Raw genomic sequence first — 57,671 nt, forward strand, 5'->3', positions numbered from 1 at the left:
GCTCGATATCGGCTTGGGCCAAGAATCGGAGATGTTCGGCCACTTTGTCCCTGGGGGCTGCCGTGACCAGCACCTCGGAGCCCTTGGTCTCACGAATGAGCCCTTCGGATGGCTGGCCTGGGGGCAAGACGAGGCTGTCCACCGCCAGGTCCTCAAGCGGCATCGGAACAAGGTTTTCGACTTCAAACGGGACGACCTGTGCGAGCTTGGCCGCGTCGTTGAACGGGAACGAGAGGGTTCGAACGAAGAGGTCCTGACAGGGAATCGCCGTGACCAATCGATCGGTGGCATAGAGGCCGTGGCGCCAGAGGAAGCCTCGCAGGGATTGGATACGCCGAGCCGGTTCCAGATCCTCCGGACGGGAAAACGGCAAGGGATGTTGAAAGTAATCGACCGTTTCGCGCCCGCTGAGTCGGCGACGAAAACGGACGGCCTTCAACCCCGTTTGTCCGATGTCCAACCCGACGCATTCGTTGACAATCGCCATAAATTCAGTCTCTACCCCCGTTTCGTGTTTCCCGTTTCGTGTTTCCAGTTTACTGACAACATGAACCTCTCACCGCGAAACTCGCGCCGCTCAATCTGCAAACGACAACCCGAAACCAGAAACGTGAAACTTGCCGACTACTTTACAACGCGATCCGTGCCTGTGCCAAGGTTCCCACGATCTTGACGGTGATGGGGGTTCCAGGAGGCAACGGCGGGATGCCCAGGGGTGCCGCCTTTGGCATGAACCCAGGACCAGGGATCACCGTCACTGTGAGCGCCAGTTGACTGTTCGGGAGCTGGGGCTGTAGCGTGATCTGTCCATGACCTTCAAAGGACCCGTCGATTCCTTCGCCTCTTAATTGGGTCACGTCGCAGACAAGGTTTCGACAGGAGAGTCCTGCTGCGGCGCTGCTGAATGTCAGCGATAAAATCTTGCCATTGCCCAGCGGAATCTGGTCGATGTCCAGATCTGTTGCCTGGGCGGTCCAGGTGCCCTCGCTCTTCAGAGCGTTGGGGGCGGATGGATCAAAATCTGCCCGAAAGGAAAACTCCCCGTTAAGGGTTCCGCGGGTGACGTACCGGTGGATGAGTTTCGGCAGCTCCACCTGTTGGAGTTGTCCGTTCAGTGTCAACGGTCCGGCTAGGGAGAAGGATGCCGTGGTGAGCATCCCCTTGACGACGCCTGTACGAGCAGTTTGTTCGTTTTGTTTGACGAGGACGTTGAGACTAAGGCTCCCACCGAGTGCCTGTATGACACCGAGTTTGGCCTGTACGACCGCCATCTCAACAGGATCGAGGTTCGGTCTTGAGAGACTCACGTTCCGCCATTCCAGGCTGAGTGGCAGTCCGATCGACCGATCCATGATGTGGATGTCCAGACCAGTGGCTCGTTTGAGCTCGACCACCAACCGGTTGTGGAGCACGGTATAGGGGAAGGTGGCGATCAGGCAGAGGATCAGAATGCAGATCCCGCCCATCGTCCATGCCAGAATCTCTCTCCATGCGTCAGGCCATTTGATAGTCATGATGTTCCAATGGTGACCCATTCTCGCACCGTCGACGGCGCGGCATCGGGATACTGAAACGTAATTTCGAGTAACACGGCTTTCGGGAGTTTGGTGGCGTTCGGCCAGTCGTCGAGCCAGACTCGGCTCTGCTCATCGTAGTATCGGACATTAAAGGCTTGGACTTGGTCCGCCAGCTCCATTTGGTCGAGCGATTCGTTGGTATCCGTCAGGGTGTAGAGATTCTTCCGAACGAACCGAATCAATCGATCGCGTTCGCGGGTATACACAACCCGAACGGTGTCGCCCTCCTTGACCGTGCTCGTCGCGGTGATCAACTCCTGGTTCATGGCGAGGAACGCCAGTGTATCCGATGGCTGCCCATCTTGTGTCCCGTTCGTTCCGACCCAGGGATACGCGAGGGTTCGTTTGCTGAGAGCGATCTCTTCGGCCATCAACCGGAGAATTTTTCTGATGGTTTGCTCCCTGGTCGTATGTTCTCTTCCTGACTCGACGGTCTGTGTCGTCGAGAGGAGTGATGCAAAGACCATGGCAGCGATGGTTCCGAGCAGCGTGACGGCGACCAGGACTTCCACAAGGGTGAAGCCTGCCGGCGCGGTGACCTTACGATGAGAGGCGGCTTGTGAGCACATAGGTGCTGACCTCCACAGATTCTTCTCGCTCACCGCGCAGCCAGGATATTCTAAGCCGAACCTCTCGAACGAACTCCAGCGGAGTCGGACTAATGGTGCGTTTCCAGCGATAGCCGACGGCTCGCGGAGTGGCTTGGAGTGCGGTTTGAGATCCCAGCGGGAGGGGCAAGAACTCCCCCATGGTTTCTCCGACGGGATACTGTCCTGCAAGTTCGAACTCAAGGAGTTTCTCCTGTGCCAACAGGGTTGCCGCAGTGAGTTCGGCGGCTCGACTTTGGAGGTCGAGGTCGAAGTTCCGCAGACCGAGGAGGACGGGAAGTGCGATGGCCAGCAACGCGATGGCCAGGAGGACTTCTAAGAGCGTGAATCCACGCTCGCTGGATCTGGGGTGGTGTGGTGCAACGATCATTGCGCCCTACTGGGGGCAGCGGGCCCTCCTCGTGCCGTTCCGTTGGTCCCTGCTTGTTGGGCACTGGCCTTCAAGAGGACTTTGACGCGGTCCGGGATGAATCGGTTTGGAGGTGGATCAAAGCGTTCGTCACTGATCCGAATGGCTCCGGTCAATGAATCGACGGCCAGCCCTAAGAGATTGTTCCTGTTGTCCATGAGATACATCGTCACCGGCTCAATCCGCCCATTGGGGAAAAAGGTCACACCAGCCCGTCCCCCCATGCGTTTGTCTTGTCCGATGGAGACTTCGGTCAAGCGGATAGACTCCGGCAGGGTTCGCGGTGTCTTCCATGCCGGGTCGAGCGGCAGACGCTCCTCTTTTCCTTCAATCACCATCATCCAGTAGAGTCCCTGGTCCAAGTCCAGGTAGAGTTTGAGCGGTGTTTGATCGGCGGCTGCCTGTCCTTGGAAGGTTCGAAGCACTCCGACGAGTTTTCTCCCCGTGGAGCGCAAGTCTTCTTCAAAACTGATACGAGGCAACACCACGGCTAAGACTCCGCCCAGTAGAAACAAGGCAATCAGCATTTCCAAGAGCGTGAACCCGGCTGGAGAGCGTAAGGGGTGAAATGCGGACCGTGAAGCGTGAGGGATGGGTTGCGAAGAGGATGGAGTGAGAAGGGCAGCCTGAGGTCTGAGGCCTGAGAGCCGCCCCTGAAAGGCCGATCGCTGATGGCTGAGCTTGAGCCAATGACCGATGACCATTGACTACTTATTCCTTGTCCAGGTTCCAATTGGTGATGTCGGCGTTGACGCCCTCACCCCCGACATCGCCGTCGGTGCCGAGTGAGGTCACTTCGTAATCGATTTTTTGATCGCCTCGTTGGACCGGGCTGAGATATTTATAGGGATTTCCCCATGGATCCTCAGGCAGTTTCGGGAGGTATCCGCCGATCTTCCATTTCTTGGGAATGACCCCAACCGATGGTTTTTCCACCAATGCTTTGAGGCCCTGTTCTGTGGTGGGATAGACGCCATTATCGAGTTTATAGAGCTGCAGTGCCCCCTCGATATTGCGGATCTGGACTTTGGCCGCCGTGCGCTTGGCATCGTCGGTTCGTCCCATGATGCGGGGGACCACCAGTGCCGCGAGAATGGCCAAAATGGCCACGACGACCATAATTTCAATGAAGGTAAAACCAGCCGCGTTTGCCGACGAGCGAAGAAAGAAGTTGGTGGCGAGACGCCGGTGTGCATCCCCCTTCTCAACGTGCGTGCTGGGCTGCCCTGAAGTGTCGGAATCTGTCATAGTGAACCCCCCTTTATCTCATTCATATTTGGTCAGCGCTCATGTGTGGGAGTGGGTTTTTAATGGACCATCTGGCCCATCTCAAAGATGGGAAGTAGAATCGCGACGACGATGAAAAATACGATCACACCCATCACGAGAATCATGATCGGTTCCATCAGAGAGGTCAACCGCGTAATCACTCGTTCCACCTCGCCGTCGTAGATATGGCTCACCCGGCGCAACATTTCCTCCATCTCACCGCTTTTTTCTCCAACGGCAATCATATGTGTGACAAGGGCGGGGAATTCCCCGCTCCGCTTTAAGGGATCGGCAATCGTTTCACCCTCGCGGATATTCTGTCTGGCGGATTCGACCGTTTCCTCAAGGACCCGATTGTTCATGACGCGCTTTGAGACATCCAAGGCGTCGAGTAACTGGACGCCGCTCGCCAACATGGTCGACAGGGTGCTCGTCAGTCTGGAGATCGAGACCATCCGTGCGACGTCCCCGATCAACGGAAGTTTCAACGTCAGGCGGTCCACCACCATGCGGCCTCGTTCGGTACCGATAAATCGTCGCGCTCCGTAGAGGCCGCCGAGCACCAGACCGATCAGGACCATCCAATAGTCAGAAAAAAACTGGCTGGTCGACATGAGGGCGACGGTCGGCCATGGTAAGGCCTGTTTTTGTTGGGCGAAAACCTGTGTAATCTTGGGCACGACGAAGGTAATGAGGAAAAACAGGATCACGGTTCCAATGGCCAACATGATGACCGGATAGAGCATGGCATTGGTAACCTTGGTCCTGAGCGCTTGTTGTTTTTCCAAGAACTCCGCTAGTCTGAATAAAATTTGGTCAAGGGCGCCGCTTGCTTCACCGGCTTGTACCATGTGGACATAAATAGGGGAGAAATCCTTATCGTAGGTTTCCAGGACCGCGCTCAACGCTTTCCCTCCACGAACTTGCTCCCGGATGTCGGCGAGAAGGGATTTAATGGGTTTCTTTTCCGCTTGATCGACGAGCACGCCAAGGGCATCGACCAGCGGCAAGCCGGCGACGAGCAGTGTGGCAAACTGCCTGGTGAGCAGGGCCAAATCATTGGCCGTGAGCACCGCTGATCGGCCGATTGCCCGCAGAGGTTTCGTGTGACTCGTGGCTGATGCCCGACCGGACATCTGGCCTTGTTCGACGACATCGGTCGGGTAGACGCCTTCTTTGCGGAGTTTTAACCGTGCGACTTTGACGTTTTCGGCGTCGATGATCCCGGTCGCTGCGCCACCGTCACTCCGGTACCCCTGGTATTGATAGACAGGCATGATTACCAGATTCCAGGAATGGCCCAACCGATTCGTATGGTCTGATGGTGAAGGGACCAGATGTGGTGGGAGATGGAGAATTGGAATGGCATCAGTCGACGTCGATTTCCTGTTGAGTGATCCGCATGACTTCTTCCAACGTGGTACGGCCCTGGATGACTCGCTCCGCACCCTCTTGCTTCAACGTCACCATTCCTTTTGCGAGCGCCGCCTGTTTGATGGCCGTCGAGTCTGCCTTACTGCCGATGAGTCGCCGAATCTCATCGTCCAGTACCATCAGCTCAAAGATGCCGGTTCGCCCGCGATAACCGGTCTGTGAACAGGCCGCGCAGCCCGCTCCTCGATACAGGGTCACTGCGGAACCAGGCGGCAAGTCCAGGCGGCTCAGCTCGTCTTCACTGGCCCGATAGGGGCGCTTGCAATCAGGGCAAATCCGCCTGAGTAACCGTTGAGCCAGCACCGCGACGACTGATGAGGCAACGAGAAAAGGCTCGATGCCCATGTCAATGAGGCGAGTGGCGGCGCTGGCGGCATCGTTCGTATGGAGGGTCGAGAATACCAAATGTCCGGTGAGCGAGGCGTGAATGGCGATCTCCGCCGTTTCACGATCGCGGATCTCCCCGATCATGATGACATCAGGGTCCTGTCGAAGAATCGATCGTAGCCCGGCGGCGAACGTCAGATTGATTTTCGGGTTGACCTGCATTTGCCCGATGCCGAGCAGTTGGTATTCGACCGGATCTTCGACGGTGATGATGTTCTTGTCCGGCGAGTTGATGTGGCTCAGTGCGGCATACAGGGTGGTTGTCTTCCCGCTTCCCGTGGGGCCGGTGACGAGGATGATGCCGTGCGCCAGTTGGATGAGCTGGTGAATGACGGTCAGACGTTCTTTGGGAAATCCCATTTCAGAGAGGTTGAGCAGGCGATTTTCCTTTTCCAGCAATCGCAGCACGATTCGCTCACCATGAGAGGTGGGGAGGACGGAGACTCGGAGGTCGACGTCCTTTCCGGCGGTTCTGATCGCGAACCGACCGTCCTGTGGAAGGCGTTTTTCAGCGATGTTCAAGCCTGCCATGATTTTGAGACGAGCGATGATGCTGGCTTGCAAATGCTTGGGCGGTGTGAGGATCGGGTAGAGGACACCGTCGATCCGATAGCGGACGACCAACCCTCGTTCGAACGATTCGAAGTGGACGTCGCTGGCTCGCTGCCGAACCGCCTGGAACAGTACCGAGTTGACGAGTCGGATGATCGGAGCTTCGTCTGTCGCATCGAGCAAGTCTTGTGGCTCGTCGAGCTCGTGGGCCAACTGGTCCAAGCTTCGGTTCGCTGCAATATCCTCCATCACTTCTTCGGCACCTGCAGGATTTGCGATTTCGTCGTAGGCTCGGTTGAGCCTCGCGAGGAGCGCGACGCTGGTGGTCAAGACCGGCGCGATGGGTTTCCCCAGTAGCAAGCGAAGGTCATCCAGGGCCACGGTTTCCAACGGATCGGTCGAGGCGGTGAGGATGGCTCCGTTTTCGTCACGCAGCGGCAAGACCCGGTATCGCCGGCAAAACGCGATCGGCACCTTTTTGATCATCTCATGGTCCACCGGGGTGGTATCGAGATGGGGGAGCCATGTCATGTCAAACTGCTGGGCCAGTGCTTCCAACAACACCTCTTCGCGCAACGCTCGCAGGTGCAGCAACACTTCTCCCAACCGACCACCTTTCTCCTGTTGGTAGGCAAGGGCCTCCTCAAGCTTCAGCTCCGAGAGCTGAAATTTCTCCCGGAGAATGTCCCCCAGGCGTGGCCGAGTCGAATTCACAATAGGCTGCTGGTGCTCGTCTAGTTCAGACACTGGTTCCCTGACCTCTTCCCGTAACTCACGTACTTGAGATGGGGGTTTGCTCTCGAGTCTCTCTAATACTTTCCCAGGATTAAGATACTCTGCTTGATGATGACCTGGCAAGGACATGACAAAATTACTTCAAGAAATCGGGACGTTGTGTCTTTATCCAATATGATTCATGACGGGTCGTGCCTCTTCGTCAAGCTGGGGCCGAGCACGATCGAGCCTTCGACTCCACTCAGGTTCAACCCAGAGAGAAGTCGAGGGGCCGATCGACAAAACCACCTGGCCTACGTATTTTGCAAAGAGTCGGGTTTCAGGTTTCGTGTTTCAAGCCGCAGGTTGTGAGTGGGCAAAAAACCCTGCAACTTAAGGCGTGAAACAAGAACCGTGAAACTCTTAGGCTATCGGTTTCTCAGATTGCGTCAGTACGAACGGTGAGATCAGCGAAGCTCGTAGGTGATGGTTGAGCGCTGGTTATTCCGGACCAGGTCGAGTTTCACCGTCTGTTCGTTCTTGAGTTGCTGAAGCAGGCTCAATATGGTACTCGGATCTCGAATATCGACTCCGTTGACGCGCTGGAGCACATCTCCAGTCTGGACCCCGATTTTTTCGTAAAAACTGGCTGGTGCGATGTAGTCCAGGCGAAATCCGTTGATGGCTCCATTGACCGTATTTGGTACGGCTCGTGCCTGCGAAAGAAGTTTCGGCAGGTCATTCATGGCCTGTTCCACTTCACGGCGATCCACCACTTTGCGAAGCGGCGCGATCGGCGCGGTGGCTGCTTGAGGATTGGGAGTGGCGCCAGCAGCGCCGGTCAATGCAGCCTGACTTTCTGAGATCGCCAATTCCAACAATTCTTCCACGTTGCCCTGACGGACGGTAATCCCGTTTCGACGGATCTCGGCGACTTCGCCCAAATCGAGGATGGAGTCATGCAAGTGATACAAGGATTGTTGTTTGGATGACAGCTCTTCGACGATGGCAAAGACGCCGCGTTGATCGCCGAGTACCGTGCCGATCAAGCGAAGTCTTGCTGCTAACCCGAGGGATGCTCGAACCACTGGGCCGCTGGAACTGCGTCGACCGGAAGCGGTGGTCCCTGTCGTTCCATTTTCCATCACCGGTGGAAGAAGGAAGAGCCCGCTGGAGCGAATGTGTTCCATAGCCTGCGTCGAAGAATATGACGCGATGGCTGGCACCCCTCCCGAGGGGGCACTCCCCGATCCTGTCGTCCGCTCCGGAATCACATACAGGGCATCGGCCACAAATGCGTTGATGGTGTGCGCGACGAGGAACCCTGAGGCTCCCAGGCACAGCAACAAGCCGACACGGCGAATATTTTGAGGAGCAAGGGTTGCCACAGTATCGTCTCTCTCTTCCGCGGAATGGGTCATGGTACCTGGTCTGTATGATTTGTCGCAAGATTCTTTTATTAACGATTTTTTTACACGTTGTGGGTAGACTAGCCGATCGAACCCGGCAATAATCTCGTTGTCGATAATGAGAGGAGGCACTCATCCGTGAAAAAAGCACTGATTACCGGTATTACGGGGCAAGATGGGTCCTATCTATCAGAGTTTCTCCTTGGCCGAGGATACGAAGTCTACGGGATCATCCGTCGTTCCAGCTCGTTCAATACAGGGCGTATCGATCCCATCTATGAGGATCCGCATGTTCCGCATCGGCGGCTCCATTTGGTCTACGGCGACTTGAACGATGCCAGTTCCCTGAATCGGATCCTGCGTACCGTCCAGCCCGATGAAATCTATAATCTTGGCGCCCAGAGTCACGTTCGGGTCAGTTTTGACATTCCCGAATATACGGGTGAGATCACGGGACTTGGCACGATTCGTCTCTTGGAAGCCATTCGGGAGTCAGGACTCAAGCCGAAATTCTACCAGGCCTCGTCCAGCGAGATGTTCGGTAAGGTGCTGGAGGTTCCGCAGAAGGAAACGACGCCGTTCTATCCACGAAGTCCGTACGGAGCCGCGAAGGTCTACTCCTACTGGATTACGGTCAACTACCGCGAAGCCTACAATCTCTTTGCATGCAACGGCATTTTGTTTAATCATGAATCACCGCGGCGCGGAGAAACCTTTGTCACGCGGAAGATTACCAAGGCGGCCGCCCGGATCAAGCTCGGCATCCAGCAGGATCTGTTTCTCGGAAATCTCGATGCGAAGCGTGACTGGGGCTATGCGGGTGACTATGTCGAGGCGATGTGGATGATGTTGCAAGCTCCGACTCCCGATGACTATGTTATTGCTACGGGGGAAACTCATACGGTCAAGGAAATGCTTGAGTTGGCCTTTGACCGTCTGCAATTGGATTGGAAGAAACACGTGAAGATCGATGCGAAATACTATCGCCCGACGGAAGTGGATCTGTTGATCGGAGATAGCACGAAAGCCAAGAAGGATCTCGGATGGCAACCTAAGGTGCGGTTTGAAGAGCTCATCGCTATGATGGTGGATGCCGACTTGGCAGCGGAGAGGGAAAAACTAGACGGGACGAGGAAACGAAGCTAAGGAGTGGGATAGCATCGACATGACTTCATTTTGGAACGATAAGCGTGTGGTTGTCACGGGGGGAGCCGGATTTCTGGGGTCGTTCGTCGTGGATCAGTTGCGCGCGAAAGGCTGCCAGCAGTTAGTTGTGCCGCGGAGTCAGGAATATGATCTGGTGGAAATGGATGCTGTCAAGAGGTTGTATCGTGACACCAGGCCGGACATTGTCATCCATTTGGCCGCGCGTGTCGGCGGCATCGGTGCCAACCAGGCCAATCCGGGTCGGTTCTTCTATGACAATCTCATGATGGGTACGCAACTGATTGAGATTGGACGTCAGGAGGGACTCAAGAAGTTTGTAGCCACAGGAACGATCTGTGCGTATCCGAAATTCGCCCCGATCCCATTTAAGGAAGACGATATCTGGAACGGTTATCCTGAGGAAACGAATGCGCCATATGGGTTGGCGAAGAAAATGATGTTGGCGCAATCACAGGCCTATCGTGATCAGTACGGATTTAACTCGATCGTCCTCTTCCCGGTGAATTTGTATGGGCCGCGAGACAACTTTGATTTACAAACGTCGCATGTCATTCCGGCGTTGATACGAAAATGTGTCTCGGCGAAGGAGGAGGGGCGCACGGCAATTACCCTGTGGGGAGATGGGGCACCGACCAGAGAATTCTTGTACGTGGAGGATGCCGCCGAAGGAATTGTCCTTGCGGCTGAGCACTATGATGGCAGTCTGCCGGTCAACTTGGGAACAGGTGAGGAAATTTCAATTCGTGACCTCGCCAAATTGATTGCGGCGGAAGTCGGGTTTGCTGGTCAGATTCAATGGGATGCTACGAAGCCGAACGGCCAACCTCGCCGTTGCCTGGACGTCAGCCGGGCCAAACAGCTCTTCGGATTTCAAGCCAAGCATGGGTTGCGCGATGGAGTAAAGAAAACCGTCCAGTGGTTTCAATCCAATAGCCAGTCGATCCGCGAAGTGCACTTCTGATCGTTCTCGTCGTCGGGTGACTCGTCTCCCGGGCGATCGCGTCTTCTGGTCCAGAAATACTGTGACGTTGCTCTGAGCGTCGAGAGTGACTACCATCCATACGAGTCGTATGACAAGATGACCAGACAATGAGGTATTGCGTGAAGCGCATTGATATTATTGCGGGGGCACGTCCCAATTTCATGAAAATCGCGCCGATCATCGACGCGCTCAAGGCTGCTGAACATCGTGGAGGACAGCTCCGATATCGATTGATTCATACCGGCCAGCATTATGACCGAGCGATGTCGGGCAGCTTTTTTGAAGAACTTGGGATTCCCGACCCGGACATCAATCTCGAGGTGGGATCAGGGACTCAAGCGGAGCAAACCGCCGGCATTATGGTCGGATATGAGAAGGTTCTGCTGAAAGAGAGGAGTGACCTTTGCCTGGTCGTCGGTGATGTGACGTCGACCATGGCCTGTTCCATTGTCGCTCGTAAACTGGGTGTGCCGGTGGCGCACGTCGAGGGTGGTATTCGGTCCGGTGACTGGACAATGCCCGAGGAAATCAACCGCGTGGTAACCGATTCGATCACAAACTGGTTTTTTACGACCAGCGACACCGCGAATGAAAACTTGCGATGTGCCGGTATCACCGATGATCGGATCTTCTTCGTCGGCAATACCATGATCGATACGTTGCTCAAGAACGTGCCCCGATTGAAACCACCGGCTTGTTGGCAGTCGCTGAAGCTGGCATCACACCAGTATTTTGTGATCACGCTCCATCGGCCTGCGAATGTCGATGGAGAACAGCAGTTGCTCAGACTGTTGCATGCGGTCGCAGAAGGAACACAAGGCCTGCCGGTTATTTTCCCTGTCCATCCCAGAACAGCCAAGAATCTGCGAGAAGCGGGGACGAAGCTCCCCTCCATGCACTACGTCGATCCATTGGGCTATCTGGAGTTCAATTACCTCGTCAAACATGCCAAAGGGGTCATCACGGATTCCGGGGGCATCACCGAAGAGACGACGGTGCTAGGAGTGCCCTGCCTGACGCTCCGGGACAACACCGAACGGCCTGAAACGATCGCGATTGGTACCAACGAACTCATTGGGACCGATCCGAGCAAGCTGCCTCCCGCACTCGAGAGATTGATGGCGGGGCAATGGAAGAAAGGGGCCACTCCTCCGCGCTGGGATGGGAAGGCCGCGGAGCGGATTGTAGGGCAGTTGGAGCGGCTCCTGCTCTCATCGTGAGTTCATTGTATTGACTCGCTGAACTTGAGCCTCGGCCTTGACCTTCATGATGTTGAAGGACTAAATTGCCGAATCATCTCCGGCCTTTCCCCCCGCACAAACTCAAAACCTGACGCGTTGAACCCGAAACTCGGTATCCCCAAGTTTGGGACGGCAGAATGGGTCGCATGATGTGTACGGACAATGCATCTTATCAGCATGTGGATTGCAAGGTGAGTTCACCGTTTGTTCGTCCAATGGTAAAGCAGTTTTCTGTCGCACGATCATCGATTGGGATACAGCGTAGGATTCGTTCAACACACGGCTAGTCATCCGGCAATCACCCGATGAAGTCCAGTCCAAAATTATTCCTGCGTCTCACTCTGTTCTAATTGGTACGCCTCTGTACGATCTGGCCTCCATTCACAGAGGCTAGCATTACCAGGTTGATTTCATAACTCACTGACTCATCGCATTGTTTAAACCCCTTTCTCTGGACCAAGTTTTGCTGTCAGAAAAAGCATTTTAATTTGTCACGCGTGCCTGCGGTCAATATTATTACGGTAGCCTTCCCATGAGCTTATCCCTGAAGAACCCTCAGGCATCAGTTGAGAGGGGGACCGGATAATGCCCTGATCTCGTTGTTCCTGGATAACGGGAGAAATTCACGATCGCTATGCGATTGACTGGATCAGTCTGGGGTTAGGTGGTGATCATTCAGAGGACACGTATTTCTTGCATCAAACAGACTCCTCCTTGTTGGTCAGTCATTTCTGAGATGCTCGGAGTTTAGTGGATGGTTGAGAAAGGTCGCATTGCAACTAACGCTGTATCCTCAGTAGTTCAGATCATTGTCTCTGGCCTGACACTGGTCATCCTCTATCGATATTTGCTGGGAACAATTGGTGTCGAGAAATTAGGAGTGTGGTCGTTAGTTTTGGCAACAAGTTCAATGATTCAAGTCGCGAATTTTGGATTAACGGGAAGTATTGTAAAACATATTGCGGAATGCGATGCGAGAGGCGACAAGCAGTCTCTGGCTGTTGCGGTCGAAACCGCGATCATTACAGTGACTCTCTTAAGTCTGCTGCTAACAATCTGTGCGTATCCAGCCGCGAAATACTATCTTGCCTTTGCCATAGATGATCGGTTGTGCCATGACGCACTTGAAATACTGCCATTGGCATTAGTCTCATTCCTGCTGCTGATGATAACGAGCGTCTATCAGTCAGGGTTGTACGGGTGTCAGCTTATCGTGCAAAGAAATGGTCTCTTGATTGGGGAGTCTTTTTCTCACCTGGCCCTGTGTCTGCTCCTGGCACCTCGCTATGGGTTGCTGGGTCTCGCTTACGCGAGGGCGGCTCAAAATCTCATGACGCTGACGGCTTCTGCAGCGTTCCTGAAACGCAATGTATCATCACTCTCATTCATCCCGTATCGATGGGACAGGGACCAGTTCAAGCAGATGGTCGGTTATGCGGCGAACTTTCAAATAATCTCATTTCTGGTGATGCTCTCTGATCCCATTACAAAGGCGCTTCTGGGCAGGCTGGGAGGGGTGTCCATGGTTGGCTATTATGAGATGGCCAATAAACTTGTGCAGTTGTTTCGGTCACTCATCGTCAACGCAAACCAAGTTCTTGTTCCTGCATTTGCCAACCTCGGACAGTTGCAGCCATGGAGGGTATCTGAACTGTACCTGAAATCGTATCGTATGGTGATCTATCTCGCGCTTCCAGGGTTTGGCCTCCTGACCGTTTGCACACCATTAATATCAGAGCTCTGGATCGGACGTATTGAATCCGTTTTTGTATGGTCAATGGTCTTACTATGTGCCGGATGGTTTGCCAACACCCTTGCCGTACCAGCGTACTTTGCTAGTCTCGGTACAGGGGAGATGCGTATTAATGTTACATCCCATGTTGTGATGACAGTTGCAAATATTATTCTCGGGGTGTTCTTAGGGCAGGTTGTCGGAGGACTTGGAGTGATCGCGGGGTGGGCGATTGCGTTAGCCATTGGAGGGTTGTCGCTAAATCTCCTCTACTATCATCAAAAGTCAATTGCACTCGGTAACCTTTGTTCTAAAGATGATCGCATCCTTGGATTGCACGTCGTCTTCGCCTTGGGGACATGCTGCCTTGCCTGGCAAGTATTTCCAAGCGCATGGGACGTATCGCTGCCTGCACTAGGTGTTTCAGGCGCGTGGGGGACGATTTTAACGAGTGTCGTAACAATCGTAGGCTATCTTGCCATCCTGACTCTGCAAGTATGGAAGCATTCAATAAGAAATGATGTGCAGGGATGGCTTATCGGTGCATTTGCAAGGGAACCAGCAGTGCAAGCTCGTACGGACTGAATGAGACCATTGATCTTGGAGGAATTGGTATGTTGCGCACTGAAGTGAAGAATGGGCTGAGGAAACTGGGTTATGTCGCGTCCCGATATGATCATAGACGCGATCCATTTGCAGTAAGGAAACACTTTTTTGAAATGTATGGTATCAACCTGGTTCTTGACATCGGTGCGAACAGCGGACAATTTGCCCAGCAGTTACTCGAGTCTGGTTATAGGGGGAAAATCATCTCTTTTGAACCGCTTTCTTCGGCGTTTGGAAAGCTCTCTGAAGCGGCCCAGAAACATTCCGATTGGAACGCCGTGCATTGTGCGTTAGGGCAAGAAGAGGGTTCAGAAGAGATAAATGTCGCAGCGAACTCGTGGAGCAGCTCGCTTCTAGCAATGCTTCCCGCACACCTGGAGTCGGCACCAAACTCAGCGTACATCGCTACAGAAACGATACAGATTAAGACCCTTGATGCACTTTACCCAAGTTATCGGTGGGATGGCAGTCATGCGTTCCTCAAAATAGATACTCAAGGCTTCACGATGAAGGTTCTTGAAGGGGGGAGTCAGACGCTCGAGGAGATTTCCGGGCTCCAAGTCGAGATGTCGTTGGTACCACTATATGAAGGAGAGCCGTTAATCGGCGAAGTCATGTCATTCTTGCAAGGCAGAGGGTTTACGCCGATTGCCATATTCCCTGAATTCTTTGATAACCGCACGGGGCAACAGTTGCAAGTGAATGGTCTTTTTTTTCGTCTCTGAATTGTTAAGGTGCCATGCTGTATTGCGCGATTGCTGTCGGTGTTCTCTGCCTGATGGGATTCTGCCTGTTGCGTCCAAGAGTCAAGGTGCTTATCGCATTCTTCGTGATGACCTCTTGTTTTGATCTGGTGCCGAGAATTTTCCTTAAAATTGATGTATGGGACGTCGGCGCAATTCTTCTGCTAATAGCATGGCTTCAACTGGCTTTACGAAAAAGTGAAGTGCCAACATCGACGATAGGCTATGTGGTTGGGCTCAGGATAATTCTAGGATGGATGACGTTGTGTCTGTTGTGGTCGGTTCTGATCTATGAGTACCCAGGACTGAACAGCTTAAAAGCGTCACGGCAGATGATGATCGGTCTCCTCTCATTCTTTGTTTTTAAGGAACTCTTTGCGGTGGATAAAGGCGCATACGAATTCTTCAGTCGGGCTCTGTACGTCGCGACGTTTATGCTGTTGCCGGTCTGTCTGGTTCAATTTGCTCTGCATAAGCCGTTATTGTTCGGTTTATACAGAGAATACGGTGATGTCACGAGATCTTTGCCGGTATTTCTTCCGTTAGTGCTGTTGTATCTGTGGATGATTGCCTCGAAAGTCCTCACGGCAACCAGGATTTCGATGCATGAGGTGTTATATGCAGGAATGGCTGTTGCTGTAACAGCGCTCACCTTTACTAGAGGAATTTATCTTGCGGTGCTCTTTGTCTTTGGAGTCATGATCTTCACGCTTGCGTTGAGGAAGAGTCCCGAGAACATAAAGCTCAATTGGGCTGTGGTGCCAATGTTGTTCATCCTGTTCACGCTCTGCGGGGCCGGTCTCTATATCAGCGGATATGCAGATAAGGTTATTGAGCGGTTCACTAGCGCCATGGAACTTGTCCTGGAGCAAAAAACGAAAACAAATAAGGACAATGAAGATACGTATACCGGAAGATTAGGCATTGCCAAAGAACGATTCATGCTTGTCCTTGCGCATAACCCTGTCATTGGATACGGGTTCATTCATGAAGACGATGTCCCGAGGGCACTGAGGGCAAAGCTTAAATATGGATCAGTCATCTACACTCCTCAATACATTGAGCGATATCAGGCAGGTTATCCCTACGTCCTGGCGCTCCATTCGGCGGATATTGGATGGGCTGATATCATGATTAATACGGGTTTCGTGGGATTGGCTCTGTGGATAGTACTATGTGCTGTCTTTGTAACACATTTCTATGCAACGGCAGGACGAACGTCAGCAGCCTATTACCACGCTCGTTTGGCACACTTTCTTCAGTTTATTGTCGGCATCTTGCTCATGTTTGAGAGTAATACGTTTGTCAATCTGGTTCAGATTCCGGCATTCATCCTGGCGGGATACTGGTATTGTTCAAACGAGCAGACGGAGCCGCAATCAGAGGATGCGTTAGCCGTATCAATGGAAGTCGCCCCTGCAACGATATGAATGTCTCGCGAGTTGTGTCGGAATTACATGTTCGACGATGACGCGAGCGTCGTCTGTGGGAAGACTATTTTATACAAGTGAAGGTTCACCGTTGTGTGGCCGATGCAGAGGAGGGAACAGAGAATGCGACTTGATACTCTGTGTGCGATAGCGGTGACCGCACTCTCTATTTTGAACGCTGCATGCGCGAATAACGACGGAGCAGGGAGCTCCAATACCACCGTGAGCACACCCGGACCAATCTTCTACATTGATCCAACCTGCGTGGGCAGTGGGGATGGTACCACGACAACATGTGGCGAGCATGGGCCATTCAATAGCTGGAAGAAAATTTCGTCTTGGGTGCCAGGCGCTATCTATGCAGGAAAAGGAGGCGAATCGGAAACGCTCACTAATTTCATAATGCGACAAAGTGGATCTCCAGGGAAGCCTATTACTGTGACTTCGTTTGGCTCCGGGCAATTTACTTTCAGAAGCACGACTTCCTACGCACTCGCCACGAGCAATAGTAGCTATATCACGTGGGATAATGTGGCTTTTGAAAGTACGGCCACACATTGTCTTTATCTGGCTGCCACAGGGCACCATCTTGTTGTGCAAGGAAGTTCCTTTAGGCGATGTGGGCAGAGTGGGATCGCGACGCATGGAGTTCAGCTTGAACGAGGCCCCACGACTGATTTCGATGATATTGCCATCATAGACAACGCGTTCACAGATGTGACTGGATCTGCCGTCAACGGGGATCTTGATGCCGCATCCAATCAGAATTGGGATGCAATCACTATCTTGAATAACACCATTATTGGAGCTGGATCCCAAGCTTCCGCACCTGCCATTGATTTTATTGCCGAAGCAGGTACTGCTGGGACTATTTCAAATATTCAGATTTCAGGGAATACTATTACCAGTAGTAATGTTGGATGGGAGCCTGCCTCTTCGCTCATTCGTGTCTTTCGTAATGTGACAACGGTTCCCCATGAGAAGCGCTTTATGGGAGTCCGAGTCACGAACAATACCCTTTCTAATAGCCGAGGCGGTATTTTTATCTCACATGTCGGTTTGTTGCCAGGAGTGCAGAATTGTATTTGCAACAATACTCTCTCGAATCTGATCACTAATGCAGGAATCGCACCCTGGGCGTCTACGGATATGCTCGTGGAGCAAAATACGATCACCAGCTTGAGTCCAGGCATAACTGGCATTGATGGGATGGGCATAGACGCCGAGCGAAATGTCGCCCCTCGCCCACACAATGTGATCATTCGTCGCAACGTCATTCGTGACAATCTTGGGGGAATTGGAAATCCAACCGGGGAAGGAATTTATGTTTGGGGAAGTGCATCGACGGATGTCTATGCCAATTTGATCGTCCATTGTCATACGGGTCTTTTGATTGATGGGGGTGTAGATGCTGATGAAAACTTCATCGGCAATAATACAATCATCGATTCGACACAAGACGGTATCTGGGCGAGTTTTTCCGTCACGCAGATAAGTCAGTTTACGAATAACATCGTTGTGGGAAGCGGGCGATACGGTTTCTATCGGTTTGGATTGTCCGACCAGGTCTTGACGAGAAATATCTTCTTTGGAAATCAAGGGGGTGATTATTTCCAGCAGACCTCTCACCCTTCAGATCTCGTCGGGAGTGATCCGTTGTTTGTTGCACCCAATGACTACCAGCTTCAAGCGGGTTCACCGGCGAGAGGAGTAGGTGTTAATTGGGGGAGTCAGTGTGCGGACTTACTTGGCCGTCCTTGCTTGCCCGGACACATTAATCTCGGTGCGTATCAGAATTAGGAGGGAACGAGTTTGGGAACTTTTCAAAATGATGATTCTATGCAATCACCGGTGGGCGATTGCACGAAAGCGTTGCGGAATAGTACGCCGCAGCCGCTGAAGTTGACGATCATTACGCCTTCGTTTAATCAGGCGCCTTACATCGAACAAACCATTCGCTCCGTGCTGGCGCAAGATTATCCATGTGTGGAGCATATCGTCATCGATGGAGGCTCGACTGATTGTACGGTCGATGTGCTCAAGAAGTATCCGCATCTCCAGTGGGTGTCGGAGAAAGATCGAGGGCAAGCGGATGCGTTGAATAAAGGGTTGGCAAAAGCAAACGGCGATATTATCGGTTGGGTCAACTCCGACGACTATTATGAGCATAAGATTTTTGGGTCGATCGTGAAGTGTTTCGAAGATCCAGATGTCATGTGGGTAATCGGACATCTCACCTTCCTATGGGACCAAACTGGGGAGCTGGTCGCCAAGAAGAGTCCTCCTATCAGCTATGATCGACTCCTCAATAATCCAGACATTGTCCGTCAACCATCGACATTTTTTCGGAAGAGCTTCATCGAACAAGCCGGGGGATGGAATCCGTGTTTTTTTATGGCGATGGACTTCGATCTCTGGGTTCGCCTTGCAAAGATATCCTCTCCCCGAATGATCGATAAGAATCTGGCGTACTTCCGTATCCATGCCCTGCAGAAAACATCTCATGCGAATACGCTTCGCCAAAAACGCGAGATTCTAAGCATTTTGAATCGTGAACATGTTCATTGGACCATCACGACTAGAATTAGCATCCAGAAGAACTGGGCCGCATTGAAAGGGCGAGTAAAGGACGTCCTCCTCAAGCTTGATGTAATCTCGTCAAAAGGACTGCCCCGCCAACTTCGAGCAAGTGCAGGATTGAAGGAATGAGAGTCGCACACGTGATTTGGAGCTTAAAGGCGGGGGGATCGGAAACCATGTTAGTCGATATTGCTAACGAGCAAGCCCGCTCCAATGATGTGGCGGTACTTATAGGAAACATCGACATCGATGAGGTTGTTCTGCAATCACTGAGCGACAGAGTTGCAGTCGAATTGATCGGCAGACCTCCTGCTAGCCGTAACCCCTGGTATATTGTCAAGGCTATTCGTGCACTCCTATCTTTCAAGCCGGATATCGTTCATGCCCATCAGGAAAGCTTCATTAAGTTTCTGCGGCCGCTTTCCTTTCACAAGGTCATAACTGTCCATGATACGAATCAGAGGTTGAAAGATGTGCAAAGATATGATGCTGTTTTCAGCATATCAGAAGCGGTGAGACATGATATCCTGGCAAAGCAGACTGGTGTTCACTCAACCGTAATACCCAACGGCATTTGTTTCTCAGCAGTTACAGCAAAGACCAGCTATGGCCAGTTGCCGTTTCGGATTGTGCAAGTCGGACGGCTTGATCATCGAATCAAAGGCCAGGATATTCTTCTGAGAGCCTTGCAACCGGTGTCGCAACTCTTCGGTGGCAGGAATGTTTTGATTGACTTCATTGGAGAGGGACCTTCTAGGGCATATCTGGTCGCTCTTGCTACGGAGTTAGGATTGGCAGGGCAGTGCCGATTTTTAGGTGGACGATCTAGAAAGACCATCTATGAGCAATTGCATGCCTATGATCTGCTTGTGCAACCGTCTCGATATGAAGGATTTGGGCTCACGGTAGTTGAGGCCATGGCCGCGCGAGTACCAGTCCTTGTTTCAAACATACAAGGTCCCATGGAAATCATTGAAAACGGGCAGCATGGCTACTATTTCATAGCGGAAGACCATCTGGACTGTAGTAAGCAAATCTCACGAATCGTAGAGGACTCCCAGACAGAAGGTTTTGCTGAAGCGCTTTATACACACTACCAATACGCAAGAAGCAGATTTGACATCGCTGACACTGCACGCCTGTACCTTGAGGCATACAAGCGGGTAGCTGCGCGATGTTTGGAGTGAACCTGGCCTCGCGGTCAGGCATCAGTACAGGAAGGCCGTCGTCGGAGCTGACATTTGAAAAAGATAGTCAACCCTTCTTTGTCCCTTCTTTCGTCAATCGGCTCTCTTTGAGAAGGGGCGGATTCGACTTGAGGTGCAATCATAAGGCAGGTGCTCCATCAAGGACGTAGACTTTACACTCAAACGGACGGAACACATCCTGGATATGGCCATTCACTACGGGAATCTCTCCCGTTCCAAAATAGTTCTTTGTGCGAAGTGTTCGATTTACAACTAACGGCGCAGCTTCATAGGTGAAGGTTTCTGTCTCAGTTCCGTTATGAGCCACGATCAAAAAAATACGTTCTCCTTGCTTCCATGCCGAAAAGAAGAAATTGTTTTTGGTACTTGGGTAAAAGAGCTCACGAGCTCCCGGATTGAAAAACAATTCTTCTGAAAGAAGTTTTACTTCTCGGTTTATTGTGGTGAGTCTGGCCCAAGTATCCTTGGAATTGGACTTTGTGTCCCAATAGCTTATGTAGCCACCATAAATGAGATTGAGGTACGCCATATAATTGAGCTCATCGCCTGTTGGCTCTCGCCATGCATCCATACTTCCATACAACTGAATCCATGAATGAGACAGTCTCTTCTTGATGCGTGCTGTTGACAATGCTCGAATGGTAGTGCTTGTGAAACCTTCCAAGTTATGCCCCTGGCCAGTAAACGGATAGTAATCGCTGGAATAGACATCGGTGGAATGAAGCGTGCCGCGAGGTTCCTGGCCGATCATGGTTGGGACGCCATCGTATGCCCAGTTGATGAAAATAAGCCGGTAGGGGTCGAGACGCTTGATTGCATCGTGAATTTCCATTAACTCATCATCCCGCCATGTATGAGCCGCTGGCTCGTCCACGGGAAACCATCCAATCACGGTAGAGCTGTTTTTGAATCTTGAGACTAGTTTTGAAAAGCCAGCTAGACGCTGGCGCCAGTTTGCTGCTTTTGCCCCAGCCAGAGGAATCCCGATAATTGCTTTAAGACCATGGCGAGCAGCGCCTGAAACAAAACCTTCGACATCATGAAAGTCGTAGTCGCCATTCTTGTCAGATGGGCGGGTATAGAACACTGTGTTTATTCCATGTGCTGCAAGGTCCCTGAAATACCAATCTGGCGGTGACTTCCAGCTTCCGACTCCCATGCCAATGATGTGGAACGGTTTCTCGTTGATACTCATAGTGCGGCGAAGTTGGTTTATTCGTACTTCGGTGGCACTTGGCGGTTGTTTAACCAACCTTGCTGATGTGGTCATATGCTTCGTATTCTCGTCTTTGGACGAAACCAAACAAGTGTATTCACCGGGAGGTAAGTCGCTAATGGGGACATCCACTGTAGTCTGAGAATTCTGGTGAACCGCAATGTCACCATGAAGTGGTATCGATACGTTCCGATTTATTCCATCCGTACACCGAATCAACAGCTCAGGTGTTTCGCCAGGTTCTCTTGTTAGGATCAAGCGGGCGATAGGCTGAGATGTATAGTAGTTGTATTCAAAATAGGCTGAGACGTTGGCCTGCTGATAGGAGGTGAATGCGCTGCTCGTTGTCGTCAGAAGGTTCTTGAGCTGCTCCCTTGAGGAGCTCCTCGTATCAGCATGCACTTCATCTTCGAGCGAAGGATGAAATTCGGTAGCGGTGTCTCCTCTTTCAAGCTGTGGTGCTGAAACGTAGTATGTTCCCTGAGTAGGAAAGAACATGATTGGCTGGATCGGTGAAGCATTGCCCCGTACACCATTGAAGGTAGTTGAGTATCGCCTCCACTCTGTCGTTAACTTATACGTGACAGATTCACCGTCAGCCCAGGCGCGCATGACCCTGTATTCCATACCGTCCTGCTCAGCCTTCAGATACACAGAAAAAGTGTACGCACTATTCGATAAGGGGGAACGAATCTTTTTAGGCATTACACTGAGGTGAGGGAAGTGGCTCTCACTGTTTGTTACCTTTAGTACCTTCGCGCCTGCTACTGGTGATGGTGATTTATCAGCGATCCCATATTGGTCGTGCAAATTGTCAAACGTGAGGGCCGCAGAATGATGGAGATCCCAATAATCGGGAAGCAAGGAATTCGTCTGCTGTTGAAAGGATGAATTCCGAAGCAGGTTAGGGCTAACCCGATGAAGAGTTGCAGCCGCAGAAAAAGTCTCAAATTGATACCTGGCGCTAGGTTCTCTGATCACATGTTCCCAAACAACGTCCCTCCCTGTTGTGAGTAATTGGATTCTCGCGGGCGCGATGCGATCCCTGCAGCAATCTGCTCTATTATAGAGCACTACGCTGCTGACTCGGCGCTCTTTTCCGAGATCCAATTCCCACCACGAATTTCCTTCGCTCGAGGTGCTGCTGACTGAATGGGCGAAGTAGTCTCCATTTGTGTTTCCATCAATCGCTCTCTCGGCAAGAGCGCCACCAGCGGTGCTGCTCTGGGTAGCCTTCCCTTGCTGAGCAATATTTGTCGCCTCTTCATACACCTGGACTTCGGCCAATGAAAGAACCCGCTCGTCACCCGGTAATTCGATTCGGAGATACTGGGATCTTATTGCATTTGCGGCAAGCGTTGTTTCGTTAAACAGCAACGCAACCAAAATAAAGAACACATTGAGTGTTCCATTAGTTCTAGGAGTAATCATAGGGTGAGGTCTCGCTCTGAGAGAATGGTCGCGCTTCCGTCAGTTGTGCACGTGAACAGTGATATCGATCTCAACCGGCTCCGTGCCGGAAATAGCACTTCAGCCGATTCGGCAGAAGAAACAGTGGAGAAGTGTCTTGTCTGTTCATGTGCGGTGGTTTTCAAATTGCACATATTAATCAATGCTTCTCAATTGGGATTATATACTCGAACCTATCTCGAGATAGAAACTTACCATTTTGAACGAGAACAGTAATACGAAATTCAATAGTCAGCACGCACGCTTTGGGGTAAACCAGAAGCTGTGTCGTGCTGATGGTGCCATTCAACGGGATGTGTCGTATCAAGATAACGCCTTGGAGAGTTCTGTAACGCGCGGAGCGCCCGTATGAGAAATCTTCCTGTCGGGAGTTGACGGAATGGTTCGGAAGAATGTCCTCAGTGTGATCGTGACCGTCCCGTCTGCAAGTCAGCCTGGTGGGGTGTCTCAGCTGTTTCAAATACTACGGGAACATCTTGGCGACCATGTGGATTACTTTGAAGTAGGATCCCGCTCAGAAGCCGTCGGATTCATGCAGGTCCTCATTAGGTCAGTCAAAGATTATGGTCGATTCACAAGAAAGCTACTGGTCGAGAAACATGATGTTGTTCACATCAACCCATCAATGCTTCCCAAAGCGATCGTGCGAGATGGCATTTTTCTCCTTTTATCGAAGCTGCTCGGAAGATGTGTCGTCGTGTTCTTCCATGGCTGGGATGCTAGTTTTGAGCAAACGCTTCGCAAGTACTTCCTCGGAATATTTCGGTGGACTTATTTTAGAGCTGATGCCGTGCTTGTCCTTGCAAATGAATTCAGCACCCGATTGGTATCAATGGGATACAAAGGGCGGTTGCATGTAGGCTCCACAGCAATCGACGATGGAATGCTCCTAGGGGATGTGCCGGCATTGTATGCGACGAAATATTCTCGGGGGCGTGGGAAGTTTAATATCCTCTTTCTTAGCCGAATCGTCAAAAAGAAGGGAGTGTTTGAGGCAGTGGATGCCTATTGGCACTTAAGAAAGCGATACCCCACAGCAACTTTGACCATTGCAGGTGAAGGGCCAGACCTGGAGAGCGTAAAGACCTACGTTCATGATCGATCCATTCCCGATGTGTTCTTTGCTGGGTTCGTGACTGGACAAGCAAAAGCTGAAGCTTTCGGAGAGGCAGATGCCTATCTCTTTCCTAGCTACAGCGAAGGGATGCCACTGTCCGTGCTCGAAGCAATGGCATCCGGCCTGCCTGTTGTAACCCGCCCCGTAGGAGCGTTGCGCGATTTTTTCGAGGACAAGAGAATGGGCTTCATCATTGAAAGTCTTGCCCCTGGTGATATCGCTGATGCTCTTGAGCGCCTATTAACAAACCGGGAGCTTTGCCTGAGTGTCGGGAAATACAATTATGAATATGCCAAGAAACACTTCAGTGCAAAAAACGCTGCACGAGCGCTCATTCGGCACTATGAAGAGGTCATGGCGTGATGCAGGGTATCAGCTGGGCTATCAAGCGGGCCAGTGTTATGCGACCACGGGAGATGATTCACCGCATTGGAGAGCGAATCGTGCTTACTAAATTGCGCAAGGCTCACCGAAGAGGGGCCCCGCAATTTAAGATGGTAGATCAAACAGACGTCTTTAGGTTTTGCACGGCGACTGATGCTCAGCTCCCACAACTGGGGTGGGATTGTCATCTGACTGAACAAGAAATTCGGTGCCTCATGGAAGGAAAATGGAACGCCCTTGGTTTTGCATGGAAATGGGAACCTGCCATATCCACATGGAACTATGCTCCAGATACGGGAAAGTCCTGGCCGAGAGAGTTTTTTGGTGCAATTCCCTACCAGGTTGGTAATTCCATTGGTGATATCCGTGTAGCCTGGGAGCCATCCAGGCTACAGCAACTTGTCAGCCTGGCGCTTCTCGCACGTCACGAGAAGGTACATGCTGGTAAGGCAATTGAATTACTAGAAGCGATGTTGTCCTCATGGGTTGAAGCAAACCCTCCGCTAACGGGAATCCATTATATTTCCTCTATGGAATGTGCGTTGCGGTTAATTGCCGCCTGTCATGCGATTGACTTGGTCCGAAAGAATCTTATGACACCCCAGCGTACATGGACAAACCTGTTGCGGCTTGTCGGGTCCCACGCGCCTTTGATCGCCCAAAGGTTGTCTCTGTATTCCTCTGCGGGCAATCACACCGTTGCGGAGGGATGTGGGCTGATTTATGCAGGCACGCTTTTCTCAGAGTTTCCAGAGGCAACAGAATGGAAAATAGTCGGCATGCGCATCCTCATTCAGGAAGCTGAGCGACAAGTATTACCTGACGGAGGCGGTATTGAGCAGGCACTCGGCTATCACCATTTTATTACCGATCTGCTGGGACTCGTGAGGGCATTACTTGATCATCATGGTGAATGCGTACCTGCGGCCATCACTGATGCAGTGCAGAAGGGGGGGGGGTTCTTGCAGGCATTTTTAGGAAGTAGGAGGGCGCTGCCACAAATCGGCGACTACGATAATGGGTATGCACTATCTGCCCATCTTCGATTCGATTGGGGGAGAGGAGAGGAACAGCGCATGTCGAGTACCACATTCCCCAATGCGGGATACTCAATAATATCGAGACATTCACCAGTCCCTTTTCGTCTAACCTTTGACCATGGATCTTTAGGTATGCCTCCATGTTTTGCGCACGGCCACGCTGATGCGCTATCCATCATCTTCGAGTACGGCGATCAGGAAGTACTCATTGATTCTGGAACATATACCTACTCCGGCGATGCGGCGTGGCGTTCGTACTTTCGTGGAACCCAGGCACACAATACCGTAGTGGTAGATCACATTGACCAGGCTGTTCAGGAAACTGCCTTCATGTGGTCAAAGCCATTCCGTGTTCAGCTCATACGGAAGAACATGGATCCGGGTGGGGCCTTTGTGCTAGTCGCAAGCCACGACGGCTACAAAGAACGCCTTGGTGTAACACACTGGCGCGGCGTAGCCTTTTTTCCTAATTGCGGCTGGCTGGTATGGGATTGCTTATCTGGAACGGGTAGTCATTCGCTTGAACTCAACTGGCATCTTGCCATTGAACCCATCCGAAGGATGGCTGGATACGCTGTGCGGACGGATTGGGGCGCCCTTCATTTCCGCATCGACGGTGGGGCCACCGCATTGCTCAAAGGCGAGACGTCTTCCATGAGCGGGTGGAGATCAAGAACGTATGGAGTGAAAGAACCAATCTCTACGCTGCGCACCATATTCACAGGTGCTTTGCCTCATGAATTTGTAACGGAAATTAGACTTGAGAATTCCAGCGTCTCTCTTCCGATAGCAGCTGCTATTTCCTCTTTTCGAGGAGTCATACATGAAGCCACGACGAATTGAGATTCTCGGCGTACCGGTCGACTGCATTACTATGGATGAGGCGGTCGATTTTGCTGAGTCCATGATAAAAGGTCAACATCCATGCGCTATCCTTGCAGTAAATCCTGAAAAGGTTGTACGTGCGCAGCAGGACAACGCCCTTCTTACGCAACTGCGTAACTCAGCACTGGTTATTCCTGATGGGATCGGGGTTGTTTTTGCGACACGACTCTTAGGGGGCAGCTGCACAGAGCGTGTTCCCGGTTCTGAACTGATGCCGCTGCTCTGCCAACGAGCCGCACTGAAAGGGTATAAGGTGTTTCTGTTTGGAGCAAGCCCCGATGTGGTTTCTCGTACTGCGCAGATCTTGCAGCAACAGTGTGTCGGTCTCAAGATCGTTGGTGCTCAGCATGGTTATGTGAAAGAGGACGATATGCCGGCGATGATTGCAAAGATTAATTCTGTTCAGCCTGACATACTCTTTGTTGCATTAGGCAGTCCTAAGCAAGAGATGTGGATTGCTCGATATCTACCAGAATTGAAGGTTAACGTGTGTCAGGGCGTCGGTGGAACGTTTGATGTTGTCGCTGGTCGGGTAAAACGCGCGCCGCTTTTATTCAGGCTCATACATCTGGAATGGTTCTATCGGTTACTCTCACAGCCTAGTCGCATTTTTCGACAGACCGCGCTTCCGATATTTGCCTATCAGGTTCTGAGAAGCAAGTTTACGAGAAGGCCAGATCTGCAACCTGCTTTCTCAGTCCCAACAGCCCCAGTATCACGCAGCCATTCTGATTCAGGAAAGTCTGACCAGCATAGGGAAAAAGCTGCCTAGTTGAGACTTGGTTCAAATTTATTATTGTTCATCTGCGGTTCATGTCATGAGATGTGTTTTGATTCGGTCACTCTGCCTGTTCTTCATGTCTTGTCACATATTTGAACGCTGCTGCAGGAATGTTGACACAGTGATGATGAGAGGCGTCTGTCGGCCGCCTTAGTTTTCAGGGGTATATAAGCTTCGAGGATTGGCCCGAGGTTTGCTAGATAGTTATTCATTCCTACGTGTCCCTAATCGAGTAACCATGTGACAACCTTTAGCAGGAGTGGTGGTATGCAGATGATGAAACGATGGCTGAAGAGCGGACCTATCGTAACGGCTGCCGCGATATGTGTTCTTTCAGCTCAGTTCAGTGTGGCACAAGCAGCCTTGGTGAACTATTCGTTTACTGGGACTGTCAGCAATATCAGTGGAGCCCTGCTTTCGCCGACGATGAACCTGACCTCCTCGGTCTCAGGTGCATTTCAATTCGACAATAGCACTACCGGGACGAGCGGTCTGCAAGTTGGGAATTTCCCCGGCGCGGTGACGGGCATGATCGTCCATGTCGGAGGCTATACCGCATCCTATACGGCAGGAGCGAATGCCATTACCCTGTTCGACAATGTGGGGTTTGGTGATCGGTGGCGTCTCGCTACTGATACGACAGGCGGGGTATTGCCCGACGGATATTCAGCCATTCGGTTTGACTTGCAGCTTGATCATGACACCGGCGGGGCATTCTCCGGGACGAATCTGCAGAATCCTCCGAGTCTCGCATCACTGACGGGCACGAGATGGCGACTTCTCTTTGAGGATGCGACCGGCAATACGGTGAACGTGCGTGGTGCGATCAGTCAGCTGACGGCCGTGCCGTTGCCGACGGCGGTGTTGCTCTTCGGTGCGGGGCTCATCTCATTAGTGGGGCTGGGAGCGGGGGGATTGAGAAATCTTCGCGCATCCAAGGTCTAAACACTTCCCTCGTTTCTGATTGCACGGGCTTGATATCTCAACATAGGTATCAAGCCCGTTCTTTCTCCGAATTTAATCGACAGAGTGACGGTTCCGGTAGACAATCAGGTTTCGCCCCGCTTGTTCGGATCGGCGTCGCGTATTTGCTCCATTCATCATTAGGTGAGTGATTCTGTCCTATGGCCAGCACACGCGCGCTATTTGTCTCGTCGATTCTGATCGTCGCGTTCCTAGGCTATCTGTATGCCGATAGTCTTGTGTTTCTCTTCAAGCGATGGTTTGGGAGTGAGGACTACAGTCACGGATTGTTCGTCCCTCTCATTAGTGGGTTCTTGATATGGAACTCTCGACATCATCTGGCAGAACACACAACAGGCAAATCATGGTGGGGTTTGGCTGTTATCGGTCTTGGTCTCGTTCTCTATGTCGTCGGTGAACTCTCCACACTCTTTCTCGTCTTACACGTTTCTTTATGGATCGTAGTGGTCGGGCTGGCTATGACCCTCATTGGGATTCGCGGGACGAAAGTGATCGCGTTTCCCCTCGGCTATCTCCTGACGGCAATTCCGCTTCCGACATTTCTCTATGCAAACTTGTCGAGTCAGCTTCAATTGTGGTCCTCATCACTTGGCGTCTGGTGGTTACAACTTGTCGGTGTCATGGCGTTTCGTGAAGGTAATGTGATCGATCTGGGGCCGGTTCAGCTCCAAGTCGTGGAAGCCTGCAGTGGGATTCGCTATCTGCTTCCCCTGGTGTCCCTTGCGCTGCTTTGCGCCTATCTCTTTAAGGACAAGATGTGGAAGCGAGTCGTTCTCATACTGTCTGCCTTCCCCATCTCGATCGTCATTAACGGTTTCCGAATCGGTATGATCGGCGTGTTGGTCGAACTCTACGGAAAAGGTGCCGCAGAGGGGTTCTATCATCTCTTTGAGGGATGGGTCATTTTTATGGTGAGTTTGGGATTGCTGGTTTTGGAAATGGCGTGGTTAGGAAGATTTGGCACGGAGGAGCCTCGCAAATCGTTGCGTGAGCATTTGAAATGGAGAATTCCGGAAGTAGAACCCATTGCTACGGATGGGGTGAGCACGCTCCCCAACCGCATCTTCTCTCCAGGACCGGCCTATTTATGCAGTGTCGCTCTGTTTGCTCCATGTGCGCTGCTTGGCACTCTGCTCATGGATCGTGGGGAACGTCCTCCTTCGAGAGCGGCCTTTGTGGATTTCCCGATGGAGATCAACGGATGGCGCGGTCAGCCCTTTCCTCTCGAACAACGATACATCGATGTCCTTCGGTTCGATGACTATGTTCTCGCTGACTATCGATCAAGCGCCCAGCATCAGGTGAATTTCTATGCAGCCTACTATCGCTCACAACGGAAAGGGCAGTCGGCTCACTCGCCTCAAAGCTGTCTACCCGGTGGCGGATGGGAAATTGCTTCATTGACGCAGACGGAATTGCCGGTCTCGAATCCAAACATGCACCCGCTCAGAGCCAATCGTGCCCTCATCCAGAAGGGGGATCAAAAACAAATCGTCTTGTATTGGTTTAAACAACGCGAACGCAATCTCACGAACGAATATCTGGTCAAAATATATCTTTTGTGGGACGCGTTTTCTCGACAACGGACCGACGGAGCGCTGGTGAGATTGGCCGCACCCGTCAATCCCGGTGAATCCGAATCCACGGTCGATCAACGGCTCCAGGAATTTGCGATGGCCGTTGAGGGTGAACTGACGAGGTTTGTGCCGGACTGATCGCAGCAGTGTCGGCTTGGCGAGAGTACCTATGCTGAATGAACTCTTTTTCAGTTCTATGACCGCCCTGCTGGTTTGCATGGCTCTGATTCCCTTCTTACGGATTGTGGCAGAGCGGTTCCAGATTATGGATCAACCCGGTGGCCGGAAAGTTCATGAGTATGCGGTGCCACGCATCGGTGGGATCGCTTTTGCTATCGGTGCGTGTGCCTCGATCGCCTGGTGGGGGTCTAAGGACGCCATCACATTCTCGGTATTAGCGGGGTGCGGGATTATCGTGTTGTTCGGTGTTTGGGATGACAGGGTTGATCTTACCTACCGAACCAAAATAGTCGGACAGTTGTTCGCTGCTCTCGCAGTGGTGTTAGGCGGGGATATCTGGTTTACCACCCTTCCCTTTTTCCCTGACATGGAAATACCGGCATGGGCAGGGATGTTCGTGACCATCGTGTTTTTGATCGGCGTGTCAAACGCCGTGAATCTGACGGATGGTTTAGATGGCCTGGCCGGTGGATTGTCGTTTTTAACACTCAGTGGGATTGCCTATCTAGCACATCTTTCCAGTGACGCCACTGTTCTCGTACTCACCGTTCCCTTTCTTGGGGCGATCTTGGGGTTCTTGCGGTACAACACCTATCCCGCGCGTATCTTCATGGGGGACGGCGGGAGCCAACTCTTGGGGTTCATGATGGGGGTATTGGCCGTCTTGCTGACAGATTCATCCCGTGGGCCCTTTACGCCAAGCCTGGCCTTATTTCTCCTGGGGCTTCCGTTCTTGGATACGCTCGGGGTCACAGGTCAACGGATTGCGGAAGGACGATCGCCATTCGTGGGAGACCGAGCACATATTCATCATAAGTTGCTCAAAGTTGGATTGACGCACTATGAAGCCGTGACCGTGATCTATCTCATACAGGCTGGCATGCTGGGTGTAGCCTACGTGCTGCGATGGCAGTCCGATACGGTGATCCTGCCGCTCTATCTTCTGCTGGCCGTCACGGTTTTGATGTCGTTTATCGCTGCTGGCCGAGGCCTGATTCCCACTGTTACGGCGCAACGAGGTCATTTCTTGTCGAACGGAACGGTGACCCGATTGATGACCGGTCCTTGGCTGACGGATGTGCCGATCCAGTTCCTGGCGGTGACCGTTCCGCTGTTCCTGATTGCATTGGTGTTTCTTCCCTCGACGGTTCCCACTGACGTGGGGTATGTCTCGATCGCGTTGTTCGCGGTGGTACTGATCGGCCTCTCATGCTCCTCGCAGGTCGCCCCCTACTTCGTGCGCGGCGGCCTCTACGTCGGAACCACATTCTTGCTCTATGTCTGTGAGGGGTCTCGAGTCGGTACCGTCTCCGTTGTCGCGATGGCGCACAACATATTTTTTATCGTGGCCGCCGTCATGGTGCTCCTCAGTCTGCGATTCAATCAGGAAAGTCGCTTTAAGACCACACCGCTCGACTACCTGATGGTGTTTTTGGCTGTGACCTTTCCCTTGCTTCCTGGGGGCAGCTCGGATTTCTCGCATTTGGGTATCTTCGCCGCCAAGCTGGTCGTGCTCTTCTTCTCCTTCGAGTTGCTCCTTCACGCATTTGCCGCACGTGTCAGACAGTTGGGACTCGTGTCGCTCTGGATTCTCTTCGGGTTGGGAATTCGGATTTTGTTGTAGCGAAGCACGTTACGTAATAACCTACAAGCATGAGCATTGAAAACCGGTACGAGCACCGGAAGTGGAGTGTCGAGATGCGTGGGACGGTCGGCATCGTTCTCCTCGTGACGGTTCTTCTGACCGCGTGCGGCGGTCCGGAGGAGCGGAAGGCGAAGTACTTTGCGCGAGCCACTGAGTACATCGATGCCGCCAACTATCCCAAGGCGAGGGTGGCGCTGAGAAATGTGTTGAAGATCGATCCTAAAGATGCGGAGGCGTACTACCTCTTCGCTCAAGTTGAGGAAAAAGAGAAAAACTGGCGCAATGCCGTTCAACTGTATCAGGAGGCAGTTCGCTTGGTTCCCGATCATACGGCTGCCCTTATTACTCTTGGGAAATACTATCTCGAGGCGCGGCTGACCGAACATGTCGTTGAAGCAGCGGACATGGTGCTGAAAAAAGATCCTCATCATCCTCAGGCCAGTGCACTGAAAATTGCGGCTCAGGCCGTAACCGAAGAGGCGATTCCTTCGGTTATTCCCACGGCGGAGGCGCTTGCGAAGGAGTTCCCGACCGAACCAGATGTTGCCATCCTCCTCGCAACGTTGTACGGCCAACAACAACGGCATCGTGAGGCAGAGTCTACATTGAGGCGTGCCCTTGACGCTTACCCCAGGAACCTGGATCTTCTGAATGTTTTGAACAGGGTCTTGATGCGGGCGAATAATCTGACCGGTGCCGAGGCGGTTTTGCGGCGGATGATCGAGACCGAACCTACGTCCTTTGATCATCGGGTGAGACTGGCCCGCTTCTATGTTGAGCAAGGAGCCAAGGAGAAGGCGGAAGCCGTATTGCGAGAGGCGATCGTGCTCGATTCAACCAGCGAACAGCGCCGTCTGATGCTTGCTGAGTATTTTGTGGACAAGAACGATGTGGCCTCCGCCGAGCAGGTGCTACTTGATGCGACAGTACAACTCCCACATTCAACCCAAATCCAATTCGGACTCGGTGCGCTCTACAGAAAAAACGGACAGAGCATCAAAGCGCGTCAGTGCTATGCCAGATTGATCGAAGAATACAAAGAGAAGCCCATCGGTCTGGAGGCTAAGGTTAAATTGGCGGAAATGGATTTTCTGGAGGGAAAGCACGCGGACGCTGAACGTCAAGTGCAGGAGGTCTTGAAAGAGAATCCTCGATCAACAGAAGGCTTGATTCTCACAGGGCAAATGGCATTGATCAGACGAAACGGGAAGGATGCGATACAGGCGTTTCGTACGGTCTTGCACGATCAGCCGGAGTTAGCTGCTGTTCATTATCTGCTAGGCCAGGCCTATCAGCTTGCGGGCGATATCAACCTTGCAAAGGACAGTTTTGAACGGGCGGTGGTCCTCTATCCGGACCAGGTGGATGCCAAACGCTCCCTGGCATTGCTGGAGAGTAAAAGTGGACGGTACCAGCAGGCCCGTGCACGACTCGAGGAACTTTTAAAACAGCGTCCGCATGATGTCACTGCGCTTGACATGCTGATGACGTTGGATGTGGTGACGAAGAATTGGCAGGGAGCAGAACGTACATTGACCAGACTTCGTCAGGTATCCGCCGACAATCAGTCTGTTGCGCTGTTAGCTGAGGGGCGATTTTACGAGGCGCAGCGTCGCCTGAGTGAGGCAAGCCAGGCCTATGAACGAGCGATGACGCTCGCTCCAAACGAACCGGAGCCATTACTCTCGCTTGTGAAGGTAGAGGTAGCGTTAGGGCAGGTTGCTCGCTCCAGAACCAGGCTGGAGTCTATCTTGGCCTCTCACACAGATCATCCATTCGCGCACGGACTTCTGGGGGAGGTCTTGTCGCTCTCACGACAGTATGACGAGGCGACACTCCATTATCGGGAAGCCACTCGAGTCAATCCTAAGTGGATAACACCGTGGCTCAACTGGGCTACGGTGTCGTTATCCCAGAAGAAACCGGACGTGGCGGTACAGATTGCACAAGAGGCGCTCAAGACCAATTCCAACAGCGAAGAGTTGCACATGTTGTTGGCCTCTGCACATGCGGAGCAAGGACAGCCTGATCTTGCCATTGCTGCCTATGAGGCGGCGTTGCGATTGAATCCTCGGAATCTGTTGGCGGCGAACAACTTGGCGGTCTTGCTCGTCGATCACAAAGGGGATCCAGCAAGTTTGCAGAGAGCGTTCGGCCTCAGCAGAGAGTTTGAGAAGGACGCTCCCCATCCGTTGTTCATTGATACACTCGGGTGGGTTCGATTCAAGATGGGGCAGCAGGAAGAGGCGATTCGTTTAATGAAAGACGCGGTTGCCAAATCTCCAGACATGTCTGTCCTCAACTATCATCTTGGGATCGCTTTCTTTCAATCCGGTCAACGAGCAGAGGCTCGCACCTATCTCTCCAAAGCACTCAAGAATTCCGATCCATTTGAAGGGCGACGAGAGGCCGAGCAGGTCCTCGCACAGCTAAGGGGGTAAGAAATATCTATGTTTTGTTCAGTGCGATCGATACTGAGTGGGGGACTGATGACCGTGGGTATTATCATGGCGATGATGCCTGCCCATGCAGGAGATGCGATGCCTCCCTCTCTGGTGTCGCAGCTTGAGCCGGGATACCGACTTGGCGCGGAGGATGTCCTGTTGGTATCAGTCTGGAAGGACGAGCAGTTGACGCGAGAGGTGGTGGTACGACCCGACGGAATGTTTTCGTTTCCCCTCGTCGGCGACATCCAGGCGGAGAATCAAACCGTCGAAGATATTCGTGGAGACCTGGCGAAGCGCCTCACGAAGTATATCCCGAATCCTAATGTCTCTGTGGCCGTGACGAAAGTCGCCAGCTACAAGGTGTATGTCGTTGGGCGAGTGAATAAACCAGGTGAATATGTGATCGGCCATTACACTGATGTGCTGCAGGCGCTGAGTCTTGCTGGCGGTCTGACGCCGTTTGCCGGAGAGAACGATATCAAAGTGATGCGCCGCGTGAGGGGAGAGCAGCAGGCCATTCCCTTCCGCTACGGAGATATTCGAAAAGGGAGAGACTTGGAACAGAATATTCTTCTCCAGCGCGGTGACGTCGTCATGGTGCCGTAGCCAATGTCTGAGAGGGATGAGGTTGGAGGTCGTCATCACCGTCGATATGTGAGAGGCATCGGGCAGTTCATGGCGCTGCTCTGGCTCGTGGGATACGGCGTGGTATTCCATAGTGAGGCCGCAGAGTGGTCACTGTCTCCTTCTATTGGGGCGAAGGGAGTGTATAACAGCAACTTACTGTTGACGCCGTTACCCCATCACGACACCTATGGCTATTGGATCACACCGGCGACGGAGTTGTCCGGCAAGACCGAACGGCTCGACCTCAGCAGTAGGCTCGCCGCGGATATTGTCGGATATTTCGGGGGAGAGGATCGGCAATTTACGAATGTCTTTGCTCCCTTGTCGATGCGTTATCGAACGGAACAGGATCTCTTCGGATTCAACGGAGGATTCATCCGTGACAATACATTGCTCAGTGAATTGCAAGCGACCGGGGTTGTTCTGCAGTTCGCCCAGCGCAATCAGTGGACCTTTAATCCGACATGGACAAGAACGGTGACGGAAAAATTGTCAATTCAATCCAGCGTACAGTTGTTTGACACGATGTATGAAACCGCCAAGTTGGCGGACCATCGCGTCGTGGGTGGGACGACTGGACTGCAGTATCTGCTGACTGAACGCGATCAGGTTCAACTGTCCGGGTCCTATATGGATGTCCGCACCACGGACTCACCAGTCCCATTTCGAGCTAACTTTCCAGGAATCAACATGAGTCTTACCCATGCCTTTGATGAATCGTTGACAGGAACTGTCTATGGCGGTCCCAGGTTCTTGTCCTCCACGACGCAGACACCGGGTGGCTCCGTTGTTGCCAATGAGACGGTGTGGTTGGCAGGGGCCAGTATGATGAAAAAGTTTGAACGAGCCATGCTGCAGGTTTCGGTTGCTCGAGACTTAAGCCCTAGCGGATTTGGGCTCTTGATTCAGACCAATCGAGGCGAGCTCTCCGGAACCTATGATCTTTCGGAGACTCTGACCTGCGGGCTGAATGTGGTTGGAATGCTCACGACCGGAAAAGCGGGCACGGCCATCGGCGGAACCTTTCCAGAAAACCGTTATGTCAGCGTGGCCCCGAAGTTGGTATGGCAATTTTTCGAATGGTGGCATGCGGAGGTATCGTACATGTATCGATGGCGCGACATAGATACCGCAATCAGCTCGACTGAGTCTCATGCGACGACGTTGATGGTGACCTATTCACCTCCCAAACTTTCATGGTCCCACTGAGGCTATGGCACAGACACACGGCTCACTCCAAGCTCCCGCACCAACCATGAGTTTGAAGGACTACATCGGGGCCTTCCATCGCCGCCGTAAACTTGTCCTCCTGACCGGCCTTGGCCTATTGACGGTCTCCTTGCTGTTGGCGTTTCTCTGGCCGCCGACGTATAAGTCAACGGCCACGATCTTGATCGAGGAGCAGGAGATCCCGTCGGATCTTGTCCGATCAACGATTACGAGTTATGCGGACCAACGCATTGAGACCATCAAACAACAAGTGATGAGTCGGACAACGCTCTGGAAAGTCGTGGAGCAGTTCAATCTGTATAAAGATCAGCAGAAAAGTGCCCCGGCGGAAGAGATCGTGACGCGATTCGTGAAAGACATCGAAGTTGATGTTATCAGCGCAGATGTTGTGGATAAACGTACGCAACATGCCACCAAGGCGACCATTGCGTTCACTGTGACCTATCTGAGTCGATCTCCCGAATTGGCTCAGAAAGTGGCCAATGAACTGACGAGCTTGTTTCTTGGGGAAAACCTGAAGAGTCGTGAGCGGCAAGCGCAGGAAGCCACGTCCTTTCTTCAGCAAGAGGCGGAAAATCTTGCACGGCACATCAGCGAGATTGATGAAAAGATCGCCTCATTTAAGCAGCGGGCCAAAGGGGCGCTTCCTGAGCTGATGCCCTTGAATCAACAATTAATGAACCAAGCTGAACGCGAGTTGATGGATATTGATCAGCAGGTTCGTGGCCTGGAAGAACGCAAAACGTATCTCGATGGGGAATTGGCGACGGTTAAACCAAATACGCCAATTCTCTCCGTGACGGGGGAGCGCATTCTCGATTCAACCGAGCGATTGCGGGCATTGCGTGCGGAGTATGCGGCAATTGCCGCCAACCTTTCTCCTGAGCACCCCGATATTATTAAGATGAAACAAGAGATCGACGCGTTGGAAAAAGAGGCGGGAGAGCCCCCTGATGCCGACGAAGCTTCCAAGCGGCTCAATGCGGCACGTACAGCCCTCGCAGCGGATTCAGATCGATTGGGGCCCGAGCATCCCGATGTACTCCAGGCTCATAGAAAAATCGCTGGCCTAGAGCAGGAAGTGTATCGACTCCGAAGCGTGCCCCGGAAGGTTGTGAATCAGCGGCCTGAAAATCCGGCCTATATTAATCTGCAGGCTCAGCTGAACTCCGTGACCTCCTCACTGGAGGCGCTTCGGAGTACCCGTACGGACATCAAGCGGCGATTGCAAGGATATGCCACGCGTCTTGAACGCGGACCAGAGATTGAGCCTGAGTATCTGGTGCTGACACGAGATCGAGACACCTCGGGGCAAAAATATCAAGAGATTCGCTCAAGATTGCTGGAGGCAAAGGTGTCGGAAGGATTGGAGGTTCAGCGAAAAGGCGAACGCTTCTCGCTCATCGACCCGCCCAGTCTTCCCGAGAAGCCGTATAAACCCAATCGACTTGCCATCGTTCTTCTTGGATTCCTTCTCGCAGTAGGCGGGGGAGTTGGTGTGGGGGCAGCCGCCGAATCACTTGACCATTCCATACGAACGCCCGATCAACTCGTAGTCCTGACGCAGCAGTTCCCTCTCGCGGTGATTCCGTTCATGCCGAATGAAGAAGACGTGTTCCACGTCAAGCTCAGGCGGAGGGTCGTGCAAACGGCTGGAATCGGCGTTGTCGCGACGGCTATCGTGTTGGTGCACGTCTTTGTGACCCCTTTGGATGTCCTATGGTTTTCAGCCCTAAGGCGGTTTGGCGTAGAGTAACCAAGAAAGGGCTATTATGGATCGCATCCGTGCCGCACTTGACTTGTATAAGGATTTGAGAGGCTCCTCCACCCGTGGTGAAGCCAGCGGGGGAACTGCGACCCTGTCGGTGCCGCCGCCGATTACATATACGAAGACCAGATCACTGAGCATTGCCCACACGGTTTTGCGTAATCATCGTGTGATGGCCGCGCATAAGAAGGGGCCGTTCGTCGACGCTTATAAAATTCTTCGAACCCAAGTCACACAGCGGCTTCGTGAAAATGGATGGAATGTCGTGGGTGTGACGAGTCCCGGCTATGGAGAAGGGAAGACCCTGACGGCCGTCAATTTAGCGGTCAGTCTGGCAATGGAAACAACGCAGACCGTACTGTTGGTGGATTCGGATCTGCAGGATCCTACGGTGCATCAAGTATTTGGTTTGAAAGATTGTCTCGGGCTGGCCGACTACGTGCTTGATGATCAGCCTGTCGAAGACTTGCTGTTGCACCCTGGGATTGGGCGCTTTGTCTTGTTGCCCGGAGGTCGCGCGATCTCAAATTCCACTGAAATCTTGACCTCACCGAAGATGGTTGCGTTGGTGGAAGAGTTGAAGCATCGCTATCCCTCCCGAGTCGTCATATTTGATCTCCCTCCATTGCTGCATACGGCGGATGTCTTGGCGTTTTCTCCGTACACGGACGCGCTTCTGATGGTCGTCGAGGAGGGGAAGACGACGGGTGAGGAATTGCAGCGCGCCCTATCATTGGTCAAGAACTCACGACCAGTCTTAGGAACGGTGCTAAACAAGGCTGGACGATCGTCCTTGACCCTTGCGGATATGAAGGCCATGTTGGCCCCCTAGGCCGCACCGTTGTATCTAGAACGGCAGATCTATGTACGAATCATTCTATCGGTTCAAAGCCAAACCGTTCGCACTCCTACCAGACAGCAGCTTTCTTTATCAGGGCACAGAACATCAGGCGGCCTATAGTCTGCTGGAATATGGCATTCTGAGCGAGGCTCCCTTTATGGTGCTCACCGGGGATCCCGGTGTCGGGAAGACCTCCCTTCTTCAGAAGCTCATCGCTGAGCACGGAAGCCGGCACAAAATCGGGTTGGTGACCAACGCGCGGTACGATATCGAGCAACTCTTGCCATGGATCCTCTTGTCTCTTGGGTTAAGTACCAAACGGCTCGACCCCATCGAAGCCTACCACCTCTTTGCAGAGTTTCTCGCTCAAGAATCGAAGCGGTCACGACGTGTCATTCTCGTCATTGATGAAGCACAAAGCCTGGGTGCGGAGTTGCTCGAAGAGCTGCGTTTGTTGTCGAACATGAACGACGGGAGGACCTTAAAGTTACAGATCATTCTCTCCGGTCAACCTGATCTCTATACGCTGCTTCAACGGATCGATATGACTCAGTTCGCGCAACGGATTGTCGTCGACTATCATCTCAAACCACTGTCGGAGACGGATACGCTCAATTGTATTCGCCATCGACTGCAGGTTGCGGGCGGGCGTCCAGGGCTCTTTACCGACCAGGCCTGCGCGCTCGTGCATCGATTGAGTCAAGGGAATCCACGACTGATTAATCAAGTGGCAGATATTGCCTTAACCTATGGTTATGCCGAGCAGGCGCGGACCATTACTGCAAAGTTAGTCGCTCAGGCTGCCCTTGACCGGATCAAAGGGAGAATACTTCCGCTGGCTGCCACGGAAGAATTAGTTGACCTTGCATCTGCTCCGGACGAGCCCTTAGAACACCAAGGTTCCATCCGGACTTCCTCGATTGCCGATGAACCGTCTGAAGCCGATTCGAGTCGTTCTCCGGAAGAGGACTATGAACGAGGGATGGTCTTAAAAGCACAAGGGCAGATGAAAGAGGCCGTCGAACTCTTTCATGCCGCTGCCAGGGACAAGTCCCTGTGGTTCAAGGCGTATGCCCAGGTCGGTTTTTGTTATGTCACGATGCGGGAGCCTCAGGCCGCGATTCAAGCGTTTTGCACGGCTCTGGATGATCCCACGGCGCCACTGGAAGAGATGATGGATGTCCTTTACTGTTTGGGGCGTAGTCTTGAATCCGTTGGAAAGACTGATCAAGCGAGAGAAGTGTATGAGCGAATCAATCAGTCCACTCCATCCTTTAGAGATGTCTCCAATCGATTGAATCAACTGGCTAAATCTCCGAAGCCGTCGCGGAAAGGCGATGAACAACTCACAAGAACACATTCTTGGTTCAGTGGAATCATCGACAATGTTCAACGATTTCTCGTCGGCAGCCACAAGTGACTCGTTTTCACGAGTGATCATGAGCCATGAAGGCCCGCATGTCTGATTCAGCCGGGCAGATGTCCGATCCAGCCGTCAGCCCTGTGGAACGCTATGAGCGAGGACTTGCGCTTAAACAGGCAGGATTGCATAACGCTGCGATCGACCAGTTTGAAATGGCTGCCGTCGAGACGTCAGTGACTCTGAAAGCCTATGCACAGATCGGGCTTTGCTATAAATTGTCCGGTTGCTATGAAGAAGCGGTCCCGGCTTTTCGGAAGGCACTGAATGTGGCCACGGCCTCTTCAAAGGAAACCGTTCAAATACTCTATGTTCTCGGTCGCACGCTGGAGTCATTGGGGCGCGTTGCGGAAACACTCGAAGCCTATCGCTGGATTAGGCGAGAAGATCCGGACTATCGGGATGTCACGGAGAGGATCGAGCGGCTCAGCTCCCGCCGCCCGACAGTCGCCGTAAAAAAGCGCTAGGCAGAGGACGTGTTTCCGGCCAAAATGGCATTTTCGTAGACCCGCTTGGATGCACCCCGTACAGAGCGCCTCTCCGTGCCATCTGCCGAATTCCTACGGCCGCGACTTTCAACGTTGCGTAACCTGATCAAATTTTTCTGTGGTGGCGGTCGAACGTCTTGCCGCTCATACTCAGGTCTCTGACACGGAGAGGAGTGACGATGGAATGCATTCTGTTTCGCCATGGCATTGCGATAGAACCAGATGAGTGGAAGGGGACTGAGGAGGATCGTCCGCTGACGGACCAGGGGAAGAGGCGCACCAGACAGGCAGCTCAAGGGATAGTTTTACTGGGTTGCCAGCCGACGTATCTGTTCACGAGTCCCTTCGTGCGGGCATACGATACGGCAAGGATTGTGCGTATGGCGGTCTGTCCAACCCTCGAGTTGGAAACCAGGAATGAGTTGACGGTGGGAACAAAACCAGATCAACTCATGGCGCTTCTTCGCACACTTCCCTCAGACGCAGTTGTGCTGTGTGTTGGGCATGAACCTCTGTTGGGTGAAGTCGCGAGCCTGTTACTCTGCGGGAAAGTGCTTTCTAATTTTCCACTCAAGAAGGCTGGAGCTGCCAGTCTCGAACTAACAAACGGTGTCAAACCTGGACAGGCTCGGCTGCGCTGGTGGCTGAGGCCCGGACAGTTACGAGCGATTGGGAAGCGTTCGTCCAGCACGCAGGCAGAGTGAAGATGCTCAGGTTGGTATGGGCTTGGCACCGACCGAAGGTGTCGGGTTTTGCATCACCGGAAGGATAGACACTCTCGACTTGTCCCGGATGTTTTCTGGTGATTTCCTGACATCGACGACGTTGGACCTGACCTTCATTGCAACGTGTCGAATTCTTCAATGCCTTCGACGAAGATCCGTTTCACGGGATAGGGACGAGCTGCCGCCTTGATCAGATCTGACTCGGTCATGACTGGTCAGCTTTCAGCGGCACGCCGGAGAACTGCACCGGTCGGCGGAAGACCTGTTCGAAGAGATCTGCTCGGTTTTTTGCAGCCCATAGTTCCATCTCTGCGTCGCCCGTGAGGTGCACGTCGATGGTGATCTGCTTCCCAAACTTGATCTGCACACGTTGAATCAGGGAAAAATGGGTCCGGTCGAGTCCATCCGCAATTCGCAACAGTGAGGCAAGGATCTTAACGGCGCGTTGAAGGCGGGGCGGCAGGCTGTTGAATTCCTCGTGTTTGACCGTCGGCAAGGCCCGTCGGTGATAGCGGGCGATACTGGCCACCACATCGATATCCTCAGCCGTCAACCCGCCAAGATCGCTATGTTTGATGAGATAATACGTATGCTTGTGATGCTGCCTGGGATTGATGTGATACCCCACGTCGTGCAGGATGGCGGCATATTCCAGCCATGTACGTTCCTGGTCTCCGAGGTGATGCTCGCGCTTGGTCTGGTCAAACAGCTGCAAGGCCAAACTGGCTACATGGAGTGAATGACCCTCCGGGGCATGGCAGCGCCGAGCCAGACCGATCACGTTGCGACGGCGGACGTCAGGAAAATCCTGCTCGGCCTTCAACCCTTCACGATGGCGGGCGATAAAGTCGTAAATGATTCCTTCTCGAATGGCCTTGTCGCAGAGCGTGATTTCCTGAAGGTCGGACAGTTCGAGCAGGCATCGCAGCACGACGGTCGTGGGCAGCAGAGTATCGACGCGTTTAGGATCCAGACCTGGAATGGCCAAGCGGTCCTTCACTGATGAACGAGCCAACTCAGCTTCCAAGCTTCGGATATGCTTCAATGAAACGGTTGCCAGATTGTGTTGTGGCAACGGGCGACCCATCTGACGGAGATGCACGACTTCTCCCACGTTGCCGGCCATGCCTGAGGTAGCGACCAGGGAGTGAAACTTCTTCATCTTAAAGGACTCGATGGCGTCACGGAGGTGCGTCGTGACGACGGTTTCAAGCGAGCGCATCATCGATTCCGATGGCGGAGTCTTTGGAAGACATTGCTCGGTGAGCCGGATCGCACCCAGTTTGAGGCTGGTGCCGTGCATGAGGCCGTCTCGATTTCCTGCGATCAACTCTACGGATCCGCCGCCGATATCGACGACTAATGTCGGTCCGTCCGGCAGAGCGATACTGTTCTTGACGCCAAGAAAGATCAGCCGAGCTTCCTCCACCCCGCTGATGACACGGACTCTCAGCCCGATTTGTTCCTGGATCATCGCAACAAACTCGCCGCCGTTTTGGGCTTCACGCACCGCGCTGGTCGCCACGGCCGTGATGCGCTCAAATCCCTTGTTGTGGGCGAGTGTGACCAATGTTTTGAGTACATTCATCGCGCGGGCCATGGATTCATCGGAAAGGCGTCGGGTGGCGAACACCCCGTTGCCCAATCGGGTGATGTCTTTAAACCGGTCCAGAATTTTAAAGCTGGCATCAGGAAGGATCTCTGCCAGCACCATGTGAATGGAGTTCGTTCCGATGTCGATGACGGCCAGTTTAGGCACGACAACTCCTTCTAGTGTGAGAGTGTACGGACCTTAATAGACAAACAGGGGGCTGTCAAGAAGTGGAGTGTGAACAAGGTGTGATAACGTCGAGGGTTACCAACAGGAGTGGTTCAATCTGAGTTACGGCTCTATTGGATGACCAGATGAACGCTGCGATTTTTCTGCCGACATTCGCCGGTGTGCTCAAAGCAGAGCGGACGATCTTTCCCATAGCTTGTTGTGATCACGTCGATGGCGAGTCCGCGTTGTTGCAGCGAGGCCTGGACGCTTTTGGCTCGACGCTCCCCGAGGACGAGATTGTACGCCGATGTTCCGATGTCATCACCGCGCCCCTCCAAGAGGAGATGTGTGACTCTGTCGTGCTGAAGTCGTTGAACATTTGTATCTAAGATTCGCATTTCTTCCGTTCCGATCACGTCCTGGTCAAAATCGAATAAGATGTCGGCGAGCATACCGGAATCGAGCCCGGTGGCATTACGGGCCATCAGTTCAGACTGCATAGCGGAACTTGTACGCGAGCCCGTGAGGTGGGCATCGGTTGGTGGGATTTCCTTAATCGCTGGCTCAGCAATCCGTTCCTCCTGTCCACGTAAGTCCTGACCAATGAGGGATCCTGACCTGGAGGAGCACCCAGGTATCAGCAGAGCGGTGAGACTGAGGAGGCCGACGAGCGTCACACTGCGTACCGGAATCATAGGTCTGCCTTTGAGTGACGGGCAAGCCGGCCGTCACTGACGGAGTGTCTGGGCTCCTTCATAGATCGGCTGGGTTTCGCTGATCGGCGTCCAGCTCAAGACTGCCAATGAATCCTCAACATACTTCGGTGTTCGCATGCCGTTTAAGACGCAGGTCACTCCCGGCGTGCTGCTCAGGAGCCAGCACATCTGCTGGGAGAGCGAGGCGGTATGGTGTGCGTTCGGCAAGAGCGGACGGATGATGCGAGCGATTCGCTCAGTGTGTGCCCGACTTCGCAGGGTTGCCTCCTGTCTGAATGCACGTAGAAGAGTCAGGAGCTCAGGAATATACCGTTGTCGCCACTGTTCCCATTGCTCGGCGGCACTACCGGAGAGCTGGCGTGAAAGCAGTTGGAGAACCTGATTGACTTGTGGCGCAATCATGTGGTGCTCGATCTGTTCCCAATGTTCGAGCCCTTGAATCTGTGGCAGGATGCGTCGCAATTCCGCAGACCAATTGAAGTAGTCGCTCGGAGTGTGTTCGGTCCCAGCCGGTTGGATACCTGGGGCAAGGGAGGTCCGATACTCCTGTTCAAGGGTGTTCACCGCGCTCAGCTGCCGATCAAGGTCGATCGATGTGTCATCAACGGGGAGTTCCGCAAGCCGTATCATCTTGTTGCGTGCCACCATGGCATTCAATGGCCGATTCACCAGCACGGCGATGTGGTGTTGCCGTGCATAGTCAAGAACCGTTTGTGCACACGAGGGTCCGGTATTGGCGATGGCGGCAGGTCCTGATTCGAAAAGATTCATCGGGCACTGCAACACCTGAAAGTGATGGGTGGAATTCCCGAGAGAACGTGCCGCGGTTTCAGCTGCCTGTACCATGTGCGAGAGGGATGTTCCTTCCGGGTCATCAGCGGACAATGCGACCGTGTTCGAGGATACACCATAATATTGGAGGCGTCCAGCCGCCACCTGTGTCTCAAAATAGGCAAAGGCTTGTTGAAGCCGATCATAGAAATCTGTGCGTAGCGTTTCCAACTCTGATGCGCCCTGATGCGGCGCTGCCAAGAGGAAATATTCGGGGTTATGGAGCAGACAGACGTCGAGTGTTGTCAGGCCAAGACGATCCAGTGATGAGGTCAGCTGGTCGGCCAAAAACTCGGGATGAATGCAATGCCAAATCCCGTCCCCATATTTCACCATATCGGGATAGGGATGCCCAGCCTTTTCCTTCGCTTCCGCCATCTTCAGATTCTGCCCCTGGATGTACCCGATTTTAGAGATCACAATGAGTTCATCGCGCCGAATCTCACCGGATGCCACGAGCTCAGCCAGCACGGATCCCACCAATCGCTCACTGTCCCCGTCCGTGTAGTTCGTGGAGGTGTCGATAAGGTTGCAGGAGGTTCGTAGGGCCTGTGTGAGCGCCGTGCGATGCTCAACATGCTGGGTATCGACTCGATAGGTGCCGAATCCAATCCGTGTCGCGGTGAGACCGGTCGTACCGAGCGGTGTCAGGCCTTGGGCCAGCCCGGCCTGTCCGCTTCGGGATAGCATGCGGGATGCGTAGGTGGCCGTCCCCTGTACAGTTGCCTGTCCAGCCAGCACGGTGCCGCGCAGCAGTCTTGGTTCATGCCGCAGCTCCACGCTGGCGGATTGATCAGTTTGTAAAGCCTCTGTTACGGCACGAGGATCTGTGATCGGCTGTCGGCAGGTGTAATTTCGGCAAATGTAGAGAGTGGGCATGCCGGAGACGGTTGGTCGGTTCTGCAACAGAGGCAGCGACGACGGTGTCAACGATGAACTTGTCGCGATAATGCGGTTGGGCAAATAACATTGGGCCACGGCTTGTCGAAGCGAACGGAGCGCGTCCTGCGAGGCCTCACCGACAAGAGCCAGTTCCACCGGACCTTCCGTCAAAAAATCAACGACGGCAAGACTCTTGGCAAACGCACGAGGATAGCGAGTCGCCTGTCGGCCGTAGGCGCGTATCGCGGCGGTGGCAGCACGGCGCCAGTCATCTCGATCGAAGTGCCAGGACAGCCTGGCGAGGGCAGACGCCGCAACCGCATTGGCGCTGGGTGTCGCACCGTCTGTGCCTTCGCGGTGACGGAGGATGAGGGTTTCGTGCTGTTGTGCCGTGGTGAAGAATCCCCCCTGCTCCTTGTCATGAAAGTCTGTCATCAAGTGATCGGCTAATCGGGCGGCGACATGGAGATAGGATTCAGCGGCACCGGCTTCGTAGAGATCCACCAAGCCTTCGGTGAGGTAGGCATAGTCTTCCAGATACGCGTCGAGATGTGCACGACCGGCTCGTGAGGTGCGAAGTAACCGTCCATCAGGTTTGGCATGGTATCGCAGCAGGTAGTCGGCAGTCCGCGTGGCTTGCTGGAGATATCGGGCGTCGTCAAAGATGCGTGCGGCTTCAGCCATGGCTGAGAGCATCATGCCGTTCCACGAGGTGATGATCTTGTCATCGAGTCCAGGAGGCACGCGCTGCCTCCTCGCTTCATACAGCAGAGGCCTTGCACGGGAGGCACTTTCCAGCAACTCGTCCGTGGTCAGATTCAGCTGTCTCGCGACCTCTTCGATTGGTCGCAGCCGATTAGGGATATTCGTATGTTCCCAATTGCCGGATTCCGTGATGTCGTACAGCGCACAGAATCGCTGCGTGTCTTCGTCGCTTTGGAGGACCTCTCTGATCTGGTTCGGAGTCCAGACAAAGAACTTGCCTTCGATGCCTTCGGAGTCGGCATCGGTTGAGGAGTAGAATCCGCCTTCAGGACCGGTCATCTCGCGGCAGATATAATCAAGCACGTCGGTTGCGACATCCCGATAGAGTGGTTTCTTGGTGACTTGATAGGCTTCAACATACACGCGCGCTAAGAGGGCATTGTCATAGAGCATTTTTTCGAAATGAGGGACCAGCCATCGGGCATCCGTAGAGTAGCGTGCAAAGCCACCGCCGAGATGGTCGTAGATCCCACCGGCTGCCATCATGTCGAGAGTCTTGGTTACCATGGTCAGCGTGTGAGCATCGCCTGATCGTCGATGGCTGCGAAGCAAGAGCGATAGACCCATGGCGGGGGGAAACTTGGGCGCCGTTCCAAAGCCGCCATGGGTCTCGTCGAACTCGTCTTTGAACTGAACGACGGCCTCTTCTAGGACTGATTCGCTGATCGAGACAGGGGAGAGGCGTTGCCGTGAATCTTGCAACTGGGCGGTCAGTTCTTTGGCCTGCTCCAGGACCTCTGAGGGGCGTGTCTCCCAATAGTCGGCAATTTTCTTCAGGACAGAACCAAAGCCAGGTCGCCCCCAGCGATCCTCAGGAGGAAAGTATGTGCCGGCAAAAAATGGTTGCTGCTCCGGTGTCAGGAAGACGGTCATGGGCCAACCACCTTGCCCATGATTCATGGCGATTGTGGCGGCCATATAGATCTCATCGAGATCAGGTCGCTCTTCTCGGTCAACTTTGATACAGATGAACCACCGATTCATGAGTTCCGCGATGCCCTGATTCTCGAACGATTCCTTCTCCATGACATGGCACCAGTGGCAGGCAGAGTACCCGATGGAAAGGAGGATGGGACGCTTCTTTTCTTTCGCGAGTTGCAGCGCCTCCGGCCCCCAGGGATACCAGTCGACGGGGTTGTAGGCATGCTGCAGCAGATAGGGGCTGGTTTCGTGGATGAGCCGATTCGGCTTGCCGCTGGTGGAAGATGAGGACATAGGCTCAACCTAGCATCGTGACGAGAAGAGCGTCAACGGAGATGAGGCGCGGGCGAAACGTCTTTCGTGAATCGTCCGGGTCCGGCACGTCATGCGCTTCACGAACGGCGGGTTTATGGTAGGCTTCACTGGAGGAAGGGGAGGACCTCGGTGCCTATGAGTGAGATCGGCCCATATTCGAACTACCGACTGACAGTCAGATTGGAATTGACGAATAAGCCCGGCATTTTTGCGCATGTGGCGGCGTTGTTGGCTGAGGAAGAGGCCAATCTTGGGGCGGTCGATTTGGTGTCGGCGACCAAGACACGCATGGTGCGAGACCTCACGTTCGATGTCCAGAGCGAGGAACATGGTGAAAAGGTATTGGCACGGTTGCATGCGTTGCCTGATGTGACCGTGTTGTCCGCTTCCGACCGGATTTTTCTTCTTCATCTTGGAGGCAAGATTCGGGTGGGCAGTAAGGTCCCGATCAGTACCAGGAACGTGCTCTCCATGGTCTATACGCCGGGAGTGGGACGGGTGTCGCAGGCCATCGCGAAGGAGAAGTCCAAAGTCTATACCTTTACGAGTAAGAGCAATAGTGTGGCAGTCGTCTCGGATGGCTCCGCCGTACTGGGGTTGGGGAATCTCGGGCCGGAGGCGGCGCTTCCCGTTATGGAAGGCAAGGTGATGCTCTTCAAAGAGCTGGCCGGGATCGATGCCTGGCCCATTTGTGTGAGTACGCAAGAACCGGATGACATTGTTCGAATCGTCCAAGGAATCGCACCTGGGTTCGGCGGGATTAATTTGGAAGATATCAGTGCACCGCGGTGTTTTGAAATTGAGCAGAAGTTGAAACAATCCCTCGATATCCCCGTGATGCATGATGATCAGCATGGCACGGCTGTGGTGTTGCTCGCTGCGTTGACGAATGCCCTTCGGGTCACCGGAAAGCCACTGGACCAGGTCCGGATTGTCGTCAATGGGCTTGGTGCTGCCGGTACGGCCTGTTGCCGCATATTGCTGGCGGCTGGTGCCATGCATGTGCTGGGATGCGATAAGGAGGGCATCATTCTTTCCGGGGAAGCCGAGCAACTCCGGGCCTGCCGAACCGACCTCCAGGCTTGTTTGACACGGGACAATCCGAAGGGCACGTTGCGTGATGCGTTGAAAGGCGCCGATGTTTTCATCGGTCTGTCAGTCGGCAATGTCGTGACGGCAGCGGATCTTGATCTGATGGCTCCCGATCGAATCGTCTTTGCATTGGCGAACCCAGATCCGGAAGTGCCTCCTGAAATCGGCAGTGCCAATAGCAGGATCTTTGCCACGGGGCGATCAGACTATCCGAACCAGATCAACAATGCTCTGGCGTTTCCCGGGATCTTTCGGGGGGCGCTCGATGTGCAGGCCAGTGAGATCAACGAAGCCATGAAGTTGGCAGCGGCACAGGCCATTGCGCATGTGATCCCGGAGAATACGTTGGGTGAGGATTACATCATTCCCAGCATCTTCGACAAGGAAGTCGTCCCCAGCGTGGCGAGAGCCGTGGCGGCAGCAGCTCGCGCGAGTGGGGTCGCCAGAAGACGGGCAAGAATGGACGATCCGCCCCTTCCTGAGTAACCCCTTCCCCTTGATGCAGCTGGTTTTGCACGGTTTCTTGAGCCTTCAGCCCGACGCAGCCCCTGTGGTAGAATGCGCCCCTTGAACATCAGAGGAGTGCGATGCCGTTTTCCACCGCGAAGTTTTTGAAATTCCGAACGGGCATGCAGAGGCGGATCGGTTCGTTGCGTGTAAAAACCGAGGAGAGCCTGGACGTGGCGGTTGAGACGATGATGGAAGAACGGGTGGATGGGTTTTTTCAGGTGGAACATGGCCTGGAGGAAATCATCAAGTCGTTGATCGAAATCGAAGAAGAGTTGGCCGTGATTCGGGATTTAAGCGGCGCCATGCGGCTGGAGTCTCGGTTGGAATTTGTCGAAGATCGGTGGGATGAATTCGATAGTGAAATTCGGGAGCGCCCACGTCGGCGTCGCAAACGGGTCAGTCTGGCCGATATGTTGAAAGCTGCCAGTGGAGCGGGATCCTTGTCGGAGAATCCGACCGGGGTGAATAACGCGGTGGATGCCTATGCCATCATGGGCGTGGAGTTCGGGAGTTCGCTGACGGATGTGACGGCGGCCTTCAGGACCAAGGCCAAGCAGCTCCATCCGGATGCCAATAACGGGGATCGCAGTTCTGAGCCGGAGCTGCGCCGGATGTTGGAAGCCTATCAATTCCTCAAGGAATACCTCAGTTTGAGCAATACGGAACCGATGCGACCACCGGATCACCCCTACAGCCCCTCTGAATAATCGATCGGAGAAGATGTTGATTCCTCCACCGTACATTACCAGTGCCGATGCGCTTGGCGAGTTGTGTCGGCAGCTTCGTGATAGCTCTCGCCTCGCGCTGGATACCGAATTCGTCGGGGAAGACAGTTTCGTTCCGAAGCTCGAGCTCATTCAAGTCGCGACCGAGCAGACGGCGGCCATTATCGATTTTCCGGCGGTGTTGTCCGAGGGCGGCCTTGATGAATTCTGGGAACTCGTCTGCGATGAGCGGATTCAGAAGGTCGTGCATGCCGGTCGGCAAGACCTGGATCTTTTTGCGGTTCATGCCGGGCAGATACCGAAACCGTTCTTCGATACCCAGATTGCGGCAGCCATGGTGGGCTTTGGCTCACAGGTCGCGTATGCCAACCTCGTTCAGCGGGTACATGGAAAACGACTGGACAAGGCTCATACGTTTACCAATTGGAGTGCCCGCCCACTGTCCGACGATCAATTGGCCTATGCCCTGGAGGACGTGACGTTCCTCTTGGCGATCCATGATCATCTGGAGAGCAAGTTATCCAAACTCGGTCGGTTGCCGTGGGTGCATGAAGAGTTCGCACGTCTCGAAGGGGCGGTCGGCGAAGCTCGACGCGAACCGCAGGAACGCTATCAGCGCATACGAGGATGGGATCAACTGAAGCCGAAAGCGGCAGCTATTCTTCGTGAGCTCGCGGCTTGGCGAGAAGGGGAAGCGAAACGGCGCAATGTGCCTCGAAGCCGAGTCGTCCGGGATGAGGTCCTGCTCCAATTGGCGCGGCATCCGCCGCGGCATCCAGATGAGTTACGAAAGGTCCGAGGGCTTCACGGTTCAGAGGTCGACCGTAATGGAGAGTCGATGTTGGCGACGATTCAGGCGGCGTTGGCGCTTCCACCGTCAGCCTGGCCGGTCCTCATCAAGGAGCGCAAACCTGAGCCGGAACTCAACGGATTGGTGGAGTTGATGCAGGCGATCGTGAAGGCGCGAGCGCTGCAGGAAGAGATTGCCCCGACCTTATTGGCCACGACGGGCGACCTTCAGGAGTTGGTTGATAGCAAGGCGAATCGATCGGCGCTGGACATTCCGCTCCTGAAGGGATGGCGACGAATGCTGGTGGGGGACCTGCTCCTCGATGTGCTGGATGGAAAACTTACGTTGATCATTGACCCCCAAACACGTACGATTCGATGGGCACCCTCTGATCGGCTCCGCTAGCCTTCTGCACGTGTTCATCGTGATCCTTCAGATTAATCTGGTTTGGATTTCTTTCCTTAGTCGGCCGACTGCATCCTATTCTTCGACCATATGGCCGCTTACCTGTACGTTGTGGCATGCCACGCCAAGGGCAGTTGAGGTCCTGAACGGGCGATGACGGCGAGAGGTAAGATGAATGTGTTGCTTGCTATGCCTGAGAGGAGGTAGGTGAGTTGTCCGTTGGTGGGGCTCCGTTCATCGCGTAATGCCAGGCGATTTCGGCGCCAAGAATGAAGACAAGCGAAGAGTAGTACAGCCAGACGAAGAAAAACATAAGCCCTCCCAAGGTGCCGTACAATACGAGGGATGCTTGGGCCATCGAGACGTACCATGCAAATCCCCAGCGTGCCAATTGGAAGAGCAAGGTTGCGCTGAGTGATCCAATCAAAATCGCCTTCGAAGGCAAGGTCACCGCTGGAGCTACTCGATAGAGGACGTAGAACAGGGCCGTGGTCGCGATAAATCCTATGACTTTATCGAAGGTCATCAACGCTGGTTCAAACAACACTGTCGATGAGGGGTGTTGTTCTAGGAATGTCCATGCGATCGTCACGAACGATGTATTCGCGACCACACCCAGCAAGAGTAGGGTTACGAGCGCAGTCATGAGAATATCGATCCCAAGTCCTTTGATGAACGTGCGAGTTTGCTGAGCCAGAAACACCGCATTGAGGACGATCCGCACAGACCCAAAGAGGAAACTACTGAACACGACAAAGGAGACAATGCCGGAGAAACCGAGAAGGCCACGATCGCTCACGACGGCCGTTAAGTTTTCTGCCAGTGCCTGTTGGGATTGAGGAAGCGATGCACGCAGGACCGATTGCACTTCGTTCATGGCGCGCTCAGAGTCTAGGACGGTGTACCCGAGCAGCGAGACCATCAGTAGTGAGAGGGGAATGAAGTACAAGAGGAGGTTAAAGGCGAGAGCGCTCGTAAGGAATAATCCATTGTCGGCAAAAAACTTGCTGCTGATGGCCACGATGGCCGCCCAAGCACGATTGAACCGTTGGCGCCAGCGCATATTCATGGCGAAGGATTATGGGGGATTGTACCCGTTCGTTCTGTACGATAACTCTCCAAGATCGCGAAGCTGATGGCGACGACTAGGGGGCCGGTCACGATACCAACGACTCCGAAGAACTGGATGCCGCCTAGGACGGAAAAGAAAGTCAGCAAGGTGTGCAGTTTTGACGTCTCGCCGACGACCACCGTGCGAACAACATAGTCGAGCACGGCGATGAGAAACCCCGAGAAACATAGAATGGCACCGGCTGAGAAATCGCCCTGAATGAACGAGTATAAGGCGATGGGTAGCCAGACAATTCCGGCTCCCACGAGCGGTAAGTAGGCAAGGATCCCCATCACGGCGCCCCATAACAGCGGACCCGGTATTCCTGCGAGCCAAAAGGCAAAGCCTCCTACGAGACCTTCGAGTGCGGCTACGAGTGTATTACCGAGAACGGCCCCCTGTACGACTTCGCCGAAGCGACGTGCCACCAACTGCTGCAGGTGCGCCTCAAACGGTAGGACGTCCTTAAGCCAATGAACGATATGTTGGCCATCGCGAAAGAAGTAAAACGTACAGAGCAAGATAATTCCGAGCTCCAGCAAGCCGGCAAACACGTTCTTTGCCACTCGGGTCAATTGTTCCACGAGCGCCGTACCGAGTTGAGCTAAGTTGTCGATCAACATGGAGCGCAGATTGCTACCTGTCATTCGCTCGAACTCCTGGAGTTGCTCCGACATCATGGTGACCCAGGGGTGCACTCGCCATTGCTCAATCATATTGGGCCCCTGGTCGAGGGCCGACACGATCGTCAGATAACTCTGAGCCACTTCTTTCCCGATTAAAAACGACAGATAGGCGAGGGGGAGAATAACACCGACGGTGACCGTAACACTCATGATCAATGCACTGAGAGATCGCCGGTTTCCGCTCAATGTCGTGATTCGGCGGTACTGCGGGTAGAGACTATACGAGAGTACAGCCGACCAAAGCAGTCCTGAAAGAAAGGGACGAAAGGTGACGAACAATAAATAGGCCATTCCCACCCACAAGGCGGTAGTTGTGATGGCGACCCACAGCTGCGCCGTCGTAGATTGTGTTGGTTCGTTGCTCATTATGTCATGTTAGGGCAGCGGCTATTCTTCCATCAGCGAAAGTCGAACATAAACTGTACTTACCACGATACGAGATGGTAAGAGTGGGCCGTTCAAGGATATGCTAACCGTCGGCGGCCGGTCTGACCTTCCTGTTTCAGGTTGCTTCGGGTTGCTCCTCTGATACTTGAGACATGTGTTGAGGAGCCAATTTCCGCTGTAAGGGTTCGCTCCAATGCATCGTTCGCTGAGGAAATGGTATTTCGATTCCCTTGGCATCGAAGGTCCTCTTGATACGCCGGTTCATTTCTCGGCCGATGCGCCATTGCTGAATCGGCTTGGTTTTTATGCGACATTTGATGATCACTGCCGAGTCGGCGAGTTCGTCGACCCCGAGCATCTCGAGCGGAGCCAGAATATCGTCTGAAAATTGTGGATCTTGGTGAACCTCCTCAGCGATCTCCTGTAACACCTGCATCACCTCATCCACGTTTTCTCGATAGGCGACGCCGACGTTCAATACGCAAAATGAGTAATCTTTGGTCATGTTTTTGACTTTATCAATCACACCGTTTGGAATCACGTGCACACTGCCTGACAAATCGCGCAGTCGGATGGTACGGAGCGTCACTTCCTCAACCAACCCGCTGACTCCGGCAACTTCTACGACATCTCCGACGCGGATGGAGTTTTCGAGCAAGATGAAAAATCCGGAGATGACGTCTTTGACGAGACTTTGCGCTCCGAACCCAATGGCTAACCCACCGAGTCCTGCCGCCGCCAGCAAGGGCTTCAGGTCGACGCCCACTTCCGATAGGATCATCATCCCACCAAGTGCGAGAATTACGACACGTGCGATGTCCCTGAGAACATAAAACAATGTCTCGGCTCGTTTGACCTGCGCCGGGGCAGGGAGAGTGCCCTCATACATTCGTCGAAAGCGTTCAATCGCATGCCTGCTGAGGGTTAAAAGTATAAGCATACCGGTGAGGATCATCACGATACGAAGGCCGGAAATCGATGCCCATGCGAATAGTCGATCACCCAGCATGGTGAAATAGGATGCCGTCATACTGAACCTCCTTTGTCAACGCTCGTTCGCGTGTAGCTGCTGCTCCAGTGCGATGTAACGTGCAACGCTGGCCTTGCGCGCTGGTAACACTGTTTGCCGAACAACGAAGTCGGGTCAGAATCGAATAACTATAAACTCCATTCATGTATGAGAAAACGTTCTACCATGAGTGTGCACCCTAAACACAGTTGACTGACGCTCCATCGCTTTAGCTGAGGAGACCATGTTGAGACAGACGTCTCTAAGGTCCTCATCACGCCGGATGTCTCGTTCCCGGCCAAAACCTGGCCACATGGGTCGCGCTTGTATTATCGTTGCGTGGTCGTATATTTGGCCTGCTCTGGGCGGATCATGAGGGATTTCGTGATCGGATCGACGGGGCTGTTCATCTTGAGATGGTGGCGTATGTGACCATGATCACTGTGACGACGGTCGGCTATGGAGACATCGTCCCTCTCTCCACGCACGCACGATTATTGTGTATGTTGGTCATCATGTCGGTTCGGCTCAGTATCTGGTTCTGGTTTTTAGGAACGGCCTATCAATTGAGCATCTGACACCATTATGGAGGGATATTGCACGACAAAATGTCAGGTCAGTCTCGACGGCCATGTCATCGTGTGCAGTTTCAGCCATCCAAACGATCTGCCCGCAACACGAGGCAACCTTGCCTTGGTTGAATAAATGGTTCAGTCAGACGGAATCGAGAAGACCACGACTGAACTGTGTCCCGATCCCCTGCTGCGCCTGTATCGGAACGCTACTATGCAGAAGGATTTGAGCTTGGAGCAGACTGATAGATTTCAGGAGGGAAATGTTAGGGGTACTCGTTACGAGTTCACCAGCAGATGCTGAACGTTCAGTCCGATCTGTTCTTCAGGACATCGAAGCCGCAGGGACCGATTCAGCAGGAGGTGAGGGATGTCGACGCTGATACAGGGTTAAGATGAGCGTCATACCGAGTACACACAAGACAATGACGGTCAGCGCGTAGATTGGGAATAATTCGGTGCCCGGGATTCCCGTGGAAGTCGGAAGAAAAGCCATGACCGCCGTTGCCACGCCACGGGGAAACATTGCGGCGATTACTACACGCTCATTTACAGACCATCCACAGGTTGAACGAGCCAGGCCTTCTGTCACGGCCGCGCGAACAAATACGACGATCGAGAACAACCCCAAGCTCATCAACGAAATTTCAACAGTCAACGCCGAGAAGTCCAAAATTAGCCCCAACAGCACATAGAAAAAGGTTCGCACCAGAAACGACAATTCTTCATTCATCCGTTTCATGAACTCGCCCAACGCAAATTGGGCCTGGTCCAGCTCGTATCCGATCAATACACGAATCGGCTTGACCAGGTGACCGACGAGAAATTCCATGTTGCTCAGGACGAGGCCGAACAACAGAATCGTGATGGCTCCGTTGGCACCGATCACTTCCGCCACATAATACAGCACCAAAATTGCAGCCATTGTGAGCATGTAGGACAACGCTTGTCCATCAAGCCATGCCAGGAGCCTTGCCCACAGCGCGCCTGCCAGAAGTGCCAGCATGATGGCATCCCAGAAGGCATGAAAGATCTCGCGGATGAAATGCCCGTTGCCTTGGGAGTCTCTCATGGTCCCCATCAAGGCCAATGCGAGGACCACCACAAAGACCTCGGAGATGGCTGAGTCCAGACTCAACAACACCTTGGTGGCATCACGGAGGGACGGCATGTGAGATGTCACCGGGATGATGATGGCCGCAGCGGTCCCTCCCAAAATGGTGCCGAGAAGTAGACCATGCAACCAGGATTCCTGGGTCACCCAGATGTAGAAGCCCATCACCGAGAGGATCGTCAAGCCGAAGACCATCACCGAATACATCAAAGCCATCGGTGTTTCCTTGATGACTTTCATGATATGGAGGTTGATTCCTCCATCGAAGAGGATGATCAGCAGCGCGAGCGTTCCACAGTAGGGAGCCAATTTCATGACTTGGGTCGGCTCGGCTAAGTGGAAGACCGGTCCGAGCAATACGCCAAATCCCATTAATAGTAGGACGCTCGGGATTCCCGTTCGTTTAAAGATCAACTCGCCGCCTAAGCCGACCAGGATCGTCAATCCCGATAGCCCTAAGACGAGCTCGACGCTTAACGACTCCATGTGCACAGCCTCATTCCGGATTACAAATGACCTGACATCCGGAATTATTATGCGGCGGCAGTTCCACGAACGCAACCAAACGTGAATAAGACGGATCGCTTGGTGCGACAACTAGTTTTGCTGTAGCGTACGCTCATATTTTCTAGCACAATAGGCTTCTATGTAATGAATACGAACCAAGATGCTCTCTTCCTTGTTGCGCCGTTGTTTCTGCCAAATTCTCCTGAATCATGCAGTGCGGTTGTTGGCCCGTTGCTGCCGCCTTGTCTGTCAGATCGTCGCTCTTGCCGCTACGGATCTCATCAATGTCCGATCCGGTGTTACGGTTCGCCTGAGGATTTGGTCGTTAGGGAATCTTGCTGGAGGTCTGAATGGTCTCAAAGTCAGTAAGCCGGAGGCGATGTCGTGACGAGATCCACGTTGCGACTAATTACGCGGTGGTGTCTTGGGTTTCTCCAGGAGAGTCGCCATAGATCGGATATCTGATGAGTGGCCAGCGACATTCGTAGCCTTTCAGCCTGTGTAAGCTTTCATGATTAAGGTCAAGGTGGTTGAACCAATGCGGAAGCCTCGCGCATGAATCTGTTTCTGAGATGGACGTCTGTTCTCGGGGTTGTTCTGCTATGGACGGTCGGCAATGGTGATCCGTCGTTCGGTGAAGAACCGTCTGCCGCTCAATCCGACTGGCACTATGGAGGGGCAATCGATGTGGGATACGCAGTCGATTTCAACTTTCCCGAAAATCGGTTGTGGCGGTCAAAATTCACCACGTACAGCGTCAACGAACCAGCGTTGAACATGGCGGTCGGATACATCCGAAAGGATGTGTCTGCCCAGTCGCGCTGGGGGATCGAGTTTGGATTGCAGGAGGGAAACGATATCGAAGGGCTCGTGCCTAGTATCGTTCCGGAACGCGACAGGCCGATAGGCTATGCCGAGCAGCTCAAACATTTCTCCAGAGCCAATATCTCCTTTCTGGCTCCGATTGGAAATGGAGTGAAGGTAACGGCCGGTCTCTTCAACAGCTATATCGGGTATCAATCGATCTATTCGCGCTACAATCTGAACTACACGCGCAGCTATATGGCCGATAACGCACCCTATTTTATGTTTGGCCTTGGGGCGTACTATCCTGTCAATCCGAACGTGCAGATTGGCCTCTACGTCATCAATGGGTACAATTATCTCTCTCACATCAATAACCAACCGAGTTACGGCACGCAGATGGTTTGGAAACCATTCTCTCGTCTGACCCTGATCGAGAACTTGTACTATGGCCCGGATCAGGCCAATACCGCGATGGAATTCTGGCGTGTATTTTCCGACAGCATCCTTGAATGGAAGGACGGTCCGGTGACGTTGGCTGTGGCCTATGATATTGGGACTGAAAACGCAGCAGAACATCCTGGTCATCCACGAACCGTTTGGATGGCAGGTGTCTTTGGCGCCAGTTGGAACATCAGCGGCCCATGGCGGGTTGCTTTGCGTCCGGAGGTGTATTGGGATCGGAACGGCCGCATCACCGGTTCGGAACAATTGATCGCAGCCGTCACCTCGACCGTGGAGTACCGCGTGCCTGCCGCACTTGGTACGGTCCTCGTGAGGCTTGAGCACCGGTACGACGAGTCACGAGGATCGGGCGGTGGGTTTTATCGGGGTGACTTCAACAGCGCCGGTACGATCGGACTGACGCCCAGGCAGCATCTCGTTCTCTTTTCG

At 53.2% G+C, this 57,671-nt stretch carries 46 protein-coding genes (2 of these 46 cut by a window edge); 29 read left to right on the plus strand and 17 right to left on the minus strand.

Translation table 11 applies throughout. The annotated features are described in order from the left end of the window. From pilM to ACYX34_RS16145, 9 genes are all read right to left on the minus strand, one after another. On the minus strand, positions 1-487 hold the start of the coding sequence (pilM, locus tag ACYX34_RS16105; RefSeq protein ID WP_462077595.1) for a pilus assembly protein PilM. 1,103 nt of this gene lie to the left of the window's left edge; only the first 487 of its 1,590 coding nucleotides appear in the window; its start codon is at positions 485-487; its stop codon lies off the left edge, out of view. Positions 488-629: 142 nt separating this feature from the next. Then, positions 630-1,514, minus strand: coding sequence for a type II secretion system protein GspN (gspN, locus tag ACYX34_RS16110; RefSeq protein ID WP_462077596.1), 885 nt, complete (start codon positions 1,512-1,514; stop codon positions 630-632). After that, positions 1,511-2,146 carry a type II secretion system protein GspJ gene (locus ACYX34_RS16115; RefSeq protein ID WP_462077597.1) on the minus strand — a complete coding sequence of 212 codons (636 nt, stop codon included), beginning with the start codon at positions 2,144-2,146 and terminating at the stop codon, positions 1,511-1,513. Before ACYX34_RS16115 ends, gspN begins: the two co-directional genes overlap by 4 nt. Next, a complete protein-coding gene (locus ACYX34_RS16120) occupies positions 2,118-2,555 on the minus strand; it encodes a prepilin-type N-terminal cleavage/methylation domain-containing protein (protein ID WP_462077598.1) in 438 nt (145 codons plus the stop codon). The genes ACYX34_RS16115 and ACYX34_RS16120 overlap by 29 nt, the downstream gene beginning before the upstream one ends. Next, positions 2,552-3,298: a pilus assembly FimT family protein gene (locus ACYX34_RS16125; protein WP_462077599.1), complete on the minus strand. Its 747-nt coding sequence runs from the start codon at positions 3,296-3,298 to the stop codon at positions 2,552-2,554. The genes ACYX34_RS16120 and ACYX34_RS16125 overlap by 4 nt, the downstream gene beginning before the upstream one ends. A gap of 7 nt (positions 3,299-3,305) precedes the next feature. Continuing rightward, a complete protein-coding gene (gspG, locus tag ACYX34_RS16130; RefSeq protein WP_462077600.1) occupies positions 3,306-3,842 on the minus strand; it encodes a type II secretion system major pseudopilin GspG in 537 nt (178 codons plus the stop codon). A gap of 59 nt (positions 3,843-3,901) precedes the next feature. Continuing rightward, positions 3,902-5,140, minus strand: coding sequence for a type II secretion system inner membrane protein GspF (gspF, locus tag ACYX34_RS16135; RefSeq protein ID WP_462077601.1), 1,239 nt, complete (start codon positions 5,138-5,140; stop codon positions 3,902-3,904). A 91-nt stretch (positions 5,141-5,231) separates the two neighbouring features. Next, positions 5,232-6,950, minus strand: coding sequence for a type II secretion system ATPase GspE (gene gspE / locus ACYX34_RS16140; RefSeq protein ID WP_462077602.1), 1,719 nt, complete (start codon positions 6,948-6,950; stop codon positions 5,232-5,234). A gap of 467 nt (positions 6,951-7,417) precedes the next feature. Then, positions 7,418-8,371: a hypothetical protein gene (locus ACYX34_RS16145; protein WP_462077603.1), complete on the minus strand. Its 954-nt coding sequence runs from the start codon at positions 8,369-8,371 to the stop codon at positions 7,418-7,420. 126 nt (positions 8,372-8,497) lie between these two features. Between ACYX34_RS16145 and gmd the strand changes: the two genes are divergently transcribed. The 9 genes from gmd (at position 8,498) to ACYX34_RS16190 (ending at position 20,027) form a co-directional block, all read left to right on the plus strand. Beyond that, on the plus strand, positions 8,498-9,505 hold the full coding sequence (gene gmd, locus ACYX34_RS16150; RefSeq protein ID WP_462077604.1) for a GDP-mannose 4,6-dehydratase: 1,008 nt from the start codon (positions 8,498-8,500) through the stop codon (positions 9,503-9,505). A 19-nt stretch (positions 9,506-9,524) separates the two neighbouring features. After that, positions 9,525-10,487: a GDP-L-fucose synthase family protein gene (locus tag ACYX34_RS16155; protein ID WP_462077605.1), complete on the plus strand. Its 963-nt coding sequence runs from the start codon at positions 9,525-9,527 to the stop codon at positions 10,485-10,487. 128 nt (positions 10,488-10,615) lie between these two features. Beyond that, the gene (gene wecB, locus ACYX34_RS16160; RefSeq protein ID WP_462077606.1) at positions 10,616-11,728 is read left to right on the plus strand and encodes a non-hydrolyzing UDP-N-acetylglucosamine 2-epimerase; all 1,113 of its coding nucleotides are present in this window, start codon (positions 10,616-10,618) and stop codon (positions 11,726-11,728) included. Positions 11,729-12,503: 775 nt separating this feature from the next. Beyond that, the gene (locus ACYX34_RS16165; protein ID WP_462077607.1) at positions 12,504-14,066 is read left to right on the plus strand and encodes a lipopolysaccharide biosynthesis protein; all 1,563 of its coding nucleotides are present in this window, start codon (positions 12,504-12,506) and stop codon (positions 14,064-14,066) included. Positions 14,067-14,095: 29 nt separating this feature from the next. Further along, a complete protein-coding gene (locus tag ACYX34_RS16170) occupies positions 14,096-14,812 on the plus strand; it encodes an FkbM family methyltransferase (RefSeq protein WP_462077608.1) in 717 nt (238 codons plus the stop codon). A gap of 14 nt (positions 14,813-14,826) precedes the next feature. After that, positions 14,827-16,260 (plus strand): O-antigen ligase family protein, encoded by a 1,434-nt coding sequence (locus tag ACYX34_RS16175; protein WP_462077609.1) that lies wholly within the window; start codon positions 14,827-14,829, stop codon positions 16,258-16,260. Positions 16,261-16,698: 438 nt separating this feature from the next. Continuing rightward, on the plus strand, positions 16,699-18,060 hold the full coding sequence (locus ACYX34_RS16180; RefSeq protein ID WP_462077610.1) for a right-handed parallel beta-helix repeat-containing protein: 1,362 nt from the start codon (positions 16,699-16,701) through the stop codon (positions 18,058-18,060). Between the two features lie 39 nt (positions 18,061-18,099). Next, positions 18,100-18,969 (plus strand): glycosyltransferase family 2 protein, encoded by an 870-nt coding sequence (locus tag ACYX34_RS16185; RefSeq protein ID WP_462077611.1) that lies wholly within the window; start codon positions 18,100-18,102, stop codon positions 18,967-18,969. After that, positions 18,966-20,027, plus strand: a complete 1,062-nt coding sequence (locus tag ACYX34_RS16190) for a glycosyltransferase (RefSeq protein ID WP_462077612.1) — start codon at positions 18,966-18,968, stop codon at positions 20,025-20,027. The genes ACYX34_RS16185 and ACYX34_RS16190 overlap by 4 nt, the downstream gene beginning before the upstream one ends. Before the next feature lie 139 nt (positions 20,028-20,166). On the opposite strand, the gene ACYX34_RS16195 is transcribed toward ACYX34_RS16190, so the two are convergent. After that, entirely contained in the window at positions 20,167-22,695 is a 2,529-nt protein-coding gene (locus ACYX34_RS16195; protein WP_462077613.1) for a galactose-binding domain-containing protein, read from the minus strand. A 418-nt stretch (positions 22,696-23,113) separates the two neighbouring features. Between ACYX34_RS16195 and ACYX34_RS16200 the strand changes: the two genes are divergently transcribed. From ACYX34_RS16200 to ACYX34_RS16265, 14 genes are all read left to right on the plus strand, one after another. Further along, on the plus strand, positions 23,114-24,214 hold the full coding sequence (locus ACYX34_RS16200) for a glycosyltransferase family 4 protein (protein ID WP_462077614.1): 1,101 nt from the start codon (positions 23,114-23,116) through the stop codon (positions 24,212-24,214). 236 nt (positions 24,215-24,450) lie between these two features. After that, the gene (locus ACYX34_RS16205; RefSeq protein WP_462077615.1) at positions 24,451-26,118 is read left to right on the plus strand and encodes a heparinase II/III family protein; all 1,668 of its coding nucleotides are present in this window, start codon (positions 24,451-24,453) and stop codon (positions 26,116-26,118) included. After that, complete coding sequence (locus ACYX34_RS16210; protein ID WP_462077616.1) at positions 26,099-26,932, plus strand: WecB/TagA/CpsF family glycosyltransferase; 834 nt, start codon at positions 26,099-26,101, stop codon at positions 26,930-26,932. The genes ACYX34_RS16205 and ACYX34_RS16210 overlap by 20 nt, the downstream gene beginning before the upstream one ends. A 276-nt stretch (positions 26,933-27,208) precedes the next feature. After that, positions 27,209-27,886 (plus strand): hypothetical protein, encoded by a 678-nt coding sequence (locus ACYX34_RS16215; RefSeq protein ID WP_462077617.1) that lies wholly within the window; start codon positions 27,209-27,211, stop codon positions 27,884-27,886. 179 nt (positions 27,887-28,065) lie between these two features. Further along, on the plus strand, positions 28,066-29,640 hold the full coding sequence (gene xrtD / locus ACYX34_RS16220; RefSeq protein WP_462077618.1) for a VPLPA-CTERM-specific exosortase XrtD: 1,575 nt from the start codon (positions 28,066-28,068) through the stop codon (positions 29,638-29,640). 31 nt (positions 29,641-29,671) lie between these two features. Further along, complete coding sequence (locus ACYX34_RS16225; protein ID WP_462077619.1) at positions 29,672-31,306, plus strand: glycosyltransferase family 4 protein; 1,635 nt, start codon at positions 29,672-29,674, stop codon at positions 31,304-31,306. A 29-nt stretch (positions 31,307-31,335) separates the two neighbouring features. After that, complete coding sequence (locus ACYX34_RS16230) at positions 31,336-33,768, plus strand: tetratricopeptide repeat protein (protein WP_462077620.1); 2,433 nt, start codon at positions 31,336-31,338, stop codon at positions 33,766-33,768. A 48-nt stretch (positions 33,769-33,816) separates the two neighbouring features. After that, the gene (locus ACYX34_RS16235; RefSeq protein ID WP_462077621.1) at positions 33,817-34,380 is read left to right on the plus strand and encodes a polysaccharide biosynthesis/export family protein; all 564 of its coding nucleotides are present in this window, start codon (positions 33,817-33,819) and stop codon (positions 34,378-34,380) included. A gap of 3 nt (positions 34,381-34,383) precedes the next feature. Beyond that, on the plus strand, positions 34,384-35,610 hold the full coding sequence (locus ACYX34_RS16240) for a hypothetical protein (protein WP_462077622.1): 1,227 nt from the start codon (positions 34,384-34,386) through the stop codon (positions 35,608-35,610). A gap of 4 nt (positions 35,611-35,614) precedes the next feature. Then, positions 35,615-37,387 carry a GumC family protein gene (locus ACYX34_RS16245; protein WP_462077623.1) on the plus strand — a complete coding sequence of 591 codons (1,773 nt, stop codon included), beginning with the start codon at positions 35,615-35,617 and terminating at the stop codon, positions 37,385-37,387. Positions 37,388-37,403: 16 nt separating this feature from the next. Next, positions 37,404-38,231, plus strand: a complete 828-nt coding sequence (locus ACYX34_RS16250) for a CpsD/CapB family tyrosine-protein kinase (protein ID WP_462077624.1) — start codon at positions 37,404-37,406, stop codon at positions 38,229-38,231. Positions 38,232-38,262: 31 nt separating this feature from the next. Next, the gene (locus ACYX34_RS16255; RefSeq protein WP_462077625.1) at positions 38,263-39,660 is read left to right on the plus strand and encodes an ExeA family protein; all 1,398 of its coding nucleotides are present in this window, start codon (positions 38,263-38,265) and stop codon (positions 39,658-39,660) included. A gap of 38 nt (positions 39,661-39,698) precedes the next feature. Then, entirely contained in the window at positions 39,699-40,127 is a 429-nt protein-coding gene (locus ACYX34_RS16260; RefSeq protein WP_462077626.1) for a tetratricopeptide repeat protein, read from the plus strand. A 200-nt stretch (positions 40,128-40,327) separates the two neighbouring features. Beyond that, positions 40,328-40,852 (plus strand): SixA phosphatase family protein, encoded by a 525-nt coding sequence (locus ACYX34_RS16265; protein ID WP_462077627.1) that lies wholly within the window; start codon positions 40,328-40,330, stop codon positions 40,850-40,852. A 226-nt stretch (positions 40,853-41,078) separates the two neighbouring features. Here the strand turns inward: ACYX34_RS16265 and ACYX34_RS16270 are convergent, their stop codons facing one another. The 3 genes from ACYX34_RS16270 to ACYX34_RS16280 form a co-directional block, all read right to left on the minus strand. Continuing rightward, positions 41,079-42,632, minus strand: coding sequence for a Ppx/GppA phosphatase family protein (locus ACYX34_RS16270; RefSeq protein ID WP_462077628.1), 1,554 nt, complete (start codon positions 42,630-42,632; stop codon positions 41,079-41,081). Positions 42,633-42,763: 131 nt separating this feature from the next. Next, positions 42,764-43,330 (minus strand): OmpA family protein, encoded by a 567-nt coding sequence (locus ACYX34_RS16275; protein WP_462077629.1) that lies wholly within the window; start codon positions 43,328-43,330, stop codon positions 42,764-42,766. Between the two features lie 33 nt (positions 43,331-43,363). After that, positions 43,364-47,044, minus strand: coding sequence for an aldo/keto reductase (locus tag ACYX34_RS16280; protein WP_462077630.1), 3,681 nt, complete (start codon positions 47,042-47,044; stop codon positions 43,364-43,366). Positions 47,045-47,200: 156 nt separating this feature from the next. Here ACYX34_RS16280 and ACYX34_RS16285 point away from each other — a divergent pair, with 156 nt between their 5' ends. The 3 genes from ACYX34_RS16285 to rnd all read left to right on the plus strand — a co-directional run bounded on the left by ACYX34_RS16285 (position 47,201) and on the right by rnd (position 50,587). Continuing rightward, the gene (locus ACYX34_RS16285; protein ID WP_462077654.1) at positions 47,201-48,643 is read left to right on the plus strand and encodes a malic enzyme-like NAD(P)-binding protein; all 1,443 of its coding nucleotides are present in this window, start codon (positions 47,201-47,203) and stop codon (positions 48,641-48,643) included. Positions 48,644-48,744: 101 nt separating this feature from the next. Beyond that, positions 48,745-49,374 carry a J domain-containing protein gene (locus ACYX34_RS16290; RefSeq protein WP_462077631.1) on the plus strand — a complete coding sequence of 210 codons (630 nt, stop codon included), beginning with the start codon at positions 48,745-48,747 and terminating at the stop codon, positions 49,372-49,374. 13 nt (positions 49,375-49,387) lie between these two features. Then, a complete protein-coding gene (gene rnd, locus ACYX34_RS16295; protein WP_462077632.1) occupies positions 49,388-50,587 on the plus strand; it encodes a ribonuclease D in 1,200 nt (399 codons plus the stop codon). A 187-nt stretch (positions 50,588-50,774) separates the two neighbouring features. Here rnd and ACYX34_RS16300 read toward each other — a convergent pair whose 3' ends face one another. The 3 genes from ACYX34_RS16300 to ACYX34_RS16310 form a co-directional block, all read right to left on the minus strand. Then, the gene (locus tag ACYX34_RS16300) at positions 50,775-51,656 is read right to left on the minus strand and encodes a YihY/virulence factor BrkB family protein (RefSeq protein ID WP_462077633.1); all 882 of its coding nucleotides are present in this window, start codon (positions 51,654-51,656) and stop codon (positions 50,775-50,777) included. After that, the gene (locus ACYX34_RS16305) at positions 51,653-52,750 is read right to left on the minus strand and encodes an AI-2E family transporter (RefSeq protein ID WP_462077634.1); all 1,098 of its coding nucleotides are present in this window, start codon (positions 52,748-52,750) and stop codon (positions 51,653-51,655) included. Before ACYX34_RS16305 ends, ACYX34_RS16300 begins: the two co-directional genes overlap by 4 nt. A 136-nt stretch (positions 52,751-52,886) precedes the next feature. Next, on the minus strand, positions 52,887-53,801 hold the full coding sequence (locus ACYX34_RS16310) for a mechanosensitive ion channel family protein (RefSeq protein ID WP_462077635.1): 915 nt from the start codon (positions 53,799-53,801) through the stop codon (positions 52,887-52,889). Between the two features lie 314 nt (positions 53,802-54,115). On the opposite strand from ACYX34_RS16310, the gene ACYX34_RS16315 reads away from it, so the two are divergent. After that, positions 54,116-54,358, plus strand: a complete 243-nt coding sequence (locus tag ACYX34_RS16315) for an ion channel (RefSeq protein WP_462077636.1) — start codon at positions 54,116-54,118, stop codon at positions 54,356-54,358. A 319-nt stretch (positions 54,359-54,677) separates the two neighbouring features. Here ACYX34_RS16315 and ACYX34_RS16320 read toward each other — a convergent pair whose 3' ends face one another. Then, positions 54,678-55,952 (minus strand): cation:proton antiporter domain-containing protein, encoded by a 1,275-nt coding sequence (locus ACYX34_RS16320; RefSeq protein WP_462077637.1) that lies wholly within the window; start codon positions 55,950-55,952, stop codon positions 54,678-54,680. Positions 55,953-56,133: 181 nt separating this feature from the next. On the opposite strand from ACYX34_RS16320, the gene ACYX34_RS16325 reads away from it, so the two are divergent. Next, on the plus strand, positions 56,134-56,361 hold the full coding sequence (locus tag ACYX34_RS16325) for a hypothetical protein (protein ID WP_462077638.1): 228 nt from the start codon (positions 56,134-56,136) through the stop codon (positions 56,359-56,361). Positions 56,362-56,528: 167 nt separating this feature from the next. Further along, positions 56,529-57,671 carry the 5' portion of an outer membrane beta-barrel protein gene (locus ACYX34_RS16330; protein ID WP_462077639.1) on the plus strand. 24 nt of this gene lie beyond the right edge of the window, so the window shows 1,143 of its 1,167 coding nt (coding positions 1-1,143); it begins with the start codon at positions 56,529-56,531; its stop codon lies beyond the right edge, outside the window.

The organism is Nitrospira sp. CMX1 (genome assembly GCF_054902215.1).

What these genes read in the sequence shown, in the direction of transcription:
- ACYX34_RS16215 (WP_462077617.1), top strand. Translation starts at nt 27,209, where the DNA reads ATGCAGATGATGAAACGATGGCTGAAGAGCGGACCTATCGTAACGGCT.
- ACYX34_RS16310 (WP_462077635.1), bottom strand. Translation starts at nt 53,801, where the DNA reads ATGACGGCATCCTATTTCACCATGCTGGGTGATCGACTATTCGCATGG.
- ACYX34_RS16285 (WP_462077654.1), top strand. Translation starts at nt 47,201, where the DNA reads ATGAGTGAGATCGGCCCATATTCGAACTACCGACTGACAGTCAGATTG.
- ACYX34_RS16305 (WP_462077634.1), bottom strand. Translation starts at nt 52,750, where the DNA reads ATGAGCAACGAACCAACACAATCTACGACGGCGCAGCTGTGGGTCGCC.
- gspN (WP_462077596.1), bottom strand. Translation starts at nt 1,514, where the DNA reads ATGACTATCAAATGGCCTGACGCATGGAGAGAGATTCTGGCATGGACG.
- ACYX34_RS16290 (WP_462077631.1), top strand. Translation starts at nt 48,745, where the DNA reads ATGCCGTTTTCCACCGCGAAGTTTTTGAAATTCCGAACGGGCATGCAG.
- ACYX34_RS16195 (WP_462077613.1), bottom strand. Translation starts at nt 22,695, where the DNA reads ATGATTACTCCTAGAACTAATGGAACACTCAATGTGTTCTTTATTTTG.
- ACYX34_RS16175 (WP_462077609.1), top strand. Translation starts at nt 14,827, where the DNA reads ATGCTGTATTGCGCGATTGCTGTCGGTGTTCTCTGCCTGATGGGATTC.
- ACYX34_RS16145 (WP_462077603.1), bottom strand. Translation starts at nt 8,371, where the DNA reads ATGACCCATTCCGCGGAAGAGAGAGACGATACTGTGGCAACCCTTGCT.
- ACYX34_RS16250 (WP_462077624.1), top strand. Translation starts at nt 37,404, where the DNA reads ATGGATCGCATCCGTGCCGCACTTGACTTGTATAAGGATTTGAGAGGC.
- ACYX34_RS16125 (WP_462077599.1), bottom strand. Translation starts at nt 3,298, where the DNA reads ATGGTCATCGGTCATTGGCTCAAGCTCAGCCATCAGCGATCGGCCTTT.
- ACYX34_RS16300 (WP_462077633.1), bottom strand. Translation starts at nt 51,656, where the DNA reads ATGAATATGCGCTGGCGCCAACGGTTCAATCGTGCTTGGGCGGCCATC.
- ACYX34_RS16205 (WP_462077615.1), top strand. Translation starts at nt 24,451, where the DNA reads ATGGAAGGAAAATGGAACGCCCTTGGTTTTGCATGGAAATGGGAACCT.
- gspF (WP_462077601.1), bottom strand. Translation starts at nt 5,140, where the DNA reads ATGCCTGTCTATCAATACCAGGGGTACCGGAGTGACGGTGGCGCAGCG.
- ACYX34_RS16170 (WP_462077608.1), top strand. Translation starts at nt 14,096, where the DNA reads ATGTTGCGCACTGAAGTGAAGAATGGGCTGAGGAAACTGGGTTATGTC.
- ACYX34_RS16240 (WP_462077622.1), top strand. Translation starts at nt 34,384, where the DNA reads ATGTCTGAGAGGGATGAGGTTGGAGGTCGTCATCACCGTCGATATGTG.
- ACYX34_RS16265 (WP_462077627.1), top strand. Translation starts at nt 40,328, where the DNA reads ATGGAATGCATTCTGTTTCGCCATGGCATTGCGATAGAACCAGATGAG.
- ACYX34_RS16120 (WP_462077598.1), bottom strand. Translation starts at nt 2,555, where the DNA reads ATGATCGTTGCACCACACCACCCCAGATCCAGCGAGCGTGGATTCACG.
- ACYX34_RS16155 (WP_462077605.1), top strand. Translation starts at nt 9,525, where the DNA reads ATGACTTCATTTTGGAACGATAAGCGTGTGGTTGTCACGGGGGGAGCC.
- ACYX34_RS16115 (WP_462077597.1), bottom strand. Translation starts at nt 2,146, where the DNA reads ATGTGCTCACAAGCCGCCTCTCATCGTAAGGTCACCGCGCCGGCAGGC.
- ACYX34_RS16235 (WP_462077621.1), top strand. Translation starts at nt 33,817, where the DNA reads ATGACCGTGGGTATTATCATGGCGATGATGCCTGCCCATGCAGGAGAT.
- ACYX34_RS16230 (WP_462077620.1), top strand. Translation starts at nt 31,336, where the DNA reads ATGAGCATTGAAAACCGGTACGAGCACCGGAAGTGGAGTGTCGAGATG.
- ACYX34_RS16280 (WP_462077630.1), bottom strand. Translation starts at nt 47,044, where the DNA reads ATGTCCTCATCTTCCACCAGCGGCAAGCCGAATCGGCTCATCCACGAA.
- ACYX34_RS16185 (WP_462077611.1), top strand. Translation starts at nt 18,100, where the DNA reads ATGCAATCACCGGTGGGCGATTGCACGAAAGCGTTGCGGAATAGTACG.
- ACYX34_RS16190 (WP_462077612.1), top strand. Translation starts at nt 18,966, where the DNA reads ATGAGAGTCGCACACGTGATTTGGAGCTTAAAGGCGGGGGGATCGGAA.
- ACYX34_RS16225 (WP_462077619.1), top strand. Translation starts at nt 29,672, where the DNA reads ATGCTGAATGAACTCTTTTTCAGTTCTATGACCGCCCTGCTGGTTTGC.
- ACYX34_RS16260 (WP_462077626.1), top strand. Translation starts at nt 39,699, where the DNA reads ATGTCTGATTCAGCCGGGCAGATGTCCGATCCAGCCGTCAGCCCTGTG.
- ACYX34_RS16165 (WP_462077607.1), top strand. Translation starts at nt 12,504, where the DNA reads ATGGTTGAGAAAGGTCGCATTGCAACTAACGCTGTATCCTCAGTAGTT.
- gspG (WP_462077600.1), bottom strand. Translation starts at nt 3,842, where the DNA reads ATGACAGATTCCGACACTTCAGGGCAGCCCAGCACGCACGTTGAGAAG.
- ACYX34_RS16325 (WP_462077638.1), top strand. Translation starts at nt 56,134, where the DNA reads ATGCTCTCTTCCTTGTTGCGCCGTTGTTTCTGCCAAATTCTCCTGAAT.
- ACYX34_RS16320 (WP_462077637.1), bottom strand. Translation starts at nt 55,952, where the DNA reads ATGGAGTCGTTAAGCGTCGAGCTCGTCTTAGGGCTATCGGGATTGACG.
- ACYX34_RS16255 (WP_462077625.1), top strand. Translation starts at nt 38,263, where the DNA reads ATGTACGAATCATTCTATCGGTTCAAAGCCAAACCGTTCGCACTCCTA.
- ACYX34_RS16200 (WP_462077614.1), top strand. Translation starts at nt 23,114, where the DNA reads ATGGTTCGGAAGAATGTCCTCAGTGTGATCGTGACCGTCCCGTCTGCA.
- wecB (WP_462077606.1), top strand. Translation starts at nt 10,616, where the DNA reads ATGAGGTATTGCGTGAAGCGCATTGATATTATTGCGGGGGCACGTCCC.
- rnd (WP_462077632.1), top strand. Translation starts at nt 49,388, where the DNA reads ATGTTGATTCCTCCACCGTACATTACCAGTGCCGATGCGCTTGGCGAG.
- ACYX34_RS16210 (WP_462077616.1), top strand. Translation starts at nt 26,099, where the DNA reads ATGAAGCCACGACGAATTGAGATTCTCGGCGTACCGGTCGACTGCATT.
- ACYX34_RS16245 (WP_462077623.1), top strand. Translation starts at nt 35,615, where the DNA reads ATGGCACAGACACACGGCTCACTCCAAGCTCCCGCACCAACCATGAGT.
- ACYX34_RS16275 (WP_462077629.1), bottom strand. Translation starts at nt 43,330, where the DNA reads ATGATTCCGGTACGCAGTGTGACGCTCGTCGGCCTCCTCAGTCTCACC.
- xrtD (WP_462077618.1), top strand. Translation starts at nt 28,066, where the DNA reads ATGGCCAGCACACGCGCGCTATTTGTCTCGTCGATTCTGATCGTCGCG.